The 57,671-nt window shown below is 44.7% G+C and carries 45 protein-coding genes, 1 tRNA gene and 2 pseudogenes (2 of these 48 running past the window's edge); 25 read left to right on the forward strand and 23 right to left on the reverse strand.

The genetic code is table 11. From position 1 onward, the window contains the following. From allW to AXE77_RS01115, 9 genes are all read left to right on the forward strand, one after another. A protein-coding gene (gene allW, locus AXE77_RS01075) for an allantoin permease (protein WP_116711727.1) crosses the window boundary here: on the forward strand, positions 1-280 show its 3' end. The gene continues 1,226 nt to the left of window position 1, outside the view; the window shows 280 of its 1,506 coding nt (coding positions 1,227-1,506); its start codon lies beyond the left edge, outside the window; its stop codon occupies positions 278-280. Between the two features lie 73 nt (positions 281-353). Continuing rightward, positions 354-1,730, forward strand: coding sequence for an allantoinase AllB (allB, locus tag AXE77_RS01080; RefSeq protein ID WP_116711728.1), 1,377 nt, complete (start codon positions 354-356; stop codon positions 1,728-1,730). A 51-nt stretch (positions 1,731-1,781) separates the two neighbouring features. Continuing rightward, positions 1,782-1,979: a sulfur carrier protein ThiS gene (gene thiS / locus AXE77_RS01085; RefSeq protein ID WP_116711729.1), complete on the forward strand. Its 198-nt coding sequence runs from the start codon at positions 1,782-1,784 to the stop codon at positions 1,977-1,979. Between the two features lie 3 nt (positions 1,980-1,982). After that, entirely contained in the window at positions 1,983-2,606 is a 624-nt protein-coding gene (gene thiF / locus AXE77_RS01090; protein WP_116711730.1) for a sulfur carrier protein ThiS adenylyltransferase ThiF, read from the forward strand. Beyond that, positions 2,596-3,363, forward strand: a complete 768-nt coding sequence (locus AXE77_RS01095; RefSeq protein ID WP_116711731.1) for a thiazole synthase — start codon at positions 2,596-2,598, stop codon at positions 3,361-3,363. The genes thiF and AXE77_RS01095 overlap by 11 nt, the downstream gene beginning before the upstream one ends. A 155-nt stretch (positions 3,364-3,518) precedes the next feature. Further along, positions 3,519-3,594: transfer RNA gene (locus AXE77_RS01100), tRNA-Gly, on the forward strand. Positions 3,595-3,894: 300 nt separating this feature from the next. After that, the gene (locus tag AXE77_RS01105) at positions 3,895-7,206 is read left to right on the forward strand and encodes a tetratricopeptide repeat protein (protein ID WP_116711732.1); all 3,312 of its coding nucleotides are present in this window, start codon (positions 3,895-3,897) and stop codon (positions 7,204-7,206) included. A 91-nt stretch (positions 7,207-7,297) separates the two neighbouring features. Further along, a complete protein-coding gene (ligA, locus tag AXE77_RS01110; protein WP_116711733.1) occupies positions 7,298-10,234 on the forward strand; it encodes an NAD-dependent DNA ligase LigA in 2,937 nt (978 codons plus the stop codon). A gap of 5 nt (positions 10,235-10,239) precedes the next feature. After that, entirely contained in the window at positions 10,240-11,370 is a 1,131-nt protein-coding gene (locus AXE77_RS01115; protein ID WP_116711734.1) for an Mrp/NBP35 family ATP-binding protein, read from the forward strand. A gap of 75 nt (positions 11,371-11,445) precedes the next feature. On the opposite strand, the gene AXE77_RS01120 is transcribed toward AXE77_RS01115, so the two are convergent. Next, complete coding sequence (locus tag AXE77_RS01120) at positions 11,446-12,816, reverse strand: DUF349 domain-containing protein (protein ID WP_116711735.1); 1,371 nt, start codon at positions 12,814-12,816, stop codon at positions 11,446-11,448. A 95-nt stretch (positions 12,817-12,911) separates the two neighbouring features. Here AXE77_RS01120 and hisS point away from each other — a divergent pair, with 95 nt between their 5' ends. The 13 genes and pseudogenes from hisS (at position 12,912) to AXE77_RS01180 (ending at position 27,934) form a co-directional block, all read left to right on the forward strand. Next, positions 12,912-14,312: a histidine--tRNA ligase gene (hisS, locus tag AXE77_RS01125; protein ID WP_116712036.1), complete on the forward strand. Its 1,401-nt coding sequence runs from the start codon at positions 12,912-12,914 to the stop codon at positions 14,310-14,312. Positions 14,313-14,403: 91 nt separating this feature from the next. Further along, on the forward strand, positions 14,404-16,200 hold the full coding sequence (aspS, locus tag AXE77_RS01130) for an aspartate--tRNA ligase (RefSeq protein ID WP_116711736.1): 1,797 nt from the start codon (positions 14,404-14,406) through the stop codon (positions 16,198-16,200). 223 nt (positions 16,201-16,423) lie between these two features. Next, positions 16,424-17,194: an amino acid ABC transporter ATP-binding protein gene (locus tag AXE77_RS01135; RefSeq protein ID WP_116712037.1), complete on the forward strand. Its 771-nt coding sequence runs from the start codon at positions 16,424-16,426 to the stop codon at positions 17,192-17,194. A gap of 100 nt (positions 17,195-17,294) precedes the next feature. Next, positions 17,295-18,128, forward strand: a complete 834-nt coding sequence (locus AXE77_RS01140) for a glutamate ABC transporter substrate-binding protein (protein WP_116711737.1) — start codon at positions 17,295-17,297, stop codon at positions 18,126-18,128. A 1-nt stretch (position 18,129) separates the two neighbouring features. Continuing rightward, positions 18,130-18,807: an ABC transporter permease subunit gene (locus AXE77_RS01145; protein ID WP_116711738.1), complete on the forward strand. Its 678-nt coding sequence runs from the start codon at positions 18,130-18,132 to the stop codon at positions 18,805-18,807. 5 nt (positions 18,808-18,812) lie between these two features. Then, entirely contained in the window at positions 18,813-19,895 is a 1,083-nt protein-coding gene (locus tag AXE77_RS01150; RefSeq protein WP_165846019.1) for an amino acid ABC transporter permease, read from the forward strand. Between the two features lie 190 nt (positions 19,896-20,085). Next, complete coding sequence (locus AXE77_RS01155; RefSeq protein WP_116711739.1) at positions 20,086-21,513, forward strand: UTP--glucose-1-phosphate uridylyltransferase; 1,428 nt, start codon at positions 20,086-20,088, stop codon at positions 21,511-21,513. A 307-nt stretch (positions 21,514-21,820) separates the two neighbouring features. Next, positions 21,821-22,562 (forward strand): annotated as a pseudogene (locus AXE77_RS06935) (helix-turn-helix transcriptional regulator); the annotation flags it as partial. Between the two features lie 68 nt (positions 22,563-22,630). Beyond that, a pseudogene (locus tag AXE77_RS06940) lies at positions 22,631-23,746 on the forward strand (helix-turn-helix transcriptional regulator); the annotation flags it as partial. 2 nt (positions 23,747-23,748) lie between these two features. After that, positions 23,749-24,084, forward strand: a complete 336-nt coding sequence (locus AXE77_RS01165; RefSeq protein ID WP_116711741.1) for a hypothetical protein — start codon at positions 23,749-23,751, stop codon at positions 24,082-24,084. 25 nt (positions 24,085-24,109) lie between these two features. Beyond that, positions 24,110-26,737, forward strand: coding sequence for a DEAD/DEAH box helicase (locus AXE77_RS01170; RefSeq protein WP_116711742.1), 2,628 nt, complete (start codon positions 24,110-24,112; stop codon positions 26,735-26,737). Positions 26,738-26,856: 119 nt separating this feature from the next. Next, complete coding sequence (locus tag AXE77_RS01175) at positions 26,857-27,204, forward strand: RNA polymerase-binding protein RbpA (protein ID WP_116711743.1); 348 nt, start codon at positions 26,857-26,859, stop codon at positions 27,202-27,204. Next, positions 27,197-27,934: an HAD hydrolase-like protein gene (locus tag AXE77_RS01180; RefSeq protein ID WP_240612612.1), complete on the forward strand. Its 738-nt coding sequence runs from the start codon at positions 27,197-27,199 to the stop codon at positions 27,932-27,934. The genes AXE77_RS01175 and AXE77_RS01180 overlap by 8 nt, the downstream gene beginning before the upstream one ends. Positions 27,935-28,275: 341 nt before the next feature. Here AXE77_RS01180 and AXE77_RS06605 read toward each other — a convergent pair whose 3' ends face one another. The 17 genes from AXE77_RS06605 to AXE77_RS01270 all read right to left on the reverse strand — a co-directional run bounded on the left by AXE77_RS06605 (position 28,276) and on the right by AXE77_RS01270 (position 43,178). Next, positions 28,276-28,539: a hypothetical protein gene (locus AXE77_RS06605; RefSeq protein WP_165846020.1), complete on the reverse strand. Its 264-nt coding sequence runs from the start codon at positions 28,537-28,539 to the stop codon at positions 28,276-28,278. 203 nt (positions 28,540-28,742) lie between these two features. After that, entirely contained in the window at positions 28,743-29,351 is a 609-nt protein-coding gene (locus AXE77_RS01190; RefSeq protein WP_116711745.1) for a MerR family transcriptional regulator, read from the reverse strand. Beyond that, positions 29,326-29,769 carry an FHA domain-containing protein gene (locus AXE77_RS01195; RefSeq protein ID WP_116711746.1) on the reverse strand — a complete coding sequence of 148 codons (444 nt, stop codon included), beginning with the start codon at positions 29,767-29,769 and terminating at the stop codon, positions 29,326-29,328. The genes AXE77_RS01190 and AXE77_RS01195 overlap by 26 nt, the downstream gene beginning before the upstream one ends. 18 nt (positions 29,770-29,787) lie before the next feature. After that, complete coding sequence (locus AXE77_RS01200) at positions 29,788-30,624, reverse strand: DUF881 domain-containing protein (protein WP_116711747.1); 837 nt, start codon at positions 30,622-30,624, stop codon at positions 29,788-29,790. Between the two features lie 2 nt (positions 30,625-30,626). Further along, positions 30,627-30,959: a small basic family protein gene (locus AXE77_RS01205; RefSeq protein ID WP_116711748.1), complete on the reverse strand. Its 333-nt coding sequence runs from the start codon at positions 30,957-30,959 to the stop codon at positions 30,627-30,629. Between the two features lie 2 nt (positions 30,960-30,961). After that, positions 30,962-32,017 (reverse strand): DUF881 domain-containing protein, encoded by a 1,056-nt coding sequence (locus AXE77_RS01210; protein ID WP_116711749.1) that lies wholly within the window; start codon positions 32,015-32,017, stop codon positions 30,962-30,964. Positions 32,018-32,038: 21 nt separating this feature from the next. After that, positions 32,039-32,644 carry a CDP-alcohol phosphatidyltransferase family protein gene (locus AXE77_RS01215; protein ID WP_116711750.1) on the reverse strand — a complete coding sequence of 202 codons (606 nt, stop codon included), beginning with the start codon at positions 32,642-32,644 and terminating at the stop codon, positions 32,039-32,041. A gap of 144 nt (positions 32,645-32,788) precedes the next feature. Further along, positions 32,789-33,454: a ribulose-phosphate 3-epimerase gene (gene rpe, locus AXE77_RS01220; protein ID WP_116711751.1), complete on the reverse strand. Its 666-nt coding sequence runs from the start codon at positions 33,452-33,454 to the stop codon at positions 32,789-32,791. Positions 33,455-33,520: 66 nt separating this feature from the next. Continuing rightward, positions 33,521-34,447: a prolipoprotein diacylglyceryl transferase gene (lgt, locus tag AXE77_RS01225; protein ID WP_116711752.1), complete on the reverse strand. Its 927-nt coding sequence runs from the start codon at positions 34,445-34,447 to the stop codon at positions 33,521-33,523. Positions 34,448-34,485: 38 nt separating this feature from the next. Continuing rightward, a complete protein-coding gene (locus AXE77_RS01230) occupies positions 34,486-35,511 on the reverse strand; it encodes a phosphatidate cytidylyltransferase (protein WP_116711753.1) in 1,026 nt (341 codons plus the stop codon). Positions 35,512-35,542: 31 nt separating this feature from the next. Next, a complete protein-coding gene (frr, locus tag AXE77_RS01235; RefSeq protein WP_116711754.1) occupies positions 35,543-36,097 on the reverse strand; it encodes a ribosome recycling factor in 555 nt (184 codons plus the stop codon). A 127-nt stretch (positions 36,098-36,224) separates the two neighbouring features. Next, the gene (gene pyrH / locus AXE77_RS01240; RefSeq protein ID WP_116711755.1) at positions 36,225-36,974 is read right to left on the reverse strand and encodes a UMP kinase; all 750 of its coding nucleotides are present in this window, start codon (positions 36,972-36,974) and stop codon (positions 36,225-36,227) included. A 178-nt stretch (positions 36,975-37,152) separates the two neighbouring features. After that, entirely contained in the window at positions 37,153-38,004 is an 852-nt protein-coding gene (tsf, locus tag AXE77_RS01245; RefSeq protein WP_116711756.1) for a translation elongation factor Ts, read from the reverse strand. Between the two features lie 104 nt (positions 38,005-38,108). Then, on the reverse strand, positions 38,109-38,927 hold the full coding sequence (rpsB, locus tag AXE77_RS01250) for a 30S ribosomal protein S2 (protein ID WP_116711757.1): 819 nt from the start codon (positions 38,925-38,927) through the stop codon (positions 38,109-38,111). Positions 38,928-39,223: 296 nt separating this feature from the next. Beyond that, positions 39,224-39,709 carry a peptide deformylase gene (locus tag AXE77_RS01260; RefSeq protein WP_116711759.1) on the reverse strand — a complete coding sequence of 162 codons (486 nt, stop codon included), beginning with the start codon at positions 39,707-39,709 and terminating at the stop codon, positions 39,224-39,226. A 43-nt stretch (positions 39,710-39,752) separates the two neighbouring features. Beyond that, positions 39,753-41,792 (reverse strand): AMP-dependent synthetase/ligase, encoded by a 2,040-nt coding sequence (locus AXE77_RS01265; RefSeq protein WP_116711760.1) that lies wholly within the window; start codon positions 41,790-41,792, stop codon positions 39,753-39,755. Positions 41,793-42,047: 255 nt separating this feature from the next. Next, entirely contained in the window at positions 42,048-43,178 is a 1,131-nt protein-coding gene (locus AXE77_RS01270; RefSeq protein WP_116711761.1) for a GuaB3 family IMP dehydrogenase-related protein, read from the reverse strand. A 518-nt stretch (positions 43,179-43,696) separates the two neighbouring features. Here AXE77_RS01270 and AXE77_RS01275 point away from each other — a divergent pair. Continuing rightward, a complete protein-coding gene (locus AXE77_RS01275; RefSeq protein WP_116711762.1) occupies positions 43,697-44,317 on the forward strand; it encodes a hypothetical protein in 621 nt (206 codons plus the stop codon). A 265-nt stretch (positions 44,318-44,582) separates the two neighbouring features. On the opposite strand, the gene uvrC is transcribed toward AXE77_RS01275, so the two are convergent. Then, positions 44,583-46,907, reverse strand: a complete 2,325-nt coding sequence (gene uvrC, locus AXE77_RS01280) for an excinuclease ABC subunit UvrC (protein WP_116711763.1) — start codon at positions 46,905-46,907, stop codon at positions 44,583-44,585. 567 nt (positions 46,908-47,474) lie between these two features. Next, positions 47,475-50,447 carry an excinuclease ABC subunit UvrA gene (gene uvrA / locus AXE77_RS01290; RefSeq protein WP_116711764.1) on the reverse strand — a complete coding sequence of 991 codons (2,973 nt, stop codon included), beginning with the start codon at positions 50,445-50,447 and terminating at the stop codon, positions 47,475-47,477. A gap of 262 nt (positions 50,448-50,709) precedes the next feature. On the opposite strand from uvrA, the gene AXE77_RS01295 reads away from it, so the two are divergent. Together AXE77_RS01295 and AXE77_RS01300 are read left to right on the forward strand one after the other, a co-directional pair. Next, positions 50,710-52,311 carry an ABC-F family ATP-binding cassette domain-containing protein gene (locus AXE77_RS01295; RefSeq protein ID WP_116711765.1) on the forward strand — a complete coding sequence of 534 codons (1,602 nt, stop codon included), beginning with the start codon at positions 50,710-50,712 and terminating at the stop codon, positions 52,309-52,311. A 119-nt stretch (positions 52,312-52,430) separates the two neighbouring features. Then, entirely contained in the window at positions 52,431-54,695 is a 2,265-nt protein-coding gene (locus tag AXE77_RS01300; protein WP_430886644.1) for a beta-carotene 15,15'-monooxygenase, read from the forward strand. A gap of 17 nt (positions 54,696-54,712) precedes the next feature. Here AXE77_RS01300 and AXE77_RS01305 read toward each other — a convergent pair whose 3' ends face one another. The 3 genes from AXE77_RS01305 to AXE77_RS01315 all read right to left on the reverse strand — a co-directional run. Further along, positions 54,713-55,900 (reverse strand): pyridoxal phosphate-dependent aminotransferase, encoded by a 1,188-nt coding sequence (locus tag AXE77_RS01305; RefSeq protein WP_116711766.1) that lies wholly within the window; start codon positions 55,898-55,900, stop codon positions 54,713-54,715. A 129-nt stretch (positions 55,901-56,029) separates the two neighbouring features. After that, positions 56,030-56,800 carry a polyphosphate--glucose phosphotransferase gene (ppgK, locus tag AXE77_RS01310; protein WP_116711767.1) on the reverse strand — a complete coding sequence of 257 codons (771 nt, stop codon included), beginning with the start codon at positions 56,798-56,800 and terminating at the stop codon, positions 56,030-56,032. Between the two features lie 173 nt (positions 56,801-56,973). Then, positions 56,974-57,671, reverse strand: partial view of a glycosyltransferase gene (locus AXE77_RS01315; RefSeq protein ID WP_116711768.1) — the 3' portion only. The gene runs 337 nt beyond the window's last position; the window shows 698 of its 1,035 coding nt (coding positions 338-1,035); the start codon falls outside the window, past its right edge; the stop codon is at positions 56,974-56,976.

A 57,671-nucleotide genomic window follows, 5' to 3' on the forward strand; every position in this document is an offset into this window, starting at 1 on the left:
CATTGTGAAACATTGCAAAATAGATCTTGACCAATTGTATTACGATACGAAAGATTCAACTTGCGTAACATCTACTTACGCTGGCACGAATTGGAAATCCTATATCGCCACAATTTTTGGCCTCATATTTGCACTTTCCGGACAGCTTATTCCTGCTGTTGCTCCTCTTACACAAATCTCTTGGATTGTGGGATGCGTAGCAGGTTTCGTAATGCAAATATTGTTGTCAAAACTGCCAACGCTGCCAAAATTACCAAAACCAGAAAAATCAAAGAACTAAAGAACTAAAAAATTGACAAATCACAAAACTAATAAAATTTTTCAGCCAACCACGGCGAAAGAAAGGAAATAATATGAACTACGATGTAGTTATTACTAACGGTTTAGTGGTATTCGATAATGAAGCCACCAAAGCCGATATAGCAATTAAAGACGGCAAGTTCGCTGCTTTTGGAAGCAACTTTACAGCCGATAAAACTATTGACGCAACCGGCTTAATAGTTGTTCCTGGAAAAGTTGACTCTCACGTTCATATTAATGCTCCTGGCGGCGGAGTGCGTGACGATTGGGAAGGTTTCGTAACTGCCACTTCCGCAGGCGCAAAGGGCGGCATCACTACTATGTTGCAGATGCCTTGCAATCAGATTCCTGCAACTACCGATAGAAAGTCATTTGAAGCAGTGCTTGAAGAAGCCGACGGAAAGCTCAAGGTTGATGTTGGTCAAACTGGTGGCTTGGAACCACAAAACCTCAATGGCGGAATATGCGAGCAAGATAAGCAGGGTGTCGTTAATTACAAAGCGTTCCTCGGCACTACTGGCGACAAGGATTTGCAAGTTGATTTGTATAATTGCGACGATTATTCCCTCTACACCGGCATGCAGCAGATTGCAAAAACCGGCAAAATTTTGATTATGCACTGCGAAAACGCTCCTATTACAGACCAGCTTGGAAAGAAAGCTCATCAAATGGGAGCACGCAAGCTTTCTGAATTTGTGGCCACCAGACCTGTTTTCACTGAGGTTGAAGCGATTGAACGCGCTTGCATTTTTGCTAAGGAAACCGGCTGCAGAATCCATATTGTGCACGTTTCTTCTCCAGAAGGTGCTCAAGCTGTTGCTAACGCTCGCAAAAACGGCGTAGATGTGAGCTGCGAAACTTGCAACCATTACCTTTATTTCGACACGTCCGAACTCGACGAAATTGGCAATATTGCTAAGTGCACTCCACCAATTCGCGATAAGGAAAATCAAAATGGCTTGTGGAAAAAGGTTTTCGACGGCTCTATTAACTTCATCGTATCCGATCACTCTCCAGCTCCTTTGAGCTTGAAGCAAACTGACGACGCGTTCACAGCTTGGGGCGGTATTGGAAGCGTTCAAAACGACGTGGATGTATTCTTCGATGAAGCTGTACAAAAGCGCGGCATGTCGTTGACGCAATTTGTGGCATTGAACTCTCGAAATTCTGCCGAGCGTTTTGATTTGAAGGGTAAGGGAAGCATTCGCTTAGGCTACGACGCAGATCTTGCCTTTATTAAGCCAAATGCTCCGTATGTGCTGAAAGCTGAAGATCTTGAGTATCGTAACAAGTTCAGCCCGTACGTCGGCCGCACTATTGGCTGCCAGGTGGTAAGAACTTTGCTCCGCGGCGAAGAAATCTATAGCAAAGAAAACGGCGTTACCAAAGATTTCAAGGGAAAGTTTATTCTGCACAAAGCCGAAAACTAAATAGCAGACCGTTGCATAAAGTATGATAATCCTGTACCGAAAGGAGGGAACATGCTGAAACTGAACCACGATATGGTTGAATATGTTGAAGACGAAACGTTACTTGAGTTACTGAAACGCGAAGGCTACGACATTACTTTTGTTGCTGTAACGGTTAACAACGAACTAGTTAATCGTAATGATTTTGACACTTTTATTGTTAAAGATAATACAAAAATTGAAGTGTTTAGCATTATGGGAGGGGGCTGATATATGGAAAGCGATGACATACGCACGAAAGTCTTGCAAAGACAACGTACGGAAGATAGTGATCTGTTTGCTAAGCAAAGTATTAGCATACTTGGCTGTGGCGGATTAGGTTCTAACATTGCTTTAATGTTGGCACGCGCTGGCGTCGGCACTTTGTATTTGTACGATTTTGACAGGATTGAATACTCAAATTTGAACCGTCAAAATTATACGATACGTGAAGTTGGACAATATAAAGTTGAAGCTACTAAAGCCCGACTTGAAGAAACGTTGCCTTACGTTAAGGTAAATTCTTTTGTGCAACGTATTACGCCAGAATCCCTTGATGAGATTGCCGAACGCTCCGACTTGTTTATTGAAGCGTTTGACAATCGAGAGTCAAAATCCATGGTTCTTGACTATTTCATGAATCATACAAATAAATTTATTATTACTGCTTCCGGCTTGTCTGGTTTAGGAAACGTAAAGAATGTATCTGTTAAGCATGCAGGTAACGTGTGTTTAGTAGGAGATTTTAAGTCTTCACCTGAAGAAGGCTTATATTTGCCTTACGTTTCAGTTATTGCCAGTTTAGAAGCGTTGGAAGCATTGAAATGGATAAAAAATGGAGGAAATTATGGAGAATGAAGATTATTTGGAATTAGGCGGTAAGAAGTTCACTTCCCGCTACATTTTGGGTTCTGGAAAGTATTCTGAAGAACTGATTGACGCAGCAGTAAACAGCGCTAAAGCTGAAATGATTACTGTAGCAATTCGCTACAGTGAGAAGGCTGCCGGAATTTTGAAGCATATTCCGGAAGGCGTGACTATTTTGCCAAACACTAGCGGCTGCGTAAATGTAGAGGAAGCGGTGAACACGGCTCATATTGCTCGCGAAATGGGTTGCGGCAACTTCATTAAGCTTGAGATTATTCCTGACCGCAAATATTTGCTTCCAAACAATGAGGCTACGTTGCAGGCAACGAAGATTTTGGCTGACGAAGGCTTTACTGTTTTGCCTTATATGTACCCAGATTTGTACTTTGCTAAGGCTATGCGCGACGCGGGCGCCTCAGCAATTATGCCTCTTGGCTCTTTAATCGGTTCAAATAAGGGCTTGGAAACGAAGAAGTTCATTCAGCTTATTATTGATGAGATTGATCTTCCAGTTATTGTTGACGCTGGTATTGGCGTACCAAGCCAAGCTGCTGAAGCTATGGAAATGGGCGCTGCTGCAGTAATGGCAAACACTGGTGTTGCTACAGCAAAAGATATTGTGCTTATGGCTAAGGCATTTAAGCTCGGTATTGAAGCAGGCCGTGCAGCTTATCTTGCAGGCCCTGGTCGTGTGCTTGAAAAAGCTGCAACACCGTCTTCTCCAAAGCGCGACGACGAAAATAAGTAACGTATAAACAAATATACTAAGTACCAAAGTGCACAGTAAAAAAGGCTTTGCACAATATTAAGTAAGCCTTGCAGAAGTCGGTTGGATATCTGCAAGGCTTACGACATACCCAACTTGCACTTATTAGAAGAATGAGCTAAACTGTTCATTTGTTTGCGGACATAGCTTAGTTGGTAAAGCGCAACCTTGCCAAGGTTGAGACCGCGGGTTCGAGTCCCGTTGTCCGCTCCATTTTTTATTACAGTTTGTTTTTCAAAATTATATTTTTCCCAACTCAGCGCACTATAAATGTATTGCCGAATATAGTGACGAATACAGCAGCAAACGCAACAACGAACGCAATAGGAAAGTTGCAATAAATTTTTGCAATTCGGCAACATCCATGCGTGAAGCATACTTTTCCTATATACTGCTTATATACTTTGTATACTGAACTATAATGTGATGTGTGTGAGCAGCACGTAACATTTTGTGCTGAATGTTAAACGCGCACACTGTGCAAAATAGCACCGACTTGAAAGAATGGGGAATATGGCTGACGACGTGCAATCTACCAAGCAGACACCTTCCAAGGAGGATTGTACGTCAATATTGGCAGACGCCATTGATTCCTTATGGGAGCAGGGAAATGTTACTTCTATCCCTGCGTTTGTTAAGCATCATATTTTCTACGATTTTCCAGGATTACCTGCACACACTCAGCTAGCTTGGTTCAAAATTCCGGGAAAACTTTATGGTATCGCGTTAGGTTTGTGTAAGGAGAATGGAAAGTATTTTCGTCAACTTGCAATCGCTGACGAAGACGGCAGAGTCTACACAGGAGACAAAGTAACACCTGCAGAAACTATAGAACGATTACCGCAACTATCGTTAATTGAGCAAGGATCTTGCGATTTGCGCCATAAAACTCGGTTTTATGGCACCACGGCAATACCAAATTCCCAAAGTCTTACGCAAAAATGCAACAGCATATTACGCAAGATGCGCATACAACGACAAAATACGCAACATTCGCAAACGTCGCCAAGTAAAAAACAAAATCCTATTGTTACGCCTACTACTACGCCTACTGTTTATGGCGATGTAGTTATGCAAGCTTCTTTAGATGACGGCTTACACCAAGTTGCCTCGTGGCTTTGCTGCTTACAAGGCAAACGTAAAAAGTATACGATTGAGGGCACGCGAGTATCATTACCAGATGCTTTGCGCTGTAATCTTTCTTATGAAGACGCTATTGCCACAGCATTTTTTGCAACATTTTTCATACCTGATTTGCATCAGACTTTGGTTGGCTTTGGGTACAGTCACGTTTTGCGTAGGTTACAAAATGAAGCCCCACTTGGCGCTATTCGTCGAAGCGTAGCAGATATTGATAAAGCAATAGACAGGGGCTTGCGTGTTTCCGGCTTGGAAGAGTATTACAAACGCGTTATGCAAGACGTTGGAGCATTAGAGCCAACGCGAAGCCTTGAAGCATTTCACGGTGCAGAAAGACTACACCTGCAGTCAGCTCAACGAACTTCAGCACACTATCTTATTTGGGATGACTCGCTTGAGCCTGCCGCAGCGCTAAAAGTACTACGTATTGAAGGCGCTCTCAATCGTCTACAGGCAGTCTATCGGTGCTTGCAATCGAACGCTTCACAAGGTGGGAAAACTACAGAAGATAACGTAACTTGCGAGCGCATTGCTGCTATTGATAACGCAATTATTGAAGATCCTGCTTTTATTGCTAGCGAAGCTTTAGGAATGCAAAGTTTTGGCAACCCTTTGCAAGATGACAACATACGTCCACTGATGCACTTGTGGCGTAAAGCGCGCAAATGCCAACAGTCTGCTTCTTATCTAAAACAAACTAAAGCAGGAGAGTGGCAGTATCGTCAATCTCTTGCCGAACTTATTCGCAGCTTATATTTACCCTTCCGTTTCGACGCCGACTTTCGTTCGCATCTTAACGATGGGAAAGTTGCCATCGCTTTTACCGCAACAGGCACATCTTTGATGCCATCATGCACTTATGATGCCGTATCAAACACCTGGAACAAGCTTAATAACAGCGAGAAATCGCGCGTGGCCACAGATTATAATCTTCGACTTGGCATAATGCTTGCAACTCTCGCATTTGGTATTAACGAACAAATACAGCACGTGTCAATTCGACTCGATTCCATCGGCCTTGAGGAAATGGTTGCTGCTCAAGATAGCGCTATTAGCACGCTACTCAATCGCACGCTAAGAGCGTTACGCAATATGAACGGTAGTGTTACTCCGTCAAAAGGCGAACCAAAAGATGGAGACGTTCATGGAGATCCTGCTCAACTTCAGGATTTACAACATCTGCCTCTTGCCGATGTTATTGATGCCGCACAATCACTAGTCGATGCTCATACTGCGGATATTACTAAAGCAGTAGCAACAGATGCCGGCGATGCTGAAGATAGTGTCACTGTTGAAATCACAGACGATGACGCCAATAATGCTACTGGCAGTACCGACGGCAATCCTCTATCCGCATTTAGCGAACCTCCAGAAATACGAACGTTAGTAACGGTAACTTTTGAACGCGAATCTTTTATAAAACATATTCGCGCGCACGGATTGCAAAATCCTATAGAATTTTATCGTCAGTCGCATGCCGTTTTGCGCGTGAAAGAAAACAATACTCTTGAAACCATTGAGCCATCGTTTGACTTGCACGATTCGTGTTTTGCCCCTCACGGCGCTCAAGAAGAACCCGAATTTTCCGATACTATTTTTGACAATAATCAAGAAGAAATTTTAGGAACCTACTATTCTCAAGGTCTTTCAATTCAAAGAGAAGACTTACTACAGCAGGCAGTTACTGATTTTCATCATATTGCTTCTGAACCAATCCCGACAACAGCTGAAAAAGCTAGGGAAGCCATGCGTATTATTGATAGTATTGGCGACCCTGAGCTGAGCAAACGAGCGGACGACGTTACAAAAGCACTTATCGATGAAGCACCAATACCAGAGCTTTCCTTCACCGTTTCGCAAGACATTCACTCAATGCGCATACGAGCACACGAACAATTTATGGAAGGCGATCTTAAACAAGCGATTGAAGATTACGAGGAAAATATTGCTCGTTTCGACGCCATGTTTTCTGTAGGCAATACTGTCCCTCGCTACTTTAATTCTTACGCTGAGAGAGTAGTGTACAACCGTCTGTTTGCAACTCAAGACGAGCACACTTTACTTATTCCAGACGGGCTGTTCTACGCACACATGGAAATTGCGGATTTACTTTCACAATTACACCAAAACGATGCAGCACTTAAGCATTTGAACACCATGGTTTCCTACGCTCCAACCTATGCTCTTTCGCATTTGAGACTCGCGGCGGCATTGTGCCAGCAGGAGGATTGGACCTCAGCTATTGCTGCCTGCTTAAACGCTTTACGCGTGTCGTTTGATAAAGACGATGCCGCATTTGCCTATTACAGGCTCGCGTATGCTGCGTGGATGCAAGATCGTTTTGCTTTAGCTGCCGGAGCTTACCGTATGGCAGACTATTTAGCTCCGGGGCGAATTGAGCCTTTAAGCGTGGAGTTAGAAGAATTATTGTCCAGAATGCAGTCGCAATGCTATAAAGCTCCACGTAATATGGACGAAGTGCGGCAGATTTTTCAGCAAGAGGATATTCCTGTCTGGCCAAATATTGAGGCAAATCATATTATTGGTAAGGCTGCGAAGCTTACTGTTGACGATGGTATGTTTGTGATTGCTCGAACATTATGCGTAGCACATATTCGTATGACACTATCGGAAGATTGGGAAGGTGCAGTGCAATCGCAATTTTTGCGTTCACTTAACGCATAAAAAGCTACGTAAATTTCATAATCATAAACTTCATAATAACTTCATAAACGTCACAAACGTGTAAAACATATCGAGTTGAAAGGGGATTTTCATGAGTGCAGCTCACGATGATACAGCATCACAAAGTACGCAATGGACGCTTTTTGACGATTTTGATAATCAACCTGTAACTCATGAGGACCAGCAAGAACCTACTCAAGAGCAATCTCAAACGAAGACTACAACCAGCAATAATCAGCTTCAGAATCATAAAATTGGCAGCGAATCACACTCTGAAGCTCACGTTTGGAACTCTACTACGGACGCAGATTCCTGGATTGCTCAGCTCGAGCCAACCGATGCGGATGCTCTAGCTCTTGAAAGTTTACAACCCGCGGCCCTTACTACAGAACAAGCAGCTCATTTATGGGCAAAGTTAGCTGCATGGACGCAATCAGATCAAATCGCATATTATGTAGAGGATTCGCCTACCAGCTCCGATGCTGCCTATGATGCGCGCATGCGGACGCTGATTGCTTTGGAATCTACCTTCCCAACGCTAGACACACCTCAGTCTCCAACACATCGCGTAGGTGGCACTTTCTCCAATGACTTCACTTCTGTAAAACACCCTTCTCGCATGATGAGCTTGGATGACGTATTTTCTCTGGACGAATTGCACGATTGGTATGACAGTGTTCTACGAGACTTACAATGGCCTGAGTCAAAACCGCTTCCTATGACATGCGAAGTAAAAATTGACGGGCTTGCATTAAACCTTATCTATCGCAATGGCACACTTGAACAAGGTTTAACTCGAGGCGACGGCGTAACAGGCGAAGATATTTCACTTAACGTGAGAACAATCGAAGCAATACCTACGCAACTTCACGCAAACAATCCCGACGATATTCCTGAATTCGTGGAAATTCGCGGCGAAGTGTTCATGAAGTGGACTGATTTTCGCAAACTCAACGAAGAACAGGAAGACGCTGGATGCACAGCTTTTGCCAACCCAAGAAACGCGGCAGCAGGCTCGCTTCGTCAAAAAGATCCTCGCATTACTGCAACTCGCCGATTGAGCTTTTTCGCTCACGGCTTAGGCGAACTTCGCTGGAATGCGAACGCAAGCCATGCTCACAGTGAAACAACTTTTAACCAATCTGATGCATATAAGCTGTACAAGCAATGGGGCGTACCCGTTTCGCCTTACACTCGCGAAGTAACGAATTTTGCAGAAATTCAAGACATGATTGAATATTATGGGGAGAATCGAGCAAATATTTTACACGCCTTGGATGGAATTGTGGTCAAGGTTGATGATCGCGCATTGCAACGTCAACTTGGCGCAACTTCGCGCGCACCGCGCTGGGCTATTGCGTATAAATATCCTCCCGAGGAAGTCAATACCGTTCTTAAAGATATTGTTGTTCAAGTCGGAAGAACAGGACGAGTCACACCGGTAGCAGTGCTTGAACCAGTAACTGTTGCAGGCTCTACAATTTCCCGAACTACGCTTCACAACGCTTACGAAGTTGAACATAAAGGTGTGCTTATCGGTGACACAGTAGTAGTTCGTAAAGCAGGCGACGTAATCCCGGAATTAGTTGGACCAGTTCTCAAAGCGCGCGAAGGTCGAGAAAACCAGTTACGTAAGTTCGTAATGCCAGAATATTGCCCTTCGTGTGGCACAAAACTAGCTCCTGCAAAAGAAGGGGATAAAGATATTCGCTGCCCTAATGTTGAAAATTGCCCAGCTCAACTAACCGAACGTATTATCAACTTAGCTTCTAGGCAAGCTTTCGACATTGAAAATTTGGGAGAAGCAGCAGCTTTAGCGTTAACTAATCCGGAAGATTCTAGGCCTACTACCGCTGAAGTTTATTGCAACGACATTGACAAAATAATCACACGTCGTGGCGAAACCCCTAAGCCGTATATTCCACAAGCTATTTTACCGCTTCCAGAACCGCAAAAGCCTGTGCTGAAAAGCGAAGCCGGAATTTTTAGTATTACTGCAGACGACTTGCGAGATGTGAAAGTGTGGAAAGAAATACCGCATGTCGAAGAATGGGAAGAAATTGACAAGAACGGAAAGTTGCGAAAACGTACCAAAAAAGTTGGCGGCTCCGGCTTATGGAGACAAGTAAACGCTTTCTGGACTCGTACTCTTACGGCGACATACGTTGAAGAAAATAATGCAGAAAATGCAGAAAACGCAAGCGACGAAAACAATATCAATGAAAATAAACTCCTCGAAAACGCGACGCAAGAACCAAATCAAGAACCAAATCAAGAACAGTGGAATCCACAATACCCGCAATTCCACGTGCCTAAAGACGCTTACGTTAACGGCACTGCAGATAAGCGCGTCAAAAAAGATGGCAAAACTGTAACAATTAAAGCACCAACCTACTCAAGACCCTCAGAAACTACGCGAAGCATGCTCGAAGAAATCGCCCAAAAAGGCAAAAATGCACCACTATGGCGCGTTCTCGTAGCACTTTCCATACGCAGGCTAGGACCTCCAACAGCCAGACTCATCGCGGCACGATTCCAATCACTTGACAACATTGCTCACGCAACAGTAGACGAACTCACCAACATTGATGGCGTGGGATCAGAGATAGCGCAAACCGTTTATGACTGGTTCCAAAAAGCCCAACTGGAAGACAACTGGCGTGGCGAAGTACTCAAATCTTGGAAAGAAGCTGGAGTAGTCGGCAACATCGAATCCTCATCATTACAGCAAACCCTCAGTGGCAAAACCGTAGTGGTGACAGGATCGCTACAAAAATTTAGTAGAGACAGTGCCAAAGAAGCAATTATTTCCAGAGGCGGCAAAGCGTCAGGTTCCGTAAGCAACAACACCTATTGCGTAATTTTAGGCGCGAATGCAGGCTCAAAAGCAACAAAAGCGCAAGAGCTCGGCATTCCAATGCTTAACGAACAGCAATTCAACATTCTTTTGGAAACTGGCAGCCTAGAAACTGCATTGCACAGTGCTGACGAAGCTACTTTTAAGTTTGCTACTGAAATGGAATCATAACGTATATGAACGCAAGCGAACTTGAAACACGCCTTTACGATCTGCTCGGCAGCGTTATTGACCCTGAATTAGGACGTTCAGTTACCGAACTCAATATGGTAACTGGCGTGCATGTTAGTGCAAAAAACGCAGGCTTAAACGCTTCTCTGCCAGAATATGATGTTGAAATCAATCTTGAACTCACAGTGCCAAATTGCCCACTAGCGCAAGTCATATCCGAACGAGTTACAACAGCAATTTCGCAATATCCTCATGCCACACTCGTTCCGCATGTTCACATTACAGCAATGAGCGCAAGCAAATTAGCCGAGCTCGTATCAAATTTGAAAGCTGAGCGTAGGGAAAATCCCTTTAACAAAGCTGGAGCCCACACAAGAATTTTCGCCATCGCCTCCGGTAAAGGCGGGGTAGGGAAATCTTCTATAACCGCCAATTTAGCAGCAACTTTTGCGGCACTAGGTTACGACACGGCAGCTATCGACGCTGACGTATACGGTTTTTCCTTACCGCGCATGTTTGGAGTAAATTCTCAGCCTACGAATCTTAACGGTATGCTGATGCCGGTTGTTGCTTGGGGAGTAAAGCTTATTTCAATCGGCATGTTTGCTGGAACTGATCGCGCTATTTTGTGGCGAGGTCCACGTTTACAGCGCTCGTTAGAACAGTTTTTATCAGACGTTTGGTGGGGAAATCCAGATGTTCTTTTGCTTGATTTAGCTCCGGGAACGGGGGATATGGCATTAGCAGTCGCGCAATCGTTACCTAACGTAGAACTTGTAGTAGTTACTACTCCGCAACCAAGCGCATCGGACGTAGCTGTAAGAGCAGGACTTATGGCTTTGCAAATTCCAGTGAGTGTGCGCGGCGTAGTAGAAAACATGAGCTGGTTTGAAAACAATGGTGAACGCTTAGAAATATTTGGTTCCGGAGGTGGGAAACGCGTAAGCGAACAGCTTTGCAATGCTCTACATACCAATATTCCGCTTCTAGCTCAGCTTCCTCTGGACACGTCTCTTCGAGAAATTGGCGAAGCGGGGCGACCTGCGGTACTTGCGGAAGACGGCAAACTAGCCGACTCACCATTAGCTAATACTTTTGTTAAACTTGCAAAAAGCTTAATGGAAAAATCTGAGTAAAAATAAATATGGGGTCACTTTACTTTCAAGCAACCCCATATTATTAATCTTTTGAGAAGATTACGCTACTAAACGCTACTTAATGGCGTTCAACCATTGTTCCTTAGTAGCTTTTTCAGCCTGCAACTTAGCCTTACGGTTCTTATCAGTTTCCTTTGCAATTGCAGCATCAAGATCTTCAAGCTGTGCCTGAAGTTGCAAAGCAAAACTAGACTTACGAGCGTTAGCCTCAGGATCTTCATCCCTCCAAGCGGCTTCCTCAACAGCCTTAATCTTCTTATCAACTTCGTTCAAACGAGACTCAATACGACGCATATCTTCGCGAGGAACGAAACCAATAGCATCCCATTCTTCCTGAATTTGAGACAGCGCTTGACGAGCCTTTTTAGCAGCTTCCTCATTTTCTACAGGAAGCAAAGCCTCAGCCTTCACCAACAAAGCTTCCTTCTTGGAAAGATTCTCCTGCTCACCAGCATTGAGCTTCTCACGATCAGCCTGACGCGCATGGTAGAAGGCGTCAGCAGCCTCACGGAACTTAGTCCACAAAGCGTCATCATGTTGACGACCAGCGTTACCAGCTTTCTTCCAACGATCCATCAAAGCATTAAACTTCATAGAAGTTTCACGCCAATCAGTGGAATCTTTCAAAGTTTCTGCTTCAGCAATAATTGCTTCCTTAAGCTGCTTGGCGTTATTACGCACGTGCTCGCGTTCCTTAACCCAAGCGTTCCTAGCCTGAGTAAAGGTCGAACGAGCCTTAGAGAAACGCTGCCACAGTGCGTCAGCGTCAGTCTTGTTCAAATGAATGGTAGTGCGCTGATGCTCCTGCCACTCGTCAAATAAAGCACGTAACTTGTCGTTAAGCTCACGCCAATTCGTCGAATCGCCCATATTAGCAATTAAAGCTTCAGCACGTTCTACAATAGCTGCACGCTCTTTCAAAGCCTTTTCAAGAGCTTCTTTACGAGCTTGGCTCATCGCTTCCTTTTTTTCTTCGCCTTTTGCTTTCAACTCGGCGTGTCGCGCACGCAAAGCGGCAATGTCACCAACCGCAGCAGGGTTGTCTAACTCAGCTTGCAAAGCATTCAAAGTTTCGTCAATTTCTTTCGCCTTTACGTTGGAAGATTCCAAACGCTTGGCGAACAAATCAAGCTTAATCTTCAAGTCAAGATAGCGATGAATATAGAAGGTCAATGCTTCTTCAGGAGTGCCAGTGGAGTACTGACCAACCTCACGTTCGGCCCCATCTTCCTTAACATAAACAGTGCCACTTTCATCAACGCGGCCAAAGGTTTTCGCGGCTTTAATATCTTCTTCGCTATAGGAAATAGTTGGTGCCTGGGCAACAACACGAGCTTTATGCGCGAAGCTAGCCGGCGACGGCGCGTGTGGCTTTGGGGTAGTAGTGGATTGAGTATTTTCTTCAGGTTTAGTCTGTTCGGTCACGGTCGACTCCTTACAGCAGATGCACGGTAACAGTGTTACGAATAAGTATGACGGTAAGCCATGATTTTTCCGCAACACCACCTATTATAGTGGACATGGTACAAGGCTCATCAATCTCAGGTTTCCCTGAATGGCTTCCTAGTGAACGCGCTGTAGAACAGCAAGTAATTGACACGCTACGAGAAGTCTTTGAACTCAATGGTTTTATTGGCATTGAAACGCGTGCCGTAGAGCAGGGTTCAAGTTTGTTAAAAAAGGGCGAAACTAGTAAAGAAATTTATTTATTGTCGCGTTTGCAGGAAGTTGGCCACGAATCCGACACTCCAATTGAAGAACGAATCGGTTTGCATTTTGATTTAACAGTGCCGCTAAGTCGTTATGTTGTAGAACACACTGGAGATTTGGCGTTCCCATTCAAGCGCTGGCAGATGCAGAAGGTTTGGCGAGGAGAGCGTCCACAAGAAGGCCGTTTCCGCGAATTTGTACAAGCAGATATTGATGTTGTTGGAAATGGTGAACTTCCATCCCACTACGAAGTTGAGTTGCCGCTCGTGATGGTCGAAGCTCTTGAACGCTTACGCAAGTTTGGACTTCCTAAAGCAACGGTTCACGCTAATAATCGTAAGCTTTCTGAAGGTTTTTACCGCGGTATTGGCTTAACTGATATTGAAGGCGTACTTCGAGAAATCGATAAGCTAGATAAAATCGGTGCAGATGAAGTAGCTAAACTTCTGGTAAAAGAGTGCGGTGCTACGGATTCTCAAGCCGCAGCCTGCTTGGAATTAGCAGAGCTTACTGCAGCAACAGGTGAAGAATTAAAGTCTCGTTTTGACGCATTATGTGAGAAGCACAATATTTCCCGCAGTGAAGACAATGAATCATACGTTTTAGCTTCAGAAGGCGTCGAAACGTTGGCAATGATTGTTGACGAGGCAGCTCGAATTCGTCCTGGTGCCGTAGTCGCTGATTTGAAGATTGCTCGTGGACTTGACTATTATACCGGTTCCGTTTACGAGACTTTCCTTGATAACGCAGCATCTCTAGGCTCTATCTGCTCCGGAGGTCGTTACGACAATCTCGTTTCACAAGGAAAGAAAAAGTATCCAGGCGTAGGTTTGTCTATTGGTATGTCTCGCTTACTTTCTTACATGCTACACACGGCAGGTGCGACCGTTTCGCGAGTTTCTCCGGCTGCAGTGCTCGTAGCAGTTTGGAATGAGGAGGATCGTCCCGCATGCAACGAAATCGCTAGGAAACTTCGCGACCGTGGTATTGCAGTTGACGTTGCGCCGACGGCAGCCAAGCTTGGCAAACAAATTAAATATGCAGACAAGCTGGGTATTCCTTACGTATGGTTCCCTGCAGATAGTACTGAATCTGAGTCTTCTCACGATGAGGTAAAAAATATTATTACTGGCGAGCAAGAATCCGCAGATGTCACGTCGTGGCAACCGGATACTGTTTATGCCCGGCAGACAGTTTCTTGCGCCCAATAATAAGTGCGAATATTTTTCGCATATTAGGCTGCAGGTTCGTGTCAAATATAACAAATTAATACACTAATTAGAACGTAGAGGAAGTGGACTTATGAGCCAGACGGCGTATCGTACACATCATGCCGTTGAAGTGACTGAAGAATTGGTCGGGCAAAAAGTAACCATCGCTGGTTGGGTTGATCGTCGCCGCGATCACGGTGGCGTCGCCTTTGTTGACGTCCGTGACAACACAGGCTTGGTGCAGGTTGTTATTTACGATGAGGAAACCGCACGACCATTGCGTAGTGAGTTCGTTGTACAGGTAACCGGTGAGGTTCGCTTGCGTCCGGATGGCAACGAGAATGACCATTTGGCAACTGGTAAGATCGAAATCGTTGCTGAAACGGTTACAATTCTCGCCAAATCTGATGCTTTGCCATTCCAAGTTTCAACGGCTTTGGAAAACGAGTCCGAAAACAAGCTTCCTAGCGAAGATGTTCGTTTGAAGTACCGTTACCTTGATTTGCGTCGCCCGTCTATGCAGCGCAATTTGAAGCTTCGCTCTGATATGGCTAAAGCTGCTCGTCACGCTTTGGAAGATATGGACTTCACTGAGGTAGAAACTCCAACCTTTATTAAGTCCACTCCAGAAGGCGCACGTGACTTTGTTGTCCCAGCACGCTTGGTTCCAGGCTCTTGGTACGCACTCCCACAGTCTCCGCAGCTTTTGAAGCAGCTGCTCATGGTTTCTGGCGTTGAACGCTACTACCAGCTTGCTCGTTGCTATCGCGATGAAGACTTCCGCGCGGATCGTCAGCCTGAGTTCACTCAGCTCGATATGGAAATGAGCTTTGCAAGCCAGGAAGATGTTATGGCTATGGCAGAGCGCGTTATTGCCGCTATTTGGAAGGAAGCCGGCCACGAAATTACTCTTCCTTTGCCTCGTATCACTTGGCAGGAAGCTATGGATAAGTACGGTTCCGATAAGCCAGATTTGCGCTTCGGTAATCCTCTTATTGAGTTGACTGACTTCTTTAAGAACACTCCATTCCGCGTGTTCCAAGCTCCTTATGTCGGCGCAGTCCTCTTTAAGGGCGGTGCTGAAACTCCTCGTCGTCAATTTGACGCTTGGCAGGATTGGGCTAAGCAGCGTGGAGCTAAGGGCTTGGCTTACGTAGTCTTCGGTGAAGATGGCGAGTTGAAGGGGCCTGTGGCTAAGAATCTTAGTGAAGAAGAACGCGCAGGCCTTAAGGAAGCTGTTGGCGCAGAAGATGGCGACGCAGTGTTCTTTGCAGCAGGCTCCCGCGAATCTTCGCAGCTTCTTCTTGGTGCTGTACGCGTAGAGCTTGCGAACCGCGCAGGTTTGCTTCATCCAGACGAGTTCGCTTTCACTTGGGTTGTTGACTTCCCACTGTTCAAGCGCACGGATGATCCAGATGACGACGATGTTGCAGTCGGCCACTCCAAGTGGACTTCTATGCACCATCCGTTTACAATGCCATCTGCTGATTGGATCGATAAGTTTGATAAAGATCCAGAGCATGCTATGAGCGATTCTTACGACATCGTTTGCAACGGTAACGAAATGGGCGGCGGTTCCGTGCGTATTCACCGCGACGATATTCAAGATCGCGTTTTGAATGTTCTTGGAATCGACAAGGCTGAAGCTGATGAAAAGTTCGGATTCTTGCTTGAAGCCTTCAAGTATGGTGCTCCACCTCACGCTGGTATTGCTTTGGGCTGGGATCGTACTGCCGCAATTTTGGCAGGCGCAAGCTCCATTCGCGACGTCATCGCCTTCCCTAAGGCTGGCGGCGGCCGCGATCCTCTAACTGGCGCTCCAGCTCCAATTTCGGACGAACAGCGTGCAGAAACTGGCGTAGATTACGATCCAGAAGAAGACGAGTAAAATAGTATCGCATATTGCGAGTATTAATCGAATCACAGATTACGATTTGTAATATTCGCTCAAATAAAAGCTGTTAGGTGTGATGAAATGTCACAACTAACAGCTTTTTTGTAACCTAAGAGTTACAAAACGTAACGATAGCGATAAATAACTGTAACACAGCGTGATTAGACTGCTTCATATGGATAAGCAAGTAGCAAAGTCACATCCAAATGCCGAGGATATGACTTCCAGCACTGGTTCAGTGCACAAAGCGGCAACTCCTTTAGTAGAATTAAGCCATGTCGAAAAGCACTATGGAAAACTTCACGTGCTTAAGGATATTAATCTCACGGTTAATAAAGGCGAAGTACTTGTTATTATCGGTCCTTCCGGTTCTGGCAAGTCAACTATGTGCCGTACTATCAACCGTCTCGAAACTATTGATTCTGGCGATATTCGCATCGACGGCGAGCCACTTCCGCAAGAAGGCAAAGAACTCGCAGCTTTGCGCGCAGAAGTAGGCATGGTTTTCCAATCGTTTAACTTGTTCGCCAATAAAACAATTCTGGAAAACGTAACACTTGCTCCTATGAAAGTTCGTCATATGGATCAGCAAAGTGCAGAAACGTTAGCTATGGAATTGCTTGCGCGCGTAGGCGTTGATAACCAAGCCAACAAAATGCCTTCGCAACTTTCTGGCGGTCAGCAGCAGCGTGTTGCTATTGCTCGCGCTCTCGCTATGCAGCCAAAAGTTATGTTATTCGATGAGCCAACGTCCGCACTTGATCCGGAAATGGTGAATGAAGTACTTGACGTTATGGTTAATCTTGCTAAAGAAGGCATGACCATGATTTGCGTAACTCACGAGATGGGCTTTGCGCGTAAAGCAGCAGATCGCATCGTGTTTATGACAGATGGTCATATTCTTGAGCAGGGAACTCCTGAAGAATTCTTCGAGAATCCGAAGACTGATCGAGCAAAAGATTTCCTTTCCAAGATTCTTACGCATTAATAAAGTTTTTTCATTTGAGTTTTGAGTTTTAACTTTTAAGTCTTAAGTCTTACGAAGCTCACCACTATTGGAAAAACTGTTCTTACGAAGGGAATAAGTCATGAACATATTACGAAATCGCTCGTTACGCGCGATACTAGCTATGTTATGTACTCTTTGCTGCGTTCTACCGCTTTCCGCATGCGATCGCAGTGATGGCAAAAAAGTGATACGAATTGGTATTAAGTTTGATCAGCCTGGCTTGGGCTTCAAAAAAGCCGGAACTTACGTAGGTTTCGACGTTGATGTTGCTAAATACGTGGCTAAGAAACTCGGATATTCTGAAGATCAAATCGTATGGAAAGAGTCGCCTTCTAAGCAACGCGAAACAATGTTGCAAAACGGTGACGTCGATATTATTGTAGCAACGTACTCAATTACGGACGCTCGCAAAAATATTGTTTCGTTCGCGGGACCGTATTTTATTGCTGGTCAAGATTTGCTTGTTCGCAAGGATGAGCATAAAGTAAGTGGTCCAAACGATTTAAACGGAAAGCGTTTGTGCTCAGTATCTGGTTCAACATCTGCAATAGCTATTAAAGAGAAGTTCGCTTCAAAAGTACAGCTTATGCAACAGCCAGGTTATGCAGAATGTGCAACCGCACTGTTCTCTGGCATTGTGGATGCCGTAACTACCGATGATATTATTCTCGCAGGCTTAGCAACTGCATCTCGCGGTCGCCTCAAACTCATCGGTAAGCCATTCACAGCAGAGTATTACGGCATTGGTATTAAAAAAGGCAATACGCGTTTGGCTAAACGTATTAACGCAGCTTTGAAAGACATGATGCACAACGGCTCATGGAAGCGAGCGTTAAACGACAATTTGCGCGGCACTGGTTTTAAGCCAAATGCTAAGTATAATCCACCGGTACCTCAGGAAGGGGAGGAGTGATATGCAAGATTTTATACAACTTTTTACCTCCTACAATATTCCGGGAGCATTCCTGGTTAATATTGAAATAACGTTGTGGAGCATACTTTTTTCCAGCATTATTGGCGTAATTCTCGTTACGATGCGTATTTGCCCTGTATCTTCCTTACGCATGGTTGCTACAGTTTACGTGGAGTTGTTTAAGAATATGCCATTGACTATCATCATGGTTTTCATGGTGTTGGGCGTATACGCACAGCTTAAGCTCGGATTCTCACAGATTTTTGACGTGAACTTCTTCTGGCTTGCTGTTACCGGCTTGTCACTGTACACGGCAGCATTTGTGTGTGAATCGCTACGATCAGGTCTTAATACAGTACCAATTGGTCAAGCTGAGGCTTGCAGGGCGTTGGGATTGAATTTCTTCCAGTCAGCAACGCAAGTGATTTTACCTCAAACTTTCTGTGGATCGGTGGCTCCACTTGGCAACACGTTTATTGCGTTGTTAAAAAATTCTACTGTGGCCGCTGCAGCTTCTGTCGCTACAGAAACTTCCACAATGATGAGCGAAATGATTGAAAAACATGCGGACTTAATTGTTCCTATCTTCCTAATTTTCGCATGCGGATACATTATTCTCATTATCCCTATCGGTATTTTGACAACGTATCTGTCTAACAAGCTTGCAGTGAGAAGGTGATACCAATGGCTAAAGAATGTGAACAATCATTATTGTTTGATGCTCCAGGGCCAAAAGCTCGCAAGAAAATCCGTACGGCAAATATTATTGCAGGCTGCGTGTTTGCACTATGTGTAGTTGCTATACTTTTGCGTTTAAGCAATCCGCCTGATGGAGAAAACCAACTTTCATGGGTGTTATGGAACCCTGCTGTTGATTCTGAATCTTGGATTGATTTTTACCTTCCTGGCTTATGGATGACGTTGAAAGCATCGCTGGTTGCAGTCGTTGGCTCTATAATTTTCGGCTTATTCTTTGGATTGTGCCGTTTATTACCAAACTTACTTATTCGCAGCATTTCAGCAGTGGTGGTAGAGTTTTGCCGAGCTGTGCCGGTGTTGATGCTGATGATTTTCTTGTGGAGAGCGTTTGCACTTTCCGGCATGAAAGAAGCATCTTACTGGGCTGTTGTACTTGCGCTTATTCTGTACAACGGTTCCGTGGTTGCAGAATTGGTGCGATCTGGCGTTGGTAATCTGCCAAACGGTCAGCGTGAAGCTTCTCTCGCTCTCGGCTTAAGCGAATATCAGTCTCTTACGCAAATCGAAATGCCACAGGCCATCATTGCTATGATGCCAGCAGCTGTAACTCAGTTGGTGGTTGTGTTGAAGGATACAGCACTTGGCTCAATTATTATGTACACTGATTTGCTTCAAGAGTCTCGTCGCTTGGGATCGATGTACTTTAATATTTTGCAAACCTTAAGTGTTGCAGCAGTTATTTACTTCTTGATTTGCCTCGCTTTGTCTTGGTTCGCAGAATGGTTACCGTCTCATTTGAAGAACCGTACTGCTGCTCCAACAGAAGTGGAACCAGTTGCGCCAATTGCTATTATGGATCCTTCTAATGTGAACCAGATGGCTGTTGCTAAGGAAGTTAAAGAGCTGCCATACGGTGGTACTCCTCGTAAGTATCACGTGCATCACCGCGGCACGAATGCTTCTATTCATCATTGGCGTCGAACTCGCTACTTGCAAGGCTACGATGAGCATCATCTTGAAACTGGCGACGAACCAGAAAATGATGATACAGAGGATACTAATAATTAATTCATTAGTTCAATTAGCATCCTAGATTCGCATCCTAAAAAAATATTCACAAGCGTAGTCAGTTATTACATACTGGCTACGCTTTTTACGTTTTCATCTAAGCGAAATTATGAAAAAACAAACAACGTTTGCGCACAGACTAACAAATCGCTAAACTATTAGGGTCACATGCATACGAGGAGGCCATTACATGGATGACGCGTTTGAGCTGTCTGCTGCAAAGATGCGCAGACACAATATGAGCGATACTGCTATTGAACAATTTGCCCACCTGTACGATGTATGGCGTAATAATCAATCGGGAGAGTTTATTCGAGAAAGTAGCATAGAAGCTATTAAAACTGTGCCTAACTTTCACGAAATTTACGAAACAATAGACCACGATAAAGCAGTTAATGCATTTGCAAAAACGGCCTTCATTAAGCTGAATGGCGGTTTGGGAACTTCTATGGGATTGTCTTGCGCAAAATCTTTACTACCAGTGCGCAGACATAAAGCACGACAAATGCGTTTTATTGATATTATTATTGGCCAAGTTCTTACTGCCCGTCAACGTTTGGGCGTGGAGCTTCCTCTTATCTTCATGAACTCTTTCCGCACTTCTCACGACACTTTGCAAGTACTTAAGCGCAATCGCAAGTTTGTGCAGGAAAATATTCCAGTAGAAATTATTCAGCATCAGGAACCTAAACTAGTTGAAGAATCCGGCGAGCCTGTTTCATACGAGCAAGATACGGAGTTGGAATGGTGTCCTCCAGGTCACGGCGATATTTTTTCAACGCTGTGGGAATCTAATTTGTTACAGATTTTGCAAGAACATGGCATTGAATACTTGTTTATTTCAAACTCTGATAATTTAGGTGCTAGGCCGTCTAGAACGCTTGCACAACATTTTGAAAATACTGGTGCTCCTATCATGATTGAGGTTGCTAAGCGCACTCAGGCAGATCGAAAGGGAGGACACATAGTTCGTGACGCTCAAACGGGTCGCTTAGTTCTTCGCGAAATGACTCAGGTACATCCAGAAGATCGCAGAAGTGCGCAAAGTATTAAAAAACATCCTTATTTCAACACTAATAATATTTGGGTTCGTGTTGATGCTTTGCGTAAAAAATTGGAGGAATACCATGGTATTTTGCCTCTTCCTGTTATTTGCAATCGTAAAACCGTCGATCCAACTCTCGAAACTAGCACTCCTGTAATTCAGCTTGAAACGGCTATGGGAGCTGTAGCGTCACTTTTTGACGACGCAATTTGCGTGGAAGTAGATCGCATGCGATTCCTGCCGGTTAAAACAACGAATGACTTATTTATTATGCGTTCTGACCGATTCCATCTGACTGATTCGTATGAGATGGAGGATGGTAATTACATTTTCCCTGATATAGATTTGGATCCGCGATATTATAAAAATATTAACGATTTTAACGAACGATTCCCGTATTCAGTTCCTGCACTTGCCGCGGCAAAATCGGTTACGATTCGAGGAGATTGGACCTTTGGAAGTCAAGTTTCCATGTTTGCCGATGCGGTTTTGGAAGATACGGGGGAGCCAAGTTATGTACCAAACGGCGAGTTTGTTGGACCTCAAGGAATTGAGCCAGATTCTTGGGTTTAATAAAATTTTCGCCACTTGCGTCTTATATATGCGGCAACGTTACATTTTTCCTAAAGAAAAAAATACGTATGGCGTGTCGCTAAAAAATGGCGTATTTTCAACGATGTTGAGGTATTAGTGCGCACATGATACAGAATTATATTAAGTTTTTTGCAAAAATGTCCACACGTACCGCAAAACACCATTAAAATAGAAACGGTGTGTGCGTATAGTGCACAAGATTCAGGCTTGTTTTAAGTAAGTCTGAAGTGTTGTGACAGCACACGCTAGCAATAAACAATAGTAAATAAACGATACGTGAGGACCAATGGTAGAAGGAAGCAACGGAAGGCGACGTTTTTCCGACAAATGGGGCAAACACGAGCTTGATGTGCTCGCTGTATTGTCTTCCGCATTCCCGCAATGGCTGACTTCGCGGCAAATAGCCCAGCGCGTGAAAGCTTATGCAGATTCTTATGGTGAGCTTGCAGACCAAGCAGCCAAGGCGGCATTTGCAAAGCAGTTCCAACGCGATCGCGCCAAGCTCGCTGCTATGGGTATCGCAATTGAGTCTAGGCAGCCTGAATATTCTTCTAAGTCAGAAGGTCAGGATTTCGCATCGTATCGTTTACAATTGGGCGATGAGCCTCGAGTTCGACTGCGTTTTGACCAATCTGAATTGCCGGTATTAGCTGCAGCTAACTATTTAGCTCGTTCGATGTCTATTTCGTCACTTGAATCAGATCAACATGAACAGCAGCGCACTTCTCGCACAGCTCCTCGCGTTCCGCAAACTCCAATCCCAGGCTTAGGTTTAGATTCTATTGCTCCTGGTCTTGGCACTCAAATGCTTCCGGATTCTTTGGTGAAGGTTATTGATTCCCGTCGTTTTGCCGCAACCGTGGACGTCGACGGCGAACATTTGAATGTCGCTTATACTGACGCTGACGACTTAGCTATGTTTGTGCTTGAACACCCTGGTTCAAGCGTGGTAAGCCCTCAAGAGGCTGTTGACGCTTTCCACCGTCGTTTACACGCTGCAGCCGAATTCTCATCGTGTGATGAGCATAGTCAATGCGACGATACCGATAATGTTGCAGAGACTGCGCAAACTTCTTCTGATACTCAAGAAGCCGACGATGACAAATCGCATGCAAAGAAGAGCTCCTCGTTCCAAACTGGTAGCGAAGTTGATCGTAGACTTCGTCTCATGTTGTTCCTTTCTGCGCATCTTGGCGAGGAATTCCCACTCAACGAGCTTGCTGAACGTTTTATTGGCAAACCAAAGAATGAGGATGAACTTCGTCGTTTCGTCACCATTCTTCACAAGGACATTAACACTCTCACCACGGTTTCCGACGATGGAGAGATGGCTGGTAGTCAGTTCTTCGATATTGATTGGACGCTTCTCGAGAATGAGAATATTGTTTCTGCAACTAACTCTTTGGGCTTGGAGCGTTTAGCTGGCATCTCCCAACAGTACTTGAGTATGCTCACTGCTTCCGCTAATTATTTGGCTCATTCTCCACTTTTGCCAGCAGAGCAGCGCGCTCAAGCAGAGTCGTTGTATAAGCGACTTCGTCGTCATGTTCTTCCTGGACAGACCCCATGGCTGAGCTTAACCGGTTACGAAATTGAACCTCGCAACTGTTCTATCGTGCGCAGTGCCATCAATAGTTCAGCATTGCTGGATATGGAATATACTGATGGAGCTGGGCGGACCCGGCGCAAGATTGTTGCCCCTTACAAGATTTACGTTGATGAGGGAGTGTACTACGTTGCGGTTTGGACGGACGTTGAGCAACAAACCCCAGAAGATAAGCGTAATTTGGTAGCTAAAGATACCACTATTAATAAAGCCAACGGTTTGCCACGTATTTGGCAAGTTCTGCGTGTTGCGCGCATTGAGCACGCGGAAGTGGTACAGCCTATTTCTCCTGTTGAGATTCCAGATGTGCCGGTAAGTGAACTTCGTAAGTGGAGTTTCGATAATGGCACTGAAACTTGCTTTATCACTGACGAAACTGAACTGAATTTCTTGAAGAATCTTTCTGGTGCCACGATGGAGCCTTATGAGAACGGCGTGAAAGTCCGTCTCACGGTGTCTTCTGATTCATGGTTCGTAGCTTTTTGTATAGCACACGCGCGCCATATTACCTCAGTTGCTCCTGAAACATTGCGCAGCATGATTGTTGCTCGCGCACAACGTGAGCTGAGCGTTAATCATGCTGACGGCGAAAACGCGGGAGAGTAGTCATGCCCTGGTGGATTTGGCTGCTTATCACGATTTTTATGCTGTGCATGATTGCTGCGGGTTTGACTTTAGTCGTGTTGAGTGCAATAAGGTTAGCAAAAACGTGTTACGGTTTTTCTCAGGAAGTTGCGTCTCGTTTTGATTTTTTGAATGAAGATAGCGACGCCGAAGTTTGCAGAGATCCGCTCTTTACGCAACCTATTGCCCACGCAGCTCACCGCTATGAACGTACTCGTACTCGCGTTGTTGAACGTCATGAACGTATTCGCGAAAAGCATCGTCTTGTATGGCAACATTGGCAGGAAAAATCGCTGCGCGAAGAAGACGTACAACTATAAACAAGAAAGCGACACACTTCTTTTTATGACTCGATTATCACATCGTCAAAACGATAACAGCGCACAAAATAGCACTGATTTCACAAACGATGTTACGTTATCACCTTCTGAACGTTTCTCTGCTTTTCGTAAAGTAATCAAGCACGAGAAATCAATGGCCGCCAAATTTGAGCGCACTCTTTCTTTTGATCTCGATGATTTTCAGCGCGAAGCTATTGAGGCTTTGGAAAGTGAAAATAATGTCATCGTAGCAGCGCCTACAGGTGCCGGCAAAACGGTTGTTGCTGATTTTTCTGTATTCCTTGCGCAACATCGCAACGTAAAAGCGTTTTATACTACTCCTATTAAAGCGCTAAGTAACCAAAAATATCATGATTTCTGTGAACTTTACGGCACCGATCGCGTTGGCTTACTCACGGGGGACACTTCTGTAAATCCTGAAGCTGATATCGTCGTGATGACAACGGAAGTCTTACGCAATATGCTGTACGAACATTCTATTACGTTGCAGTCTCTTGGCTTCGTTGTTCTTGATGAAATTCACTATCTCGCTGATAAATTCCGTGGCGCCGTGTGGGAGGAAGTAATTATTCACCTCCCTGAATCGGTGAAAATTATTGGATTGTCAGCAACGGTTTCTAACGTTGAAGATTTTTCTGCGTGGATTGAGTCAGTGCGAGGGAATACGCATTTGGTTGTCGACGAGCATCGTCCGGTACCTTTGGAACGTCACGTCGTTATTCAGAAGGATGATCAAACAGAACCTGAATTGCTTGATTTGTACGATCACGATACAAACGGCATAATGACTCAACGCGTAAATCCTACTTTGCTGCGCAAACTTCACGAATGGGAGCATCGCGCTCGTAAACGCGCCTCGTCGCACTCTGATAGCAAGTATGCTTATCGAAAAGGCAAAAGGCGCAGCATAAACGCGTCGAGTAGTGACTCTGATTTTACTCGTCGTTATACTCCCAAACGTTGGGCTGTTATTGACGAGTTGGACTACTTAAGTATGCTTCCGGGCATTTACTTCATCTTTTCTCGTTCTGGCTGCGATCAAGCCGTTCAGCAGTGTTTACGCGCTGGTTTAACGCTTACGTCGGATGAGGAAATGTATGAAATCCGCCGAATTGTTGACAGCATGGTTGCAGATCAGCTTTCCAAAGACGATTTACATGCTTTGAATTTTGAACGCTTTCGTTTTGCACTTGAACAGGGATTTGCTGCTCACCATGCAGGTATGATTGCACTGTTCCGGCATATTGTAGAGACTTTATTTGAACGCGGTCTTATTAAGGTTGTTTTCGCAACTGAAACTTTGGCACTGGGTTTGAATATGCCTGCTAGGAGCGTAGTAGTAGAGAAGCTGGTAAAGTTTGATGGCACTGGTCACGTGCCTCTCACTCCAGGCGAGTTTACGCAACTTACAGGTCGTGCTGGCAGACGTGGCATTGACGATATTGGTCACGCTATTTTGGTTGATCATGCCGATTTTGTGCCTCAACAAGCTGCAGCACTTTCTAGCAAACGCGTATATCCTTTACACTCCAGCTTTGTACCAACGTTTAATATGGCTGTTAATTTGCTCCATTCTAGCGATGCAGATACGGCAAGAACTACACTAGATCGCTCATTTGCGCAATGGGAAGCTAATGCTTCTGCACAACGCTTACACACTCGTATGGTGGAGCTTACGGAAGCTCTTGACGGCTATGAACGCGCTTTTCACTGCGATCAAGGCGATTTTGCTGAGTTTTTGCAGTTGCGTATGCAACTTAAAGACGCTCAGCACGATCAGCGTCGTAAACTTAAGCACACGTTATTCGATACGGATGCTGAACGCACTGAAGCTTTCAAAGCATTAGACGCAACTATTGCGCACTTAAGAGAGCAGGAACGAACTCACCCTTGTGCTGGGTGCGCAGAAATTCAACAGCACTTGCGTTGGGGATACCATTGGATGCGTGAGCATAAAGAGTTAGAACAGGTTCGTGAACGCTATGAATCGCGCACTGGTTCTGTAGCGCGCACGTTTGACCATATTTGCGATGTGCTTACGTATTTGAACTATTTGCAACCGGCAAGTGACGATAAATGCAGCAACATAATATCTCTTACCAATCGCGGGCAACTGTTACGAAGATTGTACAATGAGTTAGACATCGTGTTTGCGCAAGCTATTTGCGAGGGAATATTTAATAATCTCACTCCTGTCGAGTTGCTTTCCAGCTTATCTGCTCTCGTTTACGAATCGAGGGGACCGTCCGGGGGAGAGCCACGCAGGTATCCTGGCGGCCAAGATGGTGCTGTTTTTACTACAGTTTCGCGTATGAAGGAATTGTTTGTGCGCATGAATGCGTTGTGTGCGAAAGCGCATTTGCCTTCTTTGCGTCCGCTTGAATTTGGAGCTGTAGATATTATGTACGATTGGGCTCAAGGTGCTGATTTGAGCGAGATTTTGCGTAATACTGACAGTACTGGCGGCGATTTTGTGCGTCAAGCGAAGCGTCTTATTGATTTGTTAACGCAACTTTCTGTGGCAGGCGAGTATTTAAACGCTCTCGATGGAGTCGACCGCAACATTGCCTCGCGTGCGCATGAAGCTGCAGAATTAATGAACCGTGGTGTTGTAGCGTATTCGGATGTATAACAAGATATACGACGAATAGAGACTGTTACGAAACAATGTCATGAGCTTATAACATTTAGCATGAACGTATAGTCCGTGCAATTCGATAACTTTTATAAGGTACTATGTAAGGAGATACTATGGCAGAACGCAGTTTACGCGGTATGAGTATTGGGGCTAAATCGTTAGAGTCTGACGATAATGTGGATTTTGCAGCTCGAAACGATATTGCTTACGTGTGTCCGAAAGGTCATCGTACTATTCTTCCTTTTGCTCAAGGTGCTGAAATCCCTGAAGAATGGGAATGCCGCTGCGGTACGATTGCGCACCGTGAAGGTGACGACGATCGTCCTGACGACGATTTTAATAAGCCGTCGCGTACGCACTGGGATATGCTACTGGAACGTCGTAGCGAAGAAGAGTTGAAGACGTTACTTGATAAGCGTTTGAAGATGCATCACGAAGGTTGGATTCCTGATTATGAGTGAAGACTCAGCAGTTTTAAGCAATATGAACGCACGACGTATTGTATTGCTTGATCTTGATGGTACACTCACTCAATCTGATGCCGGTATTATAGCTTGTGCAAAAATTGCTTTGCGCAAGTTGCAGCAACCAATTCCAGACGATGCGGAAATGCAACGTTTTATTGGACCTTCGATTATGGAGTCTTTTCAGCGTAACCATGTGCCAGCTGAATTGTTGCAGGATGGTCTTGCTTTATATCGTAAGTATTATTCTGAAGAGGCTGTTTTTGACGATCCAAATCATCCGGGTAAGAAAATTCCGGGTTGTTTACTTAACAAAGTTTATGAGGGTATTCCTGAGCAGCTTATAGCATTGCGTAACGCTGGTTTTTATTTAGCTACAGCGTCATGTAAGCCTGAGTATCAAGTGAAGCCAATCTGCGATTATTTCGGCTTGACAACGCTTATTGATGGCATTTATGGCGCAAGTCGCGATATGTCTCGTATTACTAAGGCCCAGGTCATTCGATACGTTTTTGATGAAATTGGATATGATTCAGCTAAAGGCGACAAAGCGCTTATGGTTGGCGACCGTTGGACTGACGCGGATGGTGCTAAAGAGTGTGGATTAGATTGCTTAGGATGTGCTTGGGGTTATGCTGAGCCTGGCGAGCTTGCAGAGCATGGTTCGTACAGAATTATCGATTGCGTAAGCGAATTGAGCACAGCAGTTTCGGAATATTTTGCTTAACAGTCCCAAATTTCGTGTGCATACGTTATTTTGACTTAATTTCGTTAGTTTCTTTACATGACCGTAAAGTAACCGTCGTTTTTTGGCGATATTTCGTTATTTTCTGTACGTGACTGTAAAGTGACTATCACTTTTTGGCGATATTTCGTTATTTTCTGTACGTGACTGTAAAGAAATAATCGCTTTAAGCTATTTTGGTTGGTTACATACATATTAGATTTATCCGATAATGTACGTTATGTCAGATTACGTATGTTGAAATAACGAGAGGAACCTCAATACTATTCCCTCACACAACCAAAAAACTGCGCAAAAATATGTTAAAAATTCCCTACATGTCTTTAATCGTCTAATCCAGCAAGAAATGCAATATATGACTGAGCTGTCAACACAGCAAGATTAACCATAATGAAGCTGATAACAATATATGCCGACGGCACATAACAAATGCTAAACAAATTTCGCGCGCTCAACGAAACAATCTCATAATCTTTAGCAATATGCAAAACCATGTAAGACAGCATTGCACAAGGCAATCCGCAACAATGTGCAATAACAGCACTCCATGGAACCTTTACAGCCTCATACTTTGATTTATCGCGCATTATTATATGAACAGAATCACGCACTGAACTACCAAAGCACTCGCGCTCTTTACGCAATACAGCAGCAACAATTGCCCGATTCCTTAATAAAATACTCAACGAAATAAATAAACTATAAGTAAATAAGACTACTGCAGACAACCAAAACGCGACTACCAGCACAACAACACAACCAGCAAACCCAAAAACACTACCTAGCATTACTATCCCCAAGTTTCTTGAACAAGGTTCCAAGTATCACTACTACGCGTCTGCGATTGCAATAATTTCAACGATTGTTGATCAGCATGAGACTCAATCTGACTTGTAGTGTCATACGCAGCAGTTTCGAGAGTCAAATCTTCTTCTACGCGAGCAACAATATGACCAACAGCAATAGCAAACACCGCTAACCCGGAGGCAAGCATACGCCGCATATTTTCCTGATTATCGTCGCACTCCTGCACAGTCTGCCCATCACAAATAATAGTCATCTGTTTCAGCCGCTCAATTGAATGACGATTAAGAAAAATAATTGCAGTCGTCACATTCACTAAATTGACGCCAGCATCAAGCAGCCTCTTTGCAACCGCCATAATCGCAATATCCTTAAAAGAATATAAGCGACGAGAACCAGAACCATTAGAAGGATGAATCGACGGCTCTACAATGCTTTTGCGCGCCCAATAATCAAGTTGCCGGTACGTAATGCCGGCAACCTTTATAGCAACACTACCGCGATACCCACGAGCGTAATCAGCAGAAAGTGAAAAACTAAATAACTCCCCCTGTATCGCGTCGTCAGCACTAACGAACTGTGGTGACTGCGTCATGAGCGAAGAATACCAATCGGAACTTGCCAATCATAATCTCATCGCCATTATGCAACACAGACTCATCGACACGTTTACGATTGACATAAGTACCATTCAAACTACCAGCATCAACAATGCTAAAAACATTGCCATTACGTTTAAAAACAGCATGCGCACGCGAAACAGTGGAGTCGTCAAGCAAAATATCAGCGCGAGAATCACGGCCAACTGATACCACATCCTCGTCAAGAAGGTAACGAGAACCGGACACCGCTCCCCTGGTTGAAATCAACAAAGCAGTTCCAGGCAACAATTTTGCTATAGTCTCAAAATCATCCTGCTGCAACGGACGATCTGAAGTAGTATTCATCGGAATATTAATAGCTGGCATACCAATAATAGTGGTTTCACCAGCAGTAGGAATCGGTTCAGTCATACTTGCTATTCTACCTTGTTACTCGACCGGTTTGGCATACTCATACTGTTTTGGTTCGCGTGTCGTATTAATTTCTACCTCATCCAGCACAGACACATGCACGTATGCACCAAATTTAATCTTCAGACGCGATCCCACGCCACCAGCAATATTAACCGCATTTTGCAAATTTTGCGGATCGCCAATTGCCTTAACAATGTAAGGAGGATCAATCGTCACACCATCACACTCAAGACCTTGCTTAGTTTGTGCAATGTAACTTGAAGTCACAATACGAACATCGTTAATAGACATCACTTCTACTCCAGCATTGCGCAATTCTTCTATAAGCTGAAACATAGTAGCAGCGTCAATATTTTCCTTCTCCCCATCGGTAATGTGAATAATAATTCCTTTACCAACAGCAGGAAGACGTCCAGAAATAATACCGTTAGTTTGAGCATTTTGATTGGCAATACGCCGAGCTTCTTGCTGCTTATCAACTGCCTCTCTCAAAGAATTAAGCTGACCAGTAAGCTCACCTTTTCGACGCTCCAAACTTTGGATTTGCGCATGCGTTTCAGTAATAAGTCGAGTTAATTCTTCTTCACTCATAGTCTCATACAACAGCGAAGTACTACGATTGACCTGAATCATATAAGCGAAACCAAGAAGAGCACACAAAAGCATCATAAGTAGACCGGTAAAAATACGCGCGCGCGTCGTATGACCGCTAAGAGAAGGCTTTGATTTGCGTCGCACAGCCGGAAAAGAACCAGTTTGAGTCTCATCACTTTCACGATCTTTAGCATGCTGACGACGCAACTTACGAATAATATCGTCACCTTTTGGAGCATGAGACAATGGAGGAACCATATTTAACTCCTAAAGATAAAGCGACGAATCGCTGAAACATTCGAGAAAATACGAATGCCGAGCACAACAATTACAGCAGTCTGCAATTGCGCGCCAACGCCGAGCTGATTTCCTAGCAACACCAGCAATGTTGCTGCAATTACGTTAGAAAAGAAGGAAATAACAAAAACTTTATCCGAAAAGTTTCGTTCACAATATGCTCGCGCCGCACCAAGCAACGCATCTAACGCTGCAACCACCATAATTGGCAGATAAGGCTGGATCACAATAGGAATATCAGGATGTACCACGATGCCAATCAATGCTCCCAGAATCAATCCCAGAATTGCCGCCATGTTTATTTCCTCCCTCTTTCACTAGCAAAATTAATATCGCCAGTACTCGCCGCGGATAATCGTATAACGCGCGAAGATGAAATTTGCGGATTAATGCCCGCATTAACCAAAGCAGCATACCAACGGCAGCGCTTCAACATATTAAACACTTTTAGTAACTCACCTGTATCGCCAATTGCTTCAATAACATAAGGGCTCTGAGTTTGATTAACACCAACCAGTATTGTCTGCCCCGCAATGCGAATAGAAGTCTGAGCACCAATGCGGTGACCATTAACAGCAATCGCCTCAGCGCCAGCTTCCCACAAAACCGACACAAACATTTGAATATCGCGATCTGTAATAACGCGCATGCGAGCAGCGCTCGCCTCACGCGGAAGCGAAGCACTATTGCTATCGGTAGCAGCAGAAAGAGGATTAGCAATAGTTAAGGTTACGCCTGAACCTTCAACGCTACGCGTGCCGTTAATCATATCATCCGATTTACTCACCTGATCTTCCTCAGGGGTGGTAATACGATCTGACTCATGATCTACGCTGTTACGCAACAGCGTTACTTCCTTCACCAAATTATCAAACCTGTTCGTATACCCGGTTAATTCATTTGCTAAAGAAGTACGAATTGCTTTGCGAGGATCTGTATGCAACTTTCGCACAAACTGGCTGCCAACGGTACCAATAGCGATACAAATTAAGAATACGATAATACGCGTAATCCAACGATTAAGCGGCTTAACAGGCTGCTTACTCAAGCGCGCATCCATAAACAAAGGATCAACAGGACGATTTGTTAAATCATCAATAAGACGCAGCGCATAATCGTCAATGTACCGACGACGATCGTGATGATTAACAAAGCTGTGAGAAGAATTCATAGAAACGTGGTGCGCATCAAGCCACTTAAACGAATCAGAAAAAAGTGCACGCCTACGCGACAACGCGATGCCTGCCGAAACCTCAAAAGACACAGGCATATCGCTTACTGAAGTATGACCATCCGCACTATCTCTATCCTTTGCACTATCGGAAATGCTGTGGAGTGTACTCTGTTTCGTCATGTAAACCTACAGTACTCAAATTTATGCTTTCGCAACGCGAGCAAGTAATTTACAAGCCTGCTTAAGATACAACAACCCAGCATACCAATACAATCCAATACCCCATACTCCACAAGCAAGGGCTGCAGCATACACCATAAACATTGATTCAGAAGCTACAGCGTACACAATCATAAGCATAACTATTGCAAGCATAAGCAACGCCGTACCAGCTTTGCCCACAAAATTAACCGGCAAAGGACCGTAATCATACTGTGCGAGAATCACAACCAACACTGCCATAACTGCATCGCGCAATATAACCAGTGCCAAAGCCCACCACGGTATAATCGCCGCAATAGCTAAAGCCAACGTGCTACAAACAATAAGCAAACGATCTGCTATAGGGTCAAGAATTTGACCAAGTTTACTCACCTGATTCCAACGACGAGCAATATAGCCGTCCACGCAATCAGAAAAAGCAGAAATGGCTAAAACCACCAACGCAACAACCATGTAGTGCTGAGTAATTAGCCAAGCAAGATACGGAATTGAGCATATACGAAGAAAACTGATAGCGTTAGGCACTGTTATGACACGATTCATCGCTTCCGGACTATATTCCTGACTTACCACGAACTTAGTCATATCATCTTCCTAACTTCATACCGTTCTATCAAATTAAATCAGACTAACTCTTAAAAATCTAACGCATCAGTGAGCAAAAGTCGGTAAGCGCGCACAACCTGCTAATAAATCGGGGACATATTCATGCCCCCAATTAATCACATCCTACGCTCTCCAAGCAGCCTGTGCAGTATTGCGAATAGCTTCAATAGCCGCAGCTGGACTCTCAGCCCCATACACCGCAGACCCTGCAACCAGCACATCCGCACCAGCTTCAGCAACCGTTGCAGCAGTGGAAGGGCTAACGCCGCCATCTACCTGAATATGAGTATTCAAACCGCGACGCGTAATCTCATCGCGCAAACGACGAACTTTATTCATTTGATTGCTTAAGAACTTTTGGCCACCAAAACCTGGCTCAACAGTCATAATAAGAACCATGTCAAACTCGTCGAGAATATCGAAAATTGGCTCCACAGGCTCCGCAGGACGCACTGCAAAGCAAGCCTTACAACCCATGTCACGCAGCTGACGAGCCAAGCGGACAGGAGCATGCGTAGCTCCCATGTGGAAGCTTACCGACGCGGCTCCAAGCTTCGCATACTCTGGAGCCCAACGATCCGGGTCCTCAATCATAAGGTGAACGTCAACCGGAAGCTGAGTCACCTCACAAATACGCTTAACAATTGGCTCGCCAAGCGTCAAATTCGGTACAAAATGATGATCCATCACGTCAACGTGAACGAGATCCGCGTTAGCAATGGCATCGAGATCACGCTCGAGATTGCAAAAATCCGCGGAAAGAATACTAGGTGCTATTTGTATATCCATGTGTTCCATTCTAAGAAAGGCAAGCGACTAGCATAGTCAAAATATAAACAATACTTTTTATTGCCTCTACTTACTCGCAGATTGCGCCCGACTCTGAGATTCTCGTTCCCGTTCGTCGGCAGTAATATCAATAAGACGTTCCGTAAGCGTATTCCTACTATTTTTACTGCGCTGAAGTAACGCAAAACTTATAGCGGCAAGAATAAAGACCACCAAAGAAACCCACACGTTGATGCGAACACCCAAGAAAACGTGCGAAAAATCAATTCGCAACGCTTCAATCCATACTCTTCCAGCGGTATACCACATAACGTAAAGAATAAACAAAGATCCGGCTTGCAATTTGCTAGTAAGCACCTTACCAAAACCAATAAGCAGTGCCGCTCCAACGAAATTCCACAACATTTCGTACAAAAATGTTGGGTGGAAAAGCGTCCCGGCAGGACAAGTTAAACCGTCATAACAGCGTTCGCTATGCCCAATCGCCTGGGTGGCAGCATAATTCAATTTCAAACCCCACGGCAGCGTTGTTGGAGCACCATAAAGTTCCTGATTAAACCAATTGCCAAGTCTGCCAATTCCTTGAGCAATAAGCACAGCTGGAGCCGCACAATCAGCTAATAAACCGATAGGATATTTGCGGTGTGCGCACCAAGCACATGCTGCTAACGACCCCAACAGTATGCCTCCCCAAATCCCTAGGCCACCGTTCCATACTCGGAAAATTTCAAAGAAATCACCGTGGGCGCCAAAAAATTTCTCAGGAGTAGTGACTACATGATACAAACGTGCACCAATAATTCCGCAAGGAAGACTCAACAATACTGTATCTAAAATCTGGTCAAAACTACCGCCTACGCGCTTCCAACGACGTGCAGTAATCCACATTGCGACTAAAATCCCAGCAAGAATGGAAAGCGCATAAAACTTTATATGAATAGGCCCAAGCGACAACTGTGAAATGCTCGGGGAAGGAATAAAACAGACTGTCATGGGGACGATTTTAGTCGAAACCCCAGATTGCGCGAAGTCTAAAGATGCGCAATATTTAATAGCACAAGCAACACAGGACCGCAAAGCAAAATAGAATCCACCCTGTCGAGAACACCTCCGTGGCCTTTCAACAAATGTCCCATGTCTTTAATGCCTATATCTCGCTTCAACATCGAAGCGCATAAATCACCAAAAGTACCAACAATGCCAGAAGCAATACCCATAACTAAAGGCATCCACCAACAACTCAACCAAGCAAAACCGTAGAAACCTGCAACAATCGCATAAGCCCCAACAACAGCAAAAAGCATAGAACCAAGCAGTCCTTCAACAGACTTCTTAGGAGATATACGAGGAGAAAGCTTATGCTTACCAAGCCAAGCGCCCGCAAACAGGCCACCTGTATCACTTAACGCCGGCAGGAATACAAGCAACATGGCATGAGCAACAGCATATCGCGTATTAGTTAAAGCAAGTACAATACAGGATGCTAATAGCGGAATATACAAAAGTACAAACAGTGAAGCAGCCATGTTGGTGAAAGGAGTATGCTCATACTCGCAACTTGAAGAACCCTGGAGCTTCTTCTCAACAGCATTCATAGTGCGTACGGAAAGATTACTACTCAACGTTGCGCAAATTACCGTGAGCAGCAAAGAAGCTGTAATACCACTTGCCATTGCTACAGCATGCCATTTCGCGTAGTAGGTGGAAAAAATAGTAACTAACGAACACAACGACAACGTTACAAAAGGTATGTGTAACCCAAGAGTTGCAAAATCAACATGCAACTCCCACAACGCTAACACCATAAAAACAGCCATCAGCACCACAAAAACGTCAACGCTAATGAGAAGACACGCTACAATAGCAACAACCAGAACAGCTGCTGTGGCAACAGCCTGTGGCATATTACGACCGGTTCTACGGTTAATATCGGTTAAAGCTTCATGGGTGCCGTAAGAATGTGCTTCATCAAAAGTTGACTTAGTTGCCTTCACAACATGGTCAGCACTCGATTTATTGACTTCATTGGCAAAATCATGCTCATTTTGTTGACTCATACGACACCCATTCAGATTGAAACTACGAGAATCAGACTTCCATAATTTCTTTTTGCTTGCCTTCCAACAAAACATCTAAAGAATCAGTAATTTGCTTAGTGAGCTTATCAAGCTCCTTTTGCAAACGGTCACCTTCATCCTCACCAAGATCACCGTCTTTTACTGACTTATCAATAGATTCCTTGGCTTTGCGACGAATATTGCGAACCGCAACCTTGCCTTCTTCAGCCTTATTCTTAGCAAGCTTAACGTATTCCTTACGGCGTTCCTCAGTGAGTTCAGGCATAGTCACGCGAATTACGTTACCGTCGCGATTAGGACTTACGCCCAAGTCAGAATCACGAATAGCTTTTTCAACAGCATTAGCCTGAGAAGCATCAAAAGGAGTTACCGAAAGGGTTCGAGGCTCTGGGACACCGATAGAAGCTACAGCCTTAATTGGAGTTGGTGCACCATAATAATCAACCATAATACCGTTTAACAGAGCAGGATTAGCACGACCAGTGCGAATACCCATGAAGTTCTCTTTCGTAGCTTCAACAGACTTGTTCATTTGCTCTTTCGCCTGATCAATGATTGCTGACATGTGTTCTCCTTTGTATGTTCCTTTACAATTTATTCAACAGATACCTAGACTAAACTAACATGACACCATGCAAGTTGTGTTCACACTCAACGCTTGCGTATGAACGGCAGTAAGCTAGGAAACGATGTTATGCAAACGTTGGCTCCATATCAGACACTAACGTGCCAATAGGATCTCCAACAAGAGCACGAGTTACGTTACCTTCACCCTCTAATCCAAACACGCGAATCTTTTGTTTATTATCACGAGCCATAGAAAGAGCCGAAGCATCCATAACAGCTAAACCATCAACAAGGGCACGCTGATAATTTAATGTCAAGAACTTTTTAGCTGACGAATCCTTGCGAGGATCAGCACTATAGACACCATCAACGCCATTTTTACCCATCAAAACTTCGTCGCAATGAATTTCCAAAGAACGTTGAATAGAAACAGTGTCCGTAGAGAAGTAAGGCATACCAGCACCAGCACCAAAAATAACCACACGTCCCTTTTCAAGATGACGTATTGCTTTCAATGGAATGTAAGGTTCAGCAACTTGTCCCATCGTAATAGCAGTTTGTACGCGAGTTGCTTGACCAGCCTGTTCAAGAAAATCTTGAAGAGCTAAGCAATTCATAACAGTGCCTAACATACCCATGTAATCGCCACGACTACGATCGATACCGGCTTGTTGTAACTCCGCTCCCCTAAAGAAATTGCCACCGCCAACAACAATAGCAACTTGAACGCCTTCATGCACTGCAGTCACGATTTCTCCAGCAATTCTGCGAATAACATGGGTATCAATACCGACAGCGCCACCGCCAAATGCCTCACCTGAAAGCTTCAATAAAACCCTACGGGACTTGCTTTCCTCCGCTTGTGCAATAGCCATACAGATTCCTCCAGTCATCACGGCGAATGCAAGTATATCTTTGCTAGTTTATCTATAAATCGCGACACTCAAAACGCACAAATTAAACTAGCAAATAAATATGAAAATGGGCTGCGTACAGAAATGCACACAGCCCAACAATTTAGGAATCAGAATCGATTCTCAGCATAAGCGATGCTTATTCAGCAGCACCCTTGCCAACCTCAAGACGAGCAAAGGCAAAAGCGGTACCGCCAACTTCCTTGAACAAGTCGCCAACGCTCTTGGAAGGATCCTTAACGTAAGCCTGCTCAAGAAGCACAGTTTCCTTGAAGAAGGCGTTCATGCGGCCTTCAACAATCTTTGGAACAATCTTCTCTGGCTTGCCTTCAGCCAAGGACTTCTCGGTAGCAACGCGACGCTCAGATTCCAAAACTTCTTCTGGAACATCTTCGCGACGAAGCCACTGAGCACCCATAGCGGAAATCTGCAAAGCTGCTTCGTGAGCAACCTTTGCGCCAGCTTCGTCAGTAGCAATCATGGAAACAATGCTTGGAGGCAATTCCACGGACTTCTTGTGAGCATAAATCTCAACGTGTGGACCGCTTACCTTAGCAACCTGACCGACCTTGACGTGCTCACCGAACAAAGCTGCTGCTTCTTCAACAGCTTCCTTAACGGTTGCGCCATCAGCTGGTGCTGCAAGTACTTCTTCAGTAGTAGAAGCAGAAGCCTCAACAGCATGGTCAAGAACAGTGTTGGAGAATTCCACGAACTTAGGGGTCTTTGCCACAAAGTCAGTTTCGGAATTCAACTCAACTGCGTAACCAGTTTCGCCTTCAGCAGACTTAACAACCTTAGAAGCGATGGTGCCTTCCTGAGCCTTACGGCCTTCACGCTTACCAGCGGCCTGAATACCCTTAGCGCGGATGATTTCCTTAGCGCGGGCAACGTCGCCTTCAGCTTCAGTAAGAGCTTTCTTAACGTCCATCATGCCGGCGCCAGTTTCTTCACGCACCTGCTTAATCAACGCTGCAGTAATTGCTGCCATTTTGTTCTCCTCGTATCAAAACGATTCTGAGTAAAGCTGTTAGAAATTCATTCAGTAAGAAACTCACACAGCCTTACTCAAGAATCTGGTTGCAAATTAGCTTATCAGGCCTGGGCCTCAGTGTTTTCTTCCTCGGCTGGCTTAGCTTCAGCTTCGTCATCCTTGGTAAGCAATTCCTTCTCCCAAGCAGCCATTGGCTGAGCTTCAGCACCTTCGGACTTAGCGCCCTTGCCAGCGTGCTCAAGCAAACCAGCAGCTACAGCGTCAGCCATCAAGCTGGTCAACAATTCAACGCCACGAATAGCGTCATCGTTAGCTGGAATTGGGTACTCAACAGCTTCAGGATCAGTGTTGGTATCAACAATTGCTACCACTGGGATACCGAGCTTATGAGCCTCTTCAACGGCCAAAGCTTCCTTGTTGATGTCAACAACGAACATGGCGGAAGGAGTACGGTTCATATTACGAATACCACCGAGCTGCTTCGAAAGCTTATCCTTCTCACGCTCAAGAAGCAAAAGTTCCTTCTTGGTCAAGCCGGAGCCACGAACGTCGGTGAAGTCCATCTCTTCAAGTTCCTTGAGGCGCTTCACGCGAGTAGAAACAGTCTGGAAGTTCGTCAACATACCGCCAAGCCAACGTTCGCACACGTAAGGCATGTTCACGCGAGTAGCCTGGTTCTGTACAGCTTCCTGAGCCTGCTTCTTAGTGCCAACAAAAAGCACAGTGCCGTTGTGAGCAACAGTCTGCTTGATGAAATCGTAAGCCTTGTCGATCATGTCGAGCGACTTGAACAAATTGATGATATGAATACCATTGCGCTGAGTAAGGATGAATTGCTTCATCTTTGGGTTCCAGCGACGAGTCTGATGACCGAAGTGCAAACCAGCCTTCAGCATTTCGCTCATGGTAATCTGTGCCATATCTTTATACCTTTCTTGTCGGTTCTTGCCTGGCCATGTCTGTTCGCATGCAACTTGGCTGACACATGTCTAAATCCAAGCCGACCGACACGAACGGACGCGTACATGGCGCGTATTTGCGCATCTCAATAGACAATAACAAGCGAGCAATCAGATAACGCGACTGTACTCATGCTCAAAATAGACACGCAAGGAATAAGTATATCAGATACTTAATACTAAAAAATCGGTATTTTCTGCCAAATAAACAACAGAAAATACCGATATCATACGCTACTTAAACGCACTCTTCGTTGTCAGACTGCACTATTGCGCAATTCACGCAACGCTTGACGACGGACATCCTTCTCAAGGCGATCTAAATAAATATGTCCATCTAAATGATCGCACTCATGCTGCAACATGCGAGCCATAAGACCTTCGCCTTCAAGCACCACAGTTTTGCCATCCAAATCGATGCCACGAACGCGCGCATAATTCGCTCTGCGAGTTTTGTACCATAAACCTGGAACTGAAAGACACCCTTCGTCGTCGTATTGTTCGCCACTCATCGTTTCCAACACAGGATTCAACACGTAACCAATACGACCGTCAATATTGTAGGAAAAAGCTCTTAAGCTCACACCAATCTGGTTAGCAGACAAGCCGGCACGTCCTGGATCATTCACCGTTTCTAGCAAATCTTCCACTAAATGCTTAACGGCTGGAGTAATCTCACGAATTTCCTCACACGGCGTACGCAACACAGGATCCGGCACAACGCGAATCTTTCTAATACTCACTCATACTCCATTCACAAACATAACGTATTTTGAGACAGTCACTTTAATCACGTATCGTGTTATCATCGTCACGCGACGTTTCCGCATTTTCAGGCGATGATTCCTCACCAAAACGCTTCAAATGAGTCGCGGCCTGATCAAACGCCTGACGCACTCGCGGAGTTACTGCTTCTTGCGCCTGCTTCACCGTCTCCTGAGCCTGCTTTACCGTTTCGGTTGTTTTATCGAGAAACTTTACAGTCGCCGGAAGCGGACGAGTATTAGGCTTTGGCGCATACAATTGAGTCTCAATAATATCAGCGTAACGGTTAAGAATCTTAGGACGAACAATTTTCATACTCGGCGTAAGAGTACCAGATTCTTGCGTAAATTCATCTTGTAAAATAACAAATTTACGAACAGACTCAGCGCGAGACACCGTACTATTAGCTTGATCTATAAATTGTTGAACCACTGAACGAACAGCCTCATTATTGGCAATTTCGCTCATAGGAAGGTTCACATCCATACCCTTATTTTTAAGCCAGGATTTAACCATATCTGGATCCAATTCAATAAGAGCAGATACGAACGGTTTACCATCTCCTACAACAACAGCATGCGAAACTAGAGGGCATTGAGCAATAATGCTCTCCATAGGTGCTGGGCTAATATTCTTTCCGCCTGCCGTAATAATAATATCCTTCTTACGACCAGTAATAGAAAGGAAACCTTCGTCATCAATTTCACCAAGATCGCCAGAATGCAGCCAACCATTTTCGTCAATAACCTCATCGGTAAGCTCAGGCCTATTAAAGTAACCCATAAAAACGTTAGGGCCCTTAATCAGTACCTCGTCATCGTTGGCAAGACGAATAGTAATACCAGGACCAGGGCGACCAACAGAACCGACTTGATTTGCATGCTCAAAATTAACTACGCAAGGAGCAGCCGTTTCCGTCATGCCATAGCCCTGAATAAACGTAATACCATCAAGACCGTTGAAGAAGTGCGCTAAGTCAGCGTTGATAGGTGCACCTCCGCACGCAAGCCACGCAAGATTTGGACCTAAAGCGGAGCGGATGGAAGAACCAACAGTGCGCATATACATGGCATGATTCACGCGAGACGCAAGCGAGTGTGCTTTACCGTCGACATTGTCGCGAGACCAATGAATAAAGTGTTGAACAGCCCTAGCAAAAATACGACCTCGAATACCTGCGCCAGCTTTCTGCGACGCAGCATTATACACTTTTTCAAAAACTCGAGGCACACCAAGCAAATACGTTGGCTTAAAACTACGCAAATCTGCAAGTAAATGCTTAGCGTTAGGAACATAGCCGATAACACCATGCGCACCAATAGCAACATACTGGATATAACGAGCAAAGCAGTGAGCTAAAGGAAGGAAGAGTAGCAAACGGCTTGGCTTATAAAGCATATCGTTAAGAACATCGTAGCCAGCATACACAATATGCGTAAAGTTACGATTGGAAAGCATAGCGCCCTTTGGTCTACCAGTAGAACCTGAAGTGTACACGATAGTAGCCAAATCATCAGCTCGTACAGCAGCAATAGAATGCTCTAATTCTTCGTCAGTAGTCGATTTGCCGAAATCAATAAGAGCGTCAAGTCCACCATTTTTAAAGTTGAATATAGATTTAAGCGTAATCTTTTTATTGTCGTGCCTTACACGTTCCAAACATTGAGCGTGAGCATCGTCACCAGCAAAAGCAATAATTGGCTTAACTTCGTCAATAATATCCGCTGCCTGCAACGCTGAATCGGTTTCGTAAATAGGAATAGTAACAGCACCTATTGCAGCACACGCAAAGTCAGCAATACCCCACTCATAACAGGTAGCGGAGTAAATCACAACTTTTGATCCATGCTGTACGCCAAGCGCAATAAGTCCACGCGCTACAGCACGAACTTTGGCAAGCATTTCGGCAGCAGTAACATCGTGCCATTGTCTTGTGTCATCATCCTGCCATTGCGCAATAAGACCTCGAGGATCGCGCACTGCACGGTTAGCAAGCAATGAAAAAATGGTATCACCATCTTGAGTTGGGTGAATGGCTTCTACTGAAAATTCTCGGAGCATACTCATTATTGTACTTGATAAGCGAATCGACACGAACGCATCAAGTACAAAAATTGATAGTTAATCTTGTTAAATATGAACAACGCAAGTAAAACGCGAAATTAAAAAATCTACAAACCCGAGCAACTAAACCGTCAAATAGCCTACGCAACAGCGTAATAATCGCAAATATCGCAATATAACCCTACAAGAAACGGTCCAGTACGTAACGTACTGAACCGCATCTATTTGTGCCCACAGTGCTAGCACATAGCGTTAACGAATATCCTGATGGAATGGGTTAAACACAACGCTACAACGCTGGAAGCTTTTTACATCTACGTAACCGGTAGAAGCCATAGTGCGTCGCAATGCGCCAATAAAGTTGGTGGTTCCGTCCGCTTCGTGGCTTGGCCCAAAGAGAATATTCTCCAGAGGAGCAACAGTGCCAACATGAGAACGCATACCACGTGGAAGTGTGGAATGTCGCGCTTCAGCTCCCCAATGAGTTCCGCGTCCTGGAGCTTCAGTCGCTCGCGCTAATGGCGTGCCCAACATAACAGCATCCGCACCCATGGCAAGAGCTTTAATAAAGCTGCCAGAATTACCCATGCCACCGTCGGCAATGATTTGAACGTAACGTCCACCGGATTCATCCATGTAATCGCGGCGAGCTTCAGCAACATCAGCGATTGCAGTAGCCAGCGGCGCTTGCACGCCTAACGTATTCATAGTTGAAGACACTGCTCCGCCGCCAAAACCGACGAGAATACCCGCAGCGCCCGTTCGCATCAGATGCAATGCTGAGGTGTAATCAGCGCATCCGCCGACAATAACTGGCACATCCAAATCGTAAATAAACTTTTTCAAATCGAGCGGCTCATGGTCTTTCGAAACATGCTCTGCAGACACTGCCGTACCGCGAATCACGAATAAGTCAACTCCGGCTTCGATTACAGTATTGTAAAACTCTTGGGTTCGTTGCGGCGAAAGAGCTGCGGCTACAGTGACGCCAGCATTACGAATGGTGTGCAATCGCTTGGCAATCAATTCTGGCTTAATCGGTTCAGCATATATTTCCTGAATACGTTGCGTTGCCGTTTGTGCCGGAAGCTCGGATATTTCTTTCAACAATGGTTCTGGATTCTCATAGCGAGTCCACAAACCTTCCAAATCGAGCACACCCAGGCCGCCCATTTGACCTATAGCAATAGCAGTATCCGGACTCGTCACCGAATCCATTGGAGCGGCAATAACTGGAATGTCAAACGTATAAGCGTCTATCTGCCAGGCAGTAGATACAGCTTGCGGATCGCGCGAGCGGCGCGAAGGAACAATAGCAATATCGTCAAGCGAATATGCAACGCGGGCTTTCTTGCCCAATCCAATTTCAATTTCTTGAGACATACTTACTAGGCTAGTTCCTTATGCTGACGAAATGTTGTGTCGCAATAATACGAAAAATTAATAATTGCGAAACGCAACGGAGGCTACGGCAGAAGATTGCAAAAGCGGCACTGACGTGTGACGCTACACTACGCTACCCCACGCTACCCAAAGATACCCAAAGATACCCAACGCTATCCAAAGATACCCAACGATGTGAATTGTTATACACATATCAACAATTGAGCAAAACCGTAATGTGTATAATTCAACACACCTTAAAGCGTTTATTTTCAACGAAAAAAGCAAATATTTTGTAAATTATCCACATTTTTTACAATTATACAGTTTTTCAAAAAATACGTTGTATGCTTTTATCTAACCTTGTTGAAATTGCAGAAATGCGAGATTTTCAGGGGAAAATATTTACTGATATTTCCTCTATGGGCAATTCCTTACGTGCGACAATTTCCTACGTGTGGCAATTTCCTCATATGTGGCAATACTCTTTTACCCTAGTAAAGAGAAGGAGAAAAGCTTTGATAGTAGATTATATAGATGCTCATGGATGGAGCAGTGCTGATGACGACGACGATGAATTCAACAATGAATCATCGAACGTTAATACTGGCGATAGCAGCAATACCAACAATAAGAAACCTGGCGAAGACCCTCCTCCAGTCGTGAGGATTAATGCCTTTTGCCGGCTGCCCGTGTACGAAGGCAAGTTACCTATTGCTCTGTCTCGCAAACATTTGGAATATCACGTCGGTACGTGTTGTTCCGAAGATTGCGACGAAGAAAAGTTCGTAAAACTTGCGTTAAGAACGTGCCGTATTGCTTGCATTGCCGCCGACCTTTACCGAGGCAGGCCGATTACTCCTGCCATGGCGAAATTGTTAACTCCTCAGTGTGCCACTAAATTAACCAATGCCTGGAAGTTAATGGAAGGGTATTTCAAGGAGAAAAATGATTCCGAAGCCTGCTCAATGTTACGAAGGATGCCAGCAATTCCTAATCTTATCAATGGCATGCTGGTAAACCCTCATCATTTTGAAGGCGTGGTCTGCATTGACATTGGTAATACATGTCATTGGGCATCATTGGCATTGGAATTAAAGTATGGAAATTGGATTTGCACTTATGCCGATTTGGGCTAATTGCAATGAAAATACACCATAATAACTGAAACTGAAAATAGATGATATTAAATTGATTAAGAATAAATTAAACGAAACGAAAATAGACGATACTAAAGTAGATAAAAACAACACAACTGAAAATAAGAACTCCTCCTTATAGATCGTTGCAAAGCATACGCGACATAAATCATGCCAAGCTAGGTCTATGATGGAGGAGTTTTTTATGCGTTCACAATACAAAATAGAGAGAGTAAACGCGTAGGTTACTTAATATATAGGTTACTTAATCGTTACTGTTACGCAGTGCAGTATATATAATTTTTGCTTTACTTTCACCAATTCCAGGTACCTTCTGCAAATCTTCTAGTGAAGCTTTCCTTATTCCTTTTACGGAACCAAACTGAGCAAGCAAACGTTTGCGGTACGCTACCCCAATACCAGGGATAGTGTCAAGAATTGAATGCAATGCACCTTTTCGACGTCGAATACGATGATACGTAATAGCAAAGCGATGTGACTCGTCTCGCGCTCGCTGCAATAAATATAAGCCCTGCGAACTTCTTTTTAAGATTATCGGGTAATCCTCGTCAGGAAGCCACACTTCCTCAAGCTTTTTAGCTAAGCCACACACTGTAATATCGTAAATTCCAGCATCGTGCATAGCTCGTCTTGCAGCCTTTGCCTGCTCGCGCCCACCGTCAACCATAACTAACTGTGGCCTATATGCAAAACGCTTCTTACTCATATCTTCATAGGAGTTATCTTCGCAGGAGTTATTTTCGCAGGAGTTATCTTCACAAGATTTGTTAGCATTATGCGACGCAGTGTTTGAAGCAGCATCACTATGACTAAACCTTCGCAATATCGTTTCGTATACTGCACTTAAGTCGTCAATCTTGCCATCACCGTTTTCGCCACGAATAGCAAAATGACGATACTCACTTGGACGAGCTAAACCATCTTCGAAAACAACCATAGAAGCAACCTGATAGCTACCGTCTACAGTATTGGAAATATCGTAACATTCAATGCGCAAAGGTGCCTCTGCCATGCCAAGTGCTTGCGCTATCTCGTTCATAGCCTCGGTTCGCATTTCCATACTGCTTATGCGATGCGATTTTATGCGCGTTAAAGCCTGGCTCGCATTATCGTTAGCGCGTTGCATAAGCGCTCGCTTTTCTCCACGTTCCGCAACGCGAATGGTTACTTGAGAACCACGAATACTGCTGAGCCACGATTCTAATTCTTGTAAACGTTCCTCTGGAATAGCGACAGGAACGATAATTTCTCGAGGCACAGGAGCAATAGGCGCCAATAAATCTTCACGACCCGTGGTTTCTTGACGCTCTCGACGAATTTTAGTGGCCTGTGCTCTCGACGCAGGGTCAATTGCAGTAGCCTTAGTCGAAGTGTTAAAAGCGTCGCGAAGCTGCTTAATAGTGACTAGATTGCGCTGTATTTCAGTAGCATCATGTTCATACTCTGCATATACGTGCGTGAGAAGATCGGCTAACAGCTCACCATCGCTCATCTCTTCATTGCGTTCTACTGACCAGTTGCGTTCTCCTCGAATCATCCCAGCTCGCACAAAAAATGCGTGGATGGATGCTTCCAAATCGTCACCACATAAACCAAATACGTCTGCTTCCACATCATCGTCAAAGACCACGGCATTTTGTTGCAAAACGGTGCTAAGCACTGCAATTTCGTCGCGCAATGCAGCCGCACGCTCAAACTCTAAATCCTCACTCGCTCGCTTCATTTCACGCGTTATTTGCGCAATATACGAATTACCAATACTGCCCGTAAGTATGCCAACTACATGCTCAACATATTCACGATGCTCGCGAGGCGTAATATTGCCAACACAAGGAGCCGAACACTTGCCGATGGAAGCTAGCAAACATGGTCGTCCAGTTCTATGGGCTTTATAAAACACGCCTGAAGAACAGGTTCGAATAGGAAATGTTTTCAGCAACGAATCTAAACTATGTCGTAGCGGCCATACTTTTGCGTATGGTCCAAAATACAGTGTTTTCTTAGCCCCACGATTGCGAGTAATCCAAACTCTCGGAAACTCTTCACCAACAGATACAGCCACATAAGGGTAAGTTTTATCGTCGCGAAACACTACATTAAATCGTGGATCAAATGCTTTAATCCATGTATATTCCAGCGTTAGCGCTTCAAATTCTGTTGCTACAACTGTCCACTCCAAACTGCGGGCAGTAAGTACCATGGATTGCGTGCGCGGATGCAACTGGTATAACGGTTGAAAATAATTTGCTAAACGATTGCGCAAATTTTTTGCTTTTCCAACGTAAATAACACGCCCTTGACCGTCTCGCCATTTGTACACTCCCGGTTTAGCTGGAATATCTTGAGAAGCAGGACGAAATAAATCACGACTATCGCCTAATAAAGGCGCACCAAAAGCATTAACGTCACTTTTACTAATTTGATGAGGATCATAGAGATTGTGCTGCGTCTTATGCCAGCAAGAATCTTGATGCGTATCGCAAACGGCATCATCAGCGTCACAAACGTCACTATTATCATTGCCACTACTGCCGTAATTATATTGGTTAGTAATGTTATCGTCGTTCATTTATTCACCTCCTTCATTTCGATTTACGACTTACGACTTTCGACTTACGACAATTTGAACCAAACTATAGTTTATTTTACAATTCGTTTGGTGTGGCGCGAGTTTTGGGAGATTTCTCTCCTCGAACGTCCCGTCCTTCGTCGCTCTGGCTGTTAAAGGCTTTTATGTCTGCTTCGTTTTCTATGAACGTTGCTTCCTCAGTCCTCTTTTAGTTCTCGTAGAGAAATCCCCCTAAACTCTGCGTGCTAATCGTTAATAACCGTGTCTATCGCTGAGATTTTTCGATTTTTCTTCTTCGCTCGACTTGTCAGTAGCCTGCGGTTCTGCGCGACGACCTGCCGAAGCGCTCAAAGCGTAGCGCGCGAAGGCAACTCGGAGCGGAAACTCGCTTAAGTTGGAAGTCCGGGGGACTTCCAACGCGAGTTTCGTAGCGAGCGCGTCGCAATCCGCGCGAGCGTCCTTCGCTCAGCGCGAAAAATCTCAAATCTCTACCACGCTAATATTCCCACAAATGAATGATGACACAATTAAGATGTAAACCAAACTATGAGTGCTGTCACAGGCAAGTCAATGCGCAGTAAGCATCGGCTTGAGGAATTTGCCAGTCCAGCTTTCAGAACACCTCGCCACTGATTCCGGAGAACCTTCTGCAACCACAGTTCCACCGTTATCTCCTCCCTCTGGACCTAAGTCAATAATCCAGTCGGCAGACTTTACCACATCAAGATTATGTTCAATAACGATAACGCTGTTACCTTTATCGACCAGAGACTGCAATACGCTTAACAATTTTCTCACGTCTTCACAATGAAGTCCGGTTGTTGGCTCATCGAGTATATATACAGTCTTCCCAGTTGACCTTTTCTGCAATTCCGTAGCAAGTTTCACACGTTGCGATTCACCACCAGAAAGTGTTGGCGCACTTTGCCCTAGACGAATATAGCCAAGACCAACCTTCACAAGCGTATCTAAATATCTGGCAATAGACGGGTAAGATTTGAAGAACACTGCCGCTTCAGAAATAGGCATATCAAGAACGTCGGAAACAGATTTGCCTTTATAAGTAACTTCCAAAGTTTCACGATTGTATCGCTTTCCGTGGCACGCTTCACATTCAACATAGACGTCGGGAAGGAAATTCATTTCAATTTTTAATGTTCCATCGCCGTGGCACGCTTCACATCGACCACCTTTTACGTTAAATGAGAAACGTCCAGGACCATAACCGCGAACTTTTGCTTCGGGAGTTTGGGCGAAAAGCGAGCGAATTTTGTCCCACACACCCGTGTAGGTTGCAGGATTAGAACGCGGAGTGCGACCAATAGGATTCTGATCCACATGTACTACTTTGTCACAATATTCAACGCCTTCCACCCGCTTATGTTTTCCAGGAACTATGCGTGCACCGTTGAGCTTATCAGCAAGGACTGGGTAAAGAATTGAATTTATTAAGCTTGATTTTCCTGATCCTGATACGCCCGTAATGCAGGTGAATACACCTAAAGGTATGCTTACGTCGACATTTTTTAAGTTATGTTCACGGGCACCGAGAATGTGAAGCATACGGTTTTCGTCTACAATACGACGTTGTTTTGGTACGTCTATTGAACGTCTGTGAGCAATATAGTCTCCGGTAATTGAGCGCTGAGCTTTGATAATATCTTTGGACGGACCTGAATACACTACTTCTCCGCCATGTTCACCAGCTTCTGGACCAATGTCAACCAACCAATCTGCTTGACGAATGGTATCTTCGTCGTGTTCTACCACAATTAGCGTATTTCCGAGGTTTCGTAAATGGTGCAACGTTGCAATTAAGCGCTCGTTATCTCGCTGATGTAAGCCAATAGATGGCTCGTCAAGCACATACATAACACCAACTAATCCTGAACCTATCTGCGTAGCCAAACGAATTCGTTGCGCTTCGCCGCCAGATAATGTTTTTGCAGCTCTTGAAAGAGTGAGATAACTTAAGCCAACGTCGTTTAAGAAGCCAAGGCGAGCGCGTATTTCTTTCACTACTTCCGCCGCAATTAAGGCTTGAGAGCCTTCCAAATTAAGCTGATTTATCCACGAAAGACTGCGCTCAACCGGCATATCACACACTTCCGCTATGGAAGTATCTGCAACTGTTACTGACAACACTTCTGGACGCAAACGTTTACCTTGACATTGCTGGCATGGTACTTCGCGCATGTAGGATTCGTAGTATTGGCGCATTTGTTCCGAGTCTGTTTCATCATGCTTACGCATGAGTGTTCTGACTACACCCTCAAAGCCAGTTGTATATTCGCGTTGTCTGCCCCAACGATTTTTATACGATACTTGCACAGTAAAGTCGTGCCCGTACATAATAGCATTACGAATATCTTTGCTAAGATTCTTCCAAGGCGTATCCATGCTGAAATTTAAATCTTGGGCAAGTCCAGATAGTATGTGCTGATAGTACATGCCTGCTGACTTATTCATTGCCCAAGGCTCGATTGCTCCCTGAGAAAGAGACTTGTCGGGATCTGGGATCACAAGTTCTGGGTCGATTTCAAGGTTGTATCCAATTCCGGAACATTCTGGGCATGCTCCGTATGGTGCATTAAATGAAAATGTTCTCGGCTCAATTTCGTCAAGTTCTAGCTGATGATTGTTCGGGCAAGCACGATGCTCTGAGAAGGTACGACGACGTTGAGATGAATTGTCGGGTTCGTCAACGAAATCAGCAACTACCACGCCTTGCGAAAGTCGCAATGCTGTTTCTATTGAATCAGTAAGTCGTACTCGAATACCATCTTTAATAACCAGTCGATCAATTACTACTTCAATAGTGTGTTTTTTCTGCTTTTCAAGAGCAATATCTTCAGCAAGCTCATACATACTTCCGTCAATAATCGCTCGCGCATAACCGTCGGATCGCAAAAGATCAAGAGTTTCCTTAAATTCTCCCTTACGTCCGCGTACAACGGGAGCTAAAATTTGCAAACGCGTACGTTCTGGCATTGCCAAAAGTGTATCAACCATCTGTTGCGGTGTTTGTGCACTTACTAATTGACCACACACAGGGCAATGCGGCACACCTATTCTTGCGAACAGAAGTCGTAAATAATCGTAAATCTCAGTGATAGTGCCGACAGTAGAACGCGGGTTACGATTGGTAGTTTTTTGATCGATAGAAACAGCCGGGCTTAAACCCTCAATAAAATCTACATCAGGCTTATCCATACGACCTAAAAATTGACGAGCATACGCGCTTAACGATTCAACATAGCGTCGTTGACCTTCAGCGAAAAGCGTATCAAAAGCAAGCGAAGACTTACCCGAGCCGGAAAGTCCTGTAAAAACAACCATACGGTTGCGAGGAATCGACAAACTCACATTTTTAAGATTGTGTTCTCTAGCGCCTTGAATAGTTATTTTCCACTCAGCAGGAACTTGCGATAAATCGGATATAACCGTCCCGTTATGGGTACACAGCGGAGCGTTATCTAACAAATTTTGTAAAGCGTCCGGCTGCTTAGCGTCCGGCTGCTTATTCTCCTGCTGTGTCATTGCCGCCTCCAACTAATCTGAATAGTAAAACACTCCTGAAACGCAAACCCCTCAATAAGCGTCTCACTCCATAGCAAGCCATTATAGAACACTTGTTCGAAAAAGTAAAGTTTACTTGTGCTTGCTCTATCGCAATCAGCGTATGCTATATCACAATTCCCAAAAATTCGTTACCACTACACGATATAATGGTTCGTTTGGCTAACAATTTTCTTAGCACACATGCGATAAGCCTACATTTCTGGGGAACGGAACACATATTATGCCTATTGACGCACAAGCATTAACCATACAAATTGGTGCGCGCACGCTGTTAAATCCTACCGACTTTCACGTCACTAAAGGTGACAAAATTGGTTTAGTAGGACGCAACGGTGCAGGCAAAACAACGCTAACCCGCGTCATTACTGGAGAAATGCTGCCAGCTGGAGGTTCCGTACGAGTCAGCGGCGGCTTAGGCTACCTTCCGCAAGATACGCATGCTGCAGACCCTGAGCAAAGTGTGCTCGACCGCATTATGAGCGCACGAGACATTGCTTCCATAGTGTCACGTATCCGCAAAGCGGAAAAAGAGATGACCAATCCAGATCCAGATATCATGACAAAAGCGATGAACCGCTACGACAAAGCAATGCAAGACTTTGAAAAAGCAGGCGGTTACGCAGTGCAATCCGAAGCAATATCAATGGCCACCAGCTTAGGGCTTCCACAAGAAGTTATGCGACAATCCCTAGGCACACTTTCCGGCGGTCAGCGCAGACGCATTGAACTTGCTAGAATTCTGTTTTCTGACGCAGATACGCTGATTCTTGACGAGCCAACTAACCATTTGGACGCGGACTCTATTATCTGGTTACGCAACTATTTAAAACGTTTTGAAGGCGGATTCCTAGTTATTTCCCACTCCACTGAATTACTTGACGAAGTTGTGAATAAAGTATGGCATTTAGACGCACAACTCGCGCAAATCGACATGTATTCCATGGGTTGGAAAGCATATTTACACCAACGCGTAGTAGACGAAGAGCGTAGGCGTCGCGAGCGCGAAGTGGCAGAAAAGAAAGCCGAACGCCTTATGAAGCAAGGCATTCGCTTACATGCGAAAGCAACTAAAGCAGTGGCAGCTCAAAACATGATGCGCAGAGCCGAACGTTTACTTAGCGAAACAAGCGAAGCACAAAAACAAGAAAAAGTTGCTGATATTCGCTTCCCAGAACCAGCGCCCTGCGGACGCACTCCTATTATGGCGAAAGATATTTCTAAGGCCTACGGTTCTAATATTGTTTTTGCTGGAATTAACCTCGCAATAGACAAAGGTTCTCGCGTTGTTATTTTGGGATATAACGGCGCCGGCAAAACCACAACCTTACGTATTTTAGCTGGCGAAGAAACGGCAGATACTGGCGAAGTACAATACGGCCACGGCTGCAAAATAGGTTACTTCGCTCAGGAACATGACACCCTGGATTTAGACGCAACAGTACTCGAAAATCTCCAGCACGTTGCTCCAAATTTGAACGACACCCAAGCACGATCCATGCTAGGAAGCTTCCTCTTTTCTGGCGACGACGCTATGAAACCGGCCCGCGTACTATCAGGCGGTGAAAAAACGCGACTTGCGCTCGCAACACTTGTCACATCTCAAGCCAACGTATTGCTGCTCGACGAACCTACAAACAACTTGGATCCGGCGTCAAGAAATGAAATTCTTAAAGCTATTGCAAAATACGAAGGCGCTATCGTTCTAGTAACACACGATGAGGGCGCTGTAGAAGCATTACAACCTGAACGCGTGCTTCTTATGCCGGACGGGGACGAAGACTTGTGGAACGACGAATACCTTGATTTGGTCGCCGAAGAGTAATGAAAAGTAATGAAGAGTAATGAAAAGCAATGAAAAGCAATAAGCAACAACTAGCAAACAACTAACAGCAACGAGCAAGTAATCGGCTACTCTCAACTTTGCAATAGAATGGTTATGTGGTGATTGCAACATCCGTTTCTCAAAATTTACCGCCAGAAAAGCGCGCAGGCACTTTGCATGAGCAAAACCAGCGTTTTCATGCTTTTACAGTCGCAACAATATGGCATACGTTGCGCATTCCTTTGCTAGTGTTACTGCTCATTGCCGTATGCGAGTGCTCTTTCGGCAATATTCCGTTTTGGACTAGCGTCACAGGAAGCACCGATAGTGTTGCCGCTCATAATACTTTGGGACCGGGCGTTGTGCGTCTTTCTTCCGGAGGATTGCTTATTACTGATCCTTCTGAAGCATATTTAGAAGTAACTTCCGACGGAAGCTCACCATATATTCGTTTGCAGCCTGCTACTCTGTCGCACAAAGTTAGCAGAAAAACCACCGCAATACGTAAACAGGCTGTGAAGCATAAAACTCTTATTGATGATATTCATGTTCGTATTGAAGCAGATCGAACAGTTGGTAAACCACAAAGTACTAATCCCAGGGCATTTGACGCCGCTTTACTAACACTACCTGAGTCCGCTATTCATAAGCCGTGCATAGTGCGCGTATGGTTGCAACATCCTTTGGGAACGGTACTTGATATAGAGGATGCTCGAGCGAACGTAAGAGCACCGTTTAGTTGGTCATGGGGACGCGTGTGTCTGCTTGCATTATGCGCTTTTCTTATAGGTTTATGGAATCCTTGGTCGCGACTTTGGCGCATACAACTCGACACACACAGTTTGAAACAGCGTTGCTTTTTTGTAGCTTCTTTGCTTCCGTTGGTGATTGTTGGGATAGTAACAGTTGTGTGGAATCTGAAAAACTCCACTCCTTTGCATTTCGACACTGCAGGAAATTACACTTACGACTTTGATCAGTACGCACACACCGCCGATGCTCTTCTTAAAGGACAAGTACACCTTAATCTTCCTGTCCCGCGGGAGTTAACGCAGCTTGCAAATCCGTACGATCCCATGGCAAGAAACATGTTGCTCAACCATTCCGTACACAATATGTACTGGGATTACGCATATTATCAAGGCCACTGGTACTCGTATTTCGGAGTGCTTCCCGCAGTTTTGCTTTTTATGCCGTATCGTCTTATTTCGGGACTTTGGATACCGGGCGGCGCTATGCTTCCCACTACGGTTGCAACAATAGTATTTCTTATCGGTTTTCTTATAGCAGGATCACTACTCGTTATTCGTCTTATAAAGCACACCGTCGATCACGCTTCATTGGGAACTGTTTCTATTGCTATAGTCATGTTCTTTATTACCGCGAATACTGTGTACTTGTGGTTTAGAACGTCATTTTATTCGGTTCCTATGGCAGCTTCACTATTTTTCACTGCGTTAGGATTGTGCTGTTATTGCGGCTATAACAAAACTAAAAAATTACGAAATATTGCGTTAGGCTCCTTCTTTATATCGCTTAATTTAGGATGTAGACCAACGTTTATAATAGCAATTCTTTTTGCTATTCCTGCTTTCTATACAGACGTAAAAAATAGTATTGTTCGTTTACGTAACAGCTTCCACGACTCGCATGACTCTCGTTCGTGGCTTACATCGCTTACTTATCTCGTGTGCTGGATACTGCCCGTTATACTTGTTGCGATTCCTTTCTGCTGCTACAACATGCTTCGTTTTGGGTCGCCTATGAATTTTGGTAACGAGTATCAGATAACCATTACCGACATGACCACGATGCGTCTTCCGGCACAAAATATACTTCCGTCCATTATCAGCTACGTCGCCTTACCGTTGCGTATAATTGGAACATTCCCTTGGATTGGCATTCAACCTCTTGCTTTTGATCGTTGGCAGTATGCTGAACCTATGATTGGCGGCATGTTCGTATTGTCGCCATTGGCATTAGTTGGCATTATTGCCGCTTTTCTTATGCGCAAACGTTCCAGCAGTAATTTTGCATGGCACACCGTCATAACTGCGTTGGTAGCCGGCAGTATTCTTATTGTTTTTGATAGTTTGAAAGCTGGTGTCGGCTGGCGTTATATTGCTGACTTTGCGTGGACTTTCGCATTGGCTGCGGTAGTAGGCGTAACTTTACTTTTAGAACATTTGTTGAGTATGCGACAAGAAGATTGTCTGCGAAAGAAAGTTGCTTACTATTCGCTTACGTCAGCAGTGGTGGCACTATTAGCATTTTCGCTTATTATTGCTGCTTTAAGTTGGTTTGTTACCGGACGCGAAGACAGCACACTTCGTTTCAATCCTGATTTGTGGTATACGGTTCGCGCTTGGCTTACGCTCATGTAAAAAATTACGGAAGGTAATTATTCTGCCAATAATGCGTCAACAGTCCGCAGTAGTGCGTTAAGACCACTGTTAAACTGTTCAGGCTCCGGCAGTAGCGAAAGTGCAAGATACCCGTTTACTGGCATGTCGAAATAGTATCCAGGCTGCGAAACTAAGCGATAATCTTTCATCAATCGTAACGCTAACACGTCGTCATCAATGCAAGAAGGGACTCGCAATAAAATATTCCATCCGCCTTCAGCTCTTAGTGCACTCACGCAACATTGTGGCCATTTATCTAAAGTTTCTCTAAGAGTTTGAAGATTACCCAGCACTCGGCTTCTCACCATATTCGTTTGAGAATTGGCATATTGTAAAAGTTCTGGAATATGTTCAGAAACGGTTGCGCCGATTGGTAAGAAGTCGTCAGCAATCACATCGAGACGACGCTGCGCTTGAGCAACCTCATCTTCTGGACCAGAAACTTCAATCCAACCAACTTTGGCGTGTGGCGCTGCCAGCATTTTTGAGAAACCATCCAGCGCAAACACCAGCGTTGAGCTTTCTCCAGCCAAACGTGCGTTATCTTCAAAAGGTTCTAAAGAATAATCGTAGAAGACTTCATCAGCAATAATTGCCACTTCATGTTCTCTACACAAGCGTAATATTTCTTCACGTTCCTCAGGCTTTACGTAAGAGCCAGTAGGATTATTGGGGTTAATGAGCACAAGCGCTCTGATACGCAACGAATCATTTTCCAGTAGACTACGAACGCGAGGAACGTCAATAGTCCAAGAACCATCGTAGTGCAGCGGATATGGTATTGCGTTCACGCATTGTAAACGAGCTATTGAATCGATCAGCGGATATCCGGGGGTCGGACCTATAACAGCATCTCCAGCATCACACATGAGCATCATGAGCCAGGCGTAGGCTTGCGAGGTTGAAGACAAAACATAGAGACGGTCAGGATTAAGTTTCGCAGGAGTGCGAATACTGCCGCGGTTGTCGCGCTGGTTAATGAAATCAGACAGCAGCATGCGCGCTTCAATAGGGCCACGAGGGTCAGCAGTGTAGCGATCAGACAAACAACGCGGAGCGAGTCCGTGAACTGTTGGATTAGAATCGTTTAATTTCGTAAGCTTAATACCATTTGCTACAGCTTTGCGCTGAGCTAGAATAATGGGATTCGGCTCGCTTACGTCTACTCTTGAAGAAAATCGCACGCCACTACCCTAGCACCTGGCATAACAAAAGCTGGGCACATAAATTCATTCACGCGCCCAGCTAGTAAAAACTAAATAAAATTATAACGGCAAACCTACACGGTAAACCTAATTAATTTTAAAAGCTACTCAGTGCTGCTGCTTCTGGCTTGCATAATAAGCGGCACCAATAATGCCAGCCTCGTTATGTAAGGAAGCAACAACAATAGGAGTTTTAATGTCGATATGTGGCAAGAACTTTTCGCTTACGCGGCTCACACCACCACCAACAACAAACAAATCAGGGTTAAAGTACTTTTCCATCAAACCATAGTACTTAGTTAAGCGCTTAGCCCACTTCTTATAGCCCATATCCAACTTCTCGCGAACGGAAGAAGCAGCATACTTTTCAGCATCACCCTTGCCTTTTTCAAGCTGAATATGACCAAGCTCAGTGTTCGGAATAAGTACGCCGTTATAAATCAAAGCGGTACCAATACCGGTTCCAAGCGTAGTTGCAATAACCAAACCGTCTTTGTCTTTAGCGGCACCAAACTTTTGTTCAGCTAAACCAGCAGCATCAGCATCGTTGACAACCGTCACCGGACGACCGCAAGCCTCACTGAAGACTTCTGTAACGTCGACACCAATCCAAGACTGGTCAAGATTAGCCATAAAATCAAGCTTCTTACCCGGCTTAATAGGAGCAGGGAACGCAATTCCCACAGGAGCATCTGCAGGTACTTCAAAATGCTCAAGCTGCTGACGAACAATATCAGCAACCGCTTGAGGCGTAGAAACTGCAGGAGTAAGAATCTTATAACGAGGTTCTGCAAACTCACCTTTTTCCAAATTAACCGGAGCGGCCTTAATACCGGAACCACCAATATCGACGCCAAATGCTTGCGCAGTTTCAATCATCTTCGCTAACACTCCCCTCTGAATGTGTGCTGACAATAGGATATGTACGATTATTCTATACTATATCTAGCGCGACACGCTTACTAACTTCCCAATAAAACGGCGCCTTTATTCACTTTTACCATACGTGAAACACGCTCGTAAAAAGCTGATTACATTGGCAAAACAATTGATTACAAAGAAGGCATAGGCTTCCACGAGTTGTCGTGAAGAATTTTTCTCGAATCAAGCCAACCAGTAAACAATTTACCGATACCAGAAAATATATGCGCACGGTCAACCGCTATTAAACGAATAACCTCTTTAACCGCAGTCAATGCAGTTCCCAAAGCAAAAATAAACGGGTGAAAATCGCCATGAACCATAAAGTAACGAGCCATAAACCCACGATTTCGCATAATATGGTAACGGTTCATGTCTGAAGTCGAGTTCAGTTGACGCACTCCAGCAATATCCCAGTTAGGAATATCTCGGGTGCGACGAAGGATAATATCCGGCACCACAATCGGATTCGTAACTTTACTCGCAAGGTACCCGTACGTAGTATCATCCCAATAAATAAAGTAACGAGGATCCGGAAAACCAATTTTTTTGACAATATCTCGACGAATCAAACCACCCTCAAAGCACATCGTGTTCATCACGCGATAACCCGCCTTACCAAACGCTGCAGGAGCAATCGGATTAGGAATACCAAGCGAAACCAAAAAATCGTATTGCCAGTAGAATTTGCCACCGTCATAATCTAAGCGGCTTCCTTGAATAACAGCGTGACGCTTCGTCCACGGAGCCAAACGCTCAATAGACTCAGGAACCGTCTCAACATCATCGTCCATAACCCAAAACCATTGAGCACCAAGCTCATAAGCCT

Origin of the sequence: Gardnerella massiliensis (genome assembly GCF_003408845.1) — a bacterium.
Classification (GTDB): Bacteria; Actinomycetota; Actinomycetes; order Actinomycetales; family Bifidobacteriaceae; genus Bifidobacterium; species Bifidobacterium vaginale_H.

Coding starts and splice junctions, on each gene's coding strand:
- AXE77_RS01265 (WP_116711760.1), bottom strand. CDS start 41,792: ATGCTCCGAGAATTTTCAGTAGAAGCCATTCACCCAACTCAAGATGGT.
- tsf (WP_116711756.1), bottom strand. CDS start 38,004: ATGGCAGCAATTACTGCAGCGTTGATTAAGCAGGTGCGTGAAGAAACT.
- hisS (WP_116712036.1), top strand. CDS start 12,912: ATGGTACAAGGCTCATCAATCTCAGGTTTCCCTGAATGGCTTCCTAGT.
- AXE77_RS01115 (WP_116711734.1), top strand. CDS start 10,240: ATGAACGCAAGCGAACTTGAAACACGCCTTTACGATCTGCTCGGCAGC.
- uvrA (WP_116711764.1), bottom strand. CDS start 50,447: ATGACACAGCAGGAGAATAAGCAGCCGGACGCTAAGCAGCCGGACGCT.
- AXE77_RS01205 (WP_116711748.1), bottom strand. CDS start 30,959: ATGGCGGCAATTCTGGGATTGATTCTGGGAGCATTGATTGGCATCGTG.
- AXE77_RS01135 (WP_116712037.1), top strand. CDS start 16,424: ATGACTTCCAGCACTGGTTCAGTGCACAAAGCGGCAACTCCTTTAGTA.
- AXE77_RS01295 (WP_116711765.1), top strand. CDS start 50,710: ATGCCTATTGACGCACAAGCATTAACCATACAAATTGGTGCGCGCACG.
- AXE77_RS01230 (WP_116711753.1), bottom strand. CDS start 35,511: ATGAGTCAACAAAATGAGCATGATTTTGCCAATGAAGTCAATAAATCG.
- AXE77_RS01170 (WP_116711742.1), top strand. CDS start 24,110: ATGACTCGATTATCACATCGTCAAAACGATAACAGCGCACAAAATAGC.
- ppgK (WP_116711767.1), bottom strand. CDS start 56,800: ATGATTGAAACTGCGCAAGCATTTGGCGTCGATATTGGTGGTTCCGGT.
- AXE77_RS01105 (WP_116711732.1), top strand. CDS start 3,895: ATGGCTGACGACGTGCAATCTACCAAGCAGACACCTTCCAAGGAGGAT.
- uvrC (WP_116711763.1), bottom strand. CDS start 46,907: ATGAACGACGATAACATTACTAACCAATATAATTACGGCAGTAGTGGC.
- lgt (WP_116711752.1), bottom strand. CDS start 34,447: ATGACAGTCTGTTTTATTCCTTCCCCGAGCATTTCACAGTTGTCGCTT.
- allB (WP_116711728.1), top strand. CDS start 354: ATGAACTACGATGTAGTTATTACTAACGGTTTAGTGGTATTCGATAAT.
- frr (WP_116711754.1), bottom strand. CDS start 36,097: ATGTCAGCAATCATTGATCAGGCGAAAGAGCAAATGAACAAGTCTGTT.
- thiF (WP_116711730.1), top strand. CDS start 1,983: ATGGAAAGCGATGACATACGCACGAAAGTCTTGCAAAGACAACGTACG.
- rpe (WP_116711751.1), bottom strand. CDS start 33,454: ATGGATATACAAATAGCACCTAGTATTCTTTCCGCGGATTTTTGCAAT.
- AXE77_RS01165 (WP_116711741.1), top strand. CDS start 23,749: ATGCCCTGGTGGATTTGGCTGCTTATCACGATTTTTATGCTGTGCATG.
- rpsB (WP_116711757.1), bottom strand. CDS start 38,927: ATGGCACAGATTACCATGAGCGAAATGCTGAAGGCTGGTTTGCACTTC.
- aspS (WP_116711736.1), top strand. CDS start 14,404: ATGAGCCAGACGGCGTATCGTACACATCATGCCGTTGAAGTGACTGAA.
- AXE77_RS01175 (WP_116711743.1), top strand. CDS start 26,857: ATGGCAGAACGCAGTTTACGCGGTATGAGTATTGGGGCTAAATCGTTA.
- AXE77_RS01195 (WP_116711746.1), bottom strand. CDS start 29,769: ATGACTGAACCGATTCCTACTGCTGGTGAAACCACTATTATTGGTATG.
- AXE77_RS01145 (WP_116711738.1), top strand. CDS start 18,130: ATGCAAGATTTTATACAACTTTTTACCTCCTACAATATTCCGGGAGCA.
- AXE77_RS01215 (WP_116711750.1), bottom strand. CDS start 32,644: ATGACTAAGTTCGTGGTAAGTCAGGAATATAGTCCGGAAGCGATGAAT.
- AXE77_RS01155 (WP_116711739.1), top strand. CDS start 20,086: ATGGATGACGCGTTTGAGCTGTCTGCTGCAAAGATGCGCAGACACAAT.
- AXE77_RS01095 (WP_116711731.1), top strand. CDS start 2,596: ATGGAGAATGAAGATTATTTGGAATTAGGCGGTAAGAAGTTCACTTCC.
- AXE77_RS01200 (WP_116711747.1), bottom strand. CDS start 30,624: ATGGTTCCTCCATTGTCTCATGCTCCAAAAGGTGACGATATTATTCGT.
- AXE77_RS01190 (WP_116711745.1), bottom strand. CDS start 29,351: ATGACGCAGTCACCACAGTTCGTTAGTGCTGACGACGCGATACAGGGG.
- thiS (WP_116711729.1), top strand. CDS start 1,782: ATGCTGAAACTGAACCACGATATGGTTGAATATGTTGAAGACGAAACG.
- AXE77_RS01210 (WP_116711749.1), bottom strand. CDS start 32,017: ATGACGAAACAGAGTACACTCCACAGCATTTCCGATAGTGCAAAGGAT.
- AXE77_RS01140 (WP_116711737.1), top strand. CDS start 17,295: ATGAACATATTACGAAATCGCTCGTTACGCGCGATACTAGCTATGTTA.
- AXE77_RS06605 (WP_165846020.1), bottom strand. CDS start 28,539: ATGCGCGATAAATCAAAGTATGAGGCTGTAAAGGTTCCATGGAGTGCT.
- AXE77_RS01180 (WP_240612612.1), top strand. CDS start 27,197: ATGAGTGAAGACTCAGCAGTTTTAAGCAATATGAACGCACGACGTATT.
- pyrH (WP_116711755.1), bottom strand. CDS start 36,974: ATGGCTATTGCACAAGCGGAGGAAAGCAAGTCCCGTAGGGTTTTATTG.
- AXE77_RS01150 (WP_165846019.1), top strand. CDS start 18,813: ATGGCTAAAGAATGTGAACAATCATTATTGTTTGATGCTCCAGGGCCA.
- AXE77_RS01270 (WP_116711761.1), bottom strand. CDS start 43,178: ATGTCTCAAGAAATTGAAATTGGATTGGGCAAGAAAGCCCGCGTTGCA.
- ligA (WP_116711733.1), top strand. CDS start 7,298: ATGAGTGCAGCTCACGATGATACAGCATCACAAAGTACGCAATGGACG.